This is a genomic window from Streptomyces sp. NPDC060184 (genome assembly GCF_042728795.1).
In the GTDB taxonomy this organism is placed as follows: Bacteria; Actinomycetota; Actinomycetes; order Streptomycetales; family Streptomycetaceae; genus Streptomyces.
The window spans coordinates 1-56,413 of the sequence record NZ_JBHWYX010000035.1 but is presented as its reverse complement, the minus strand read 5'-3'; the positions used below and the strand labels follow the sequence as shown (position 1 = coordinate 56,413).

The following is a 56,413-nucleotide window of genomic DNA, read 5'->3' as shown; positions in this document are numbered from 1 at the left end:
AGCGGCGGCGGTCAGCACCAGATCGGTCACCACCGGCCGCCCGTTCGCCGCGCACACGGCGGGCCGGGCGCGCGGTGCGTACCCGGCGGCGGTCACGACCAGCACGTGGCCCGGCTCGGGGGCGGCGGTCAGCGCGTACCGCCCCGCCTCGTCGGCGACGGCCAGACCGGCCTGCCGGCCCTGCCGGTCGACCAGGGTGACCGTGGCCCGCGCCACCGGCGCGCCCGCCGCGTCCAGCACCCGCCCGTGGAAAGCGGCCGGACCCGCGACGGTCCGGGAACCCCCGGCGGACGGCGCGGACGCCCCGGCGCCCGGGACGGACGGCTCCCCGCGCGGCACGGACGCCTCGCCGTGCAGCACCGCGTCGATAGCCACCAGCGCCTCGGCCTCCGCGAGCAGCGCCTCGCTCTCGCTGTCGGCGACCAGCACCAGGCGCGAGGCCGGGCGCTGCGAGGGCAGGAAAGCGGCCAGGACGAGACCGACCAGCACCGCGCCCGTCGCGATCATGAACGACAGCCGGAACCCGTGCATCGAGGGAACCGCCACCCCGCCCAGGTGGACCGAGGTGTTCGCCAGCACCATGCCGATCACGGCGCTGGAGGCGGACGTACCGATCGACCGCATCAGCGTGTTGAGGCCGTTCGCGGCCCCGGTCTCCGAGGCGTCCACCGCGCCGACGATCAGCGCGGGGAGGGAGGAGTACGCGAGCCCGATGCCGGCGCCCAGCACCGTGGAGATCACCAGGGTCTGCCAGGCGGCGTCCATCAGCAGGGTCCCGGCGCCGTAGCCGACCGCGATGACCAGCATGCCGATCATCAGGGAGACCTTCGGGCCGCGCCGGGCGGCGATCCGCGCGTACACCGGAGCGGTGAACATCATCGTCAGCCCCAGCGGTGCCATGCAGAGACCTGCGACCACCATGGACTGGCCGAGGCCGTATCCGGTGGACTCCGGCAGCTGGAGCAGCTGCGGGACGACCAGGGAGACGGCGTAGAAGGAGATGCCGACCATGATCGAGACCAGGTTGGTCAGCAGCACCTCGCGCCGGGCCGTCGTCCGCAGGTCCACCAGGGGAGCGACGGTCCGCAGCTCGTACAGACCCCAGACCACGAGGATCAGCAGACCGCCCGCGATCAGCCCGAGGGTGAGCGGTGCGGTCCAGCCCCACTCGCTGCCCTTGGTGATCGGCAGCAGCAGGGCGACGAGCCCGAGCGAGAGCCCGAACGCACCCGCGTAGTCGAAGGAGCCGGGCGCGCGCAGCGGCGGTTCGGGCACCAGGAAGACCGTCAGGACCAGGGCCACCACACCGACCCCCGCCGAACCGAGGAAGAGCGCGTGCCAGTCCGCGTGCTGGGCGACCAGCGCCGCACCGGGCATGCCGAGGCCGCCGCCCACGCCGATCGAGGAGCTCATCAGCGCCATCGACGAACCGAGCTTCTCCGGCGGCAGCTCGTCGCGCATGATGCCGATACCGAGCGGGATCGCACCCATCGCGAATCCCTGGAGCGCCCGGCCGATGATCATGATGACGAGATCATCGGTGAAGGCGCAGACCAGCGAGCCGATCACCATCACGGCGAGGCTGGCTATCAGCATCCGCCGCTTGCCGTAGAGGTCGCCGAGCCGCCCCATGATCGGGGTGGACACGGCACCGGCGAGCAGCGTCGCCGTCATCACCCACGTCGCGTTCGACTGGGCGGTGTGGAGAAGAGTGGGCAGATCCTTGATGACGGGGACGAGCAGGGTCTGCATCACCGCGACGGTGATGCCCGCGAAGGCCAGTACGGGGACGAGCGCTCCCCTGGGTTTCTTGATCTTCCGAAGCGGACCGGGGTTTCCCCCGGTGGTCTGTTCGTTCGTCGTCCGGTCCATACGTATGCCTTCCGGGCAGCTGTGATCACCGGAGGTACCCCCCAAGTGCATGCATACCGAACGCTTCTGGGGGCGGGTGTATTCCCGGGATAAAGGCGATCGAACTCAGTTGCGTTATCGGCCTGTTGGCGGTGGCTGGTTGGTGGTGGCCCGGTGGTGGACTGGTGGTGGTCGGTTGGCGAGGGCGGGGTGACGAGGGCCGCCGCGATCCGACCGGCGCCGAGGGGTTGCTACCTTGCCCGCCATGACCAGCGATTCCACCGGCGCGGCGGCTCCCGCGGAGAGCGCCCCGGCCACGCCGGGCGGTGAGAGACCCACCGTGTGCGGCGGTTCCGGTGGTTCCGGCGGCTTCGAGGGCGGTCGCCCAAGGGCTGATCCGGGTCCCGACCGCGCTCCGCGTACGCGCGACGCGGCCCGGGCGACGCTCTCCCGGCGCGTCCGGCCGGCCCTCGGACGGACGCGCCGGGCACGTACGTGACGCGGAGGGGCGTCAGAGCCAGCCCTGCTGCCGGGCCGCCCGGGCCGCCTCCGTGCGGTTGCGGGTACCGGTCTTGCCGATCGCGGAGGAGAGGTAGTTCCGCACGGTCGACTCCGACAGGTGCAGCTTCCGTGCGATGTCCGCGACGGTCGCACCGTCCAGGGCCGCGTTCAGGGCGTCCCGCTCACGTCCGGTGAGCGGGCTCGGCCCCGCCCCCAGCGCCGCCGCCGCGAGAGCCGGATCGACCACGGTCTCCCCGGCGAGCACCTTGCGGATCGCCCCGGCCAGCTCCTCCACCGGACCGTCCTTGACCAGGAAACCCGAGGCGCCCGCCTCCATCGCCCGCCGCAGGTACCCGGGACGCCCGAACGTCGTCAGGATCAGCACCCGGCAGTCCGGCACCTGCTCACGCAGATCGGCGGCGGCGTCCAGGCCGCTGCGCACCGGGAGTTCGATGTCGAGCAGCGCCACGTCGGGCCGCGAGGCGAGAGCCGCGGGCACGATCTCGTCCCCGGACCCCACCTGGGCGACCACCTCGAAGTCAGGCTCCATCCCCAGCAGCAGGGCGAGCGCGCCCCGCATCATCCCCTGGTCCTCGGCGAGCAGTACGCGCACGGACGGGGCGGGGCGGTGGTCCTGCGGCATCTCGGTCACGGGGAGAGCGTAGGGCCCAGGACCCGTGCGCGTGGCCCGTGGGCACTCAGGGCGTGGGCACGCCCGCCGGGGTGCGGGGCGGGAGCCCGAACCGTGCCGGGACACCGGGCGAGTACAGCACGCTGACGGGCCCGCCGGACGGCGCGGGCAGTCCTGCCGCGGCGACGAGGTTCTCGCTCTGGTCGAGGAGTTCGGCGCGGTGCAGGGGCCAGCGAGGATGGGTGTTCGGGAGGTAGCGGGAGCGGCCGAAGAAGGCGCTGTGCATGCCCCAGCGGGCGGTCAGGAAGTGTTCGAGCTCCGAGGGCTCCTCGACCCGGTCGCCGACGCGCACGGTGATCCGGCTGTACGCGCCCGCGGGGCGCCCCCACCGCCGACGGCTCGTGTACGTCACCGTGTCGCCCTCCCGCCGGACCTCCATCTTCGACCACACGTAGGGCAGGCCGAACCCGCTCCTGCCGACCGCGACGGGAAGCAGCCGGGACGCGTCGAGCGAACGGAAGACCACGCCCCGCCGCCCGTGGGCGTCCACCGAGTACAGGCGGACGTTGGTCTCCGGGAAGGAACCGAGATACGGGATGCCGGGCAGCCCGAACCACCCCACCCGGTGCATCCGGAACGCGACGAGCCCGACGTAGGTGGCACCGTCCAGCGTGTCCGGCCGGGTACCGGCGGGCAGCAGCGGGGCGACGAGGGCGGGGTCGACGGCCCAGTGGAGGAAGGACAGATCGAGCCAGGACTGGGTGAGCACGGGACGGTCCGCCGTGTGAGGAGCGTCGGCCGTTATCGGTTCCGGGAGCGTGGTCAGCGGCACCATCGTGTCAGTGTGCCATTGGCGTACCGGCGTTCGAGGTGACGCCGGGCACACGCGTACCCGCCCCTGCTCACCGCCCCCGTTCACCGTCCCGGCTCACCGCCCCCGCTCACCGTCCCGGCTCACCGGGCAGCTCCGCCCGCACGACGAACCCGCCGCCCGGACCGGGCCCGGCCCGCAGCGAGCCGCCGGCCAGCGCCAGTCGCTCGGAGAGCCCCACCAGGCCCGTTCCCCCGTGGGCGTACGAGCGCTCCCCGCCGTCCGCCCCGCGGCTCCGGCGGGTCCCCGGGACGTCCTCGCCGCCGGGATCGGCCAGGTCGTGTGCCGAGAGTCCCGCCTGTCCTGGAGGGCCGTCGTCAGTGACCGTCAGCAGCGCCCGCCCGCCCCCGGACGTGACGGAGAACACGCAGTGGGCCGCACCACTGTGCCGTACGACGTTGGTCACCGCCTCGCGCACCACCCAGCCCAGCAGCGCCTCGCCGCGCGGGGAGAGCGGCGGGCCGGAGCGGTGTACCGTCCCCTCGATCCCGGCGGCGGCCAACGCCGATACGGCACGGTCCAGTTCACCGGCGAGGCTGCCCTCGCGGTACCCCGTCACCGCCTCCCGGACCTCGGTGAGCGCCTGCCGGCCGACCGACTCGATGTCCGTGATCTGGCCGAGCGCCGCGCCCAGGTCCCGGGGGGCCAGCCTGCGGGCCGCCTCCGACTTCACCACGATCACCGAAAGGGTGTGCCCCAGCAGGTCGTGCAGGTCACGGGAGAACCTGAGCCGTTCCCGCTCCACCGCGTTGCGCGCCAACTCGGCCTGGGCATCACGGAGTTCCCGTACTGTCTCGGACAGTGCGAGGATCGAGGCCGTCACCGCGCCGGAGACGAACGTCCCGTACCCGATCGTCCACGGGTCCGACGCCTGGTCGCTGCGCCACACGGCGACGGCCGCGCCGCAGGCGGCCAGCCCGAAGAGCGCGAAGGTGAGCGTCCGGCCCCGCAGGATCGTGCCGGTCGCCAGCGAGAGCAGCGGGAAGAAGAGCAGCCAGCTCCCGCCGTACCCGGCCGCCAGCCCGAAGGTGATGGCCGCCAGGGCGCCGAGCAGTACGTACGATCCGGCGCTCCGGCGCCGCGCCGGAACGAAACTCCTGAACACCAGTTGGATGTAGAAGGAGTTGAACAGCAGAACGCCCACCGCACCCACCACCGGGTTCGGGGTCTCGCCCTTCCAGAGATTGGAGAAGGCCCCGAGCCCGAGCAGCAGCCACGGAATCAGCGCGTACGGTCCGGGGCCCGCCTTGCTCCGGCCCGCCTTGCTCCGGGGCTCCTTGTCCCGACCCGCCCTGCTCCGGAGCGGGAGCCACCACCGGACGGGCGGGCGACCGGCGCACCCCGGGTCGGGTGGCTCCGCGCCGCCTGCGCACGCGGGGCCACCGGTGCGCACCTTCACAGGGTCCTCGCCGCACGCCGGTACGAGACGACCGCGTAGGCGCCGAACAAGGACGTCCAGACCAGGAGTTCGGCGACCGAGGCGAGGTGCGGAGCCTGTCCGGCGACCGTCGTCCAGCCGAGATCGGCGAAACCGTGCGCCGGTGTGTGGGCGCCGACGGCCCGCAGCGGTCCGGGCAGCGAGTCCAACGGGAACCACAGCCCGCCGACCACCGCGAACCCCGTCATGCAGGCGATGTTGACCACCCCGGTGCCCTGCGGGGTGAGGCGGTAGCCGTTGCCGATGCCGAGCAGGGTGAACGGCAGCGTGCCCAGCCACAGCAGGCCCACCAGCAACCCCCACTGCCACCAGCCGAGTCGGATGTGGTTGACCAGTGCCCCTGCCAGCAACACCCCGACCAGGGCGGGGAGCACGGTCACCGAACCGCTGACGGCCCGGCCCACCACGATCCGCGACGGCGCGAGCGGAGTGATCCGCAACTGCCGCAGCCAGCCGAGCGACTTGTCGGACGCGATCCCCGTACCGACCGCCATCGCCGAGCCCAGTGCCCCGTACGCGGCCATGCCGGTCATCGAGTAGGCCCGCCAGTCGTCCGCGCCCGTGCCGCCCCCCGAAGCGTCGCCGAGGTTGGTGAAGAGCAGGTACATCAGCACCGGCATCCCGGTCCCGAAGATCAGGAACGCGCCGTCCCGCAGGGTCCGGCGGACTTCCAGCATCACGTACGCGTACATCGGCGTGACTCCTCGGGCGTGACGGCCGGGCCTGCGGTCAGGGCGAGGAACGCGTCCTCCAGGGTGGCGCGGGAGACCAGCAGCCCGCGCACCGCCCCCATTGCGGCGAGCGCGACGACCGTGGCATCCGGGTCACCCGAACGCAACAGGGCGCGGTCACCCCGCACTTCGACACCGACGACCCCCGGCAGCCGGTCCAGCCCGTCGGCCGTGCGGCCCGCCAGGTCGATCCCGACGAGACCGCCGCCCACCGTGCGCCGGATGCCGTCCCCGCTGTCGTCCGCGACGATCCGACCCCGGTCGAGGACGACGATCCGGGCGGCGTTCTCGTCCGCCTCCTCCAGGTAATGCGTGGAGAAGAGCACGGTGTTGCCGCGTTCCGCGAAGGCGCGCATCGACTCCCAGAACGCCCGCCGGGCCTCCACGTCCAGCGCGGCGGTCGGCTCGTCCAGCACCACCAGCCGGGGGTTGCCCGCCAGCGCGACCGCGAAGCGCACCCGCTGCGTCTGGCCGCCGGAGAGCTTGTCGATGCGGCGGTCCGCGAACGCCGAGGCGCCCGAGAGCCCGAGGACCTCGCCGGTCTCCATCGGCGCGGGATAGGCCGACGCCACGAACTCCACCAACTCCCTCACGGTCACCCGGGGGATGGGCCGCCCCTCCTGGAGCATCGCGCCGACCAGCCCCGCCCGCACCGCATGCTCCGGCGGGCCGCCGAACAGCTCCACCGCCCCCTCGTCGGGGTCGTCGAGCCCCAGCAGCATCCCGATGGTGGTCGACTTCCCGGCGCCGTTGCGGCCCAGCAGGGCCACCGTCTCCCCGGCCCCGATCGCCAGGTCGACGCCGTCCACGGCGCGCACGGTCCCGCCCGAACGCCCCTCCGTCCGGAAGGACTTCGACACGCCGGTGAAACTCACCGCCGGGGCGTCGGCGCCGTCCCCGCTCTTCCGGGCCCCCGCCGAGCTCCCGGCAGCCGCCCCCACCGGGGCAGGCCCCCCGCTCGCACTTCCCGTTGTCGTCATGGTGCGACGGTACGGGGGTGCCGGGCCGGGCGGCAGAGCCGTGCGTACGGCCTCCGGCAGGACAAATGTCCTGGGCCGGACCGGCGGAGCGGAGAACGACGGCGGGGGTCGCCCCGGCCGTTTCCGGCCCGGGGCGACCCCCGCCCTCTCGTACCGCTGCTTTCAGGACACTCCGGCATCCCCGTGGGTGGGCCGGCGGTGCCGACCGTGCGCCTGCGCGGAGTTGGTCTCCGCCGACACGCCCCCTCGGTGCTTTCCGGAGCCGCCTGCGTCGGCCCGTTGCGTGTCCGCCCCCGGCGGGCACGTCTGCATCGTGTCGGTTCGGGCTTCAGACATCTGGGAAGTCACCCCGTTGCGCTCGCTTGCGTGTGTACCGGGGGCCCGCCGCCGTCCGTTCCGGTCCTCCCGGACTCCGCTCCGCGCGTCCGGAAAGCCCTCTGGGCGCACGATCACACTGCGCACCCGTACGAAACGACTGCGTAGCCCCCGGGGAAATCTTAGTGCCGCGACCGACGGGGTTCGCCCGCCGTGCCGCTACCGGTCCTCCCGGAGCGGGCCACCGTGCAACGGCGCCTGCCCCAGCGGAACCGGCCTACACCCCTCAGGAGATGATCCGTCCACGGATGGTTGCGTTCCGGATCCGTCCACCGCCCCGGGACCGCACCGCGCACCGCCGTACGCGTCCGGGGCGACGGAGGCGACGTCCTCCGGCACCTCCAGCCGCACCAGCCCGCAGGGCGTGTCGGGGCGCTCGTACGGCAGGCTCAGCACGCCCTCGCGGCTCCAGGAGCCCGTCCCGGCCAGCCAGCCCGCCGGGGCCACGAACTGGTGCAGCCGGCGGCCCGCCGGGCGCCAGACGCCGAGCCAGCTGCCCGCCGCCCCGTCGATCCGCAACGCCACCGCGCAGGTCTCCGGCATCAGCATCTGCCCCGGCTGCACCGCGAACGGGGTGACCGCCACGTCCGCCGGGCGCAGGCACTCGGGGAAACGTACGGGCAGGGCGCTGCCCAGCACGCCCCAGCCGAGCCGGTCGTGTCCGGGCGCGTCCGAGCGGAGCAGGAAGAGTCCGCTGTCCGGTTCGGCGATCAGCAGCCGGTCGTTGCTCTCCGGCGTGATCTGGAGGAGCGGAGTCACCTCGCCGCGGCGTTCGAGGTCGACGGCGACCGTCTTCACCGGCCCTCTGCCGGGCGGCCGGCGGTCGAGCGCCAGCACACGGCCCGTACGGTCCAGCCAGACGCCGCCGGAGCAGAGCCCCGGCACGTCGGCCACGTGCTCGGGCCCGAACGAGCCGCCCGCCACCCGCCAGACGGAGGTGGTGAAGATGCCCGGCGCCAGGGCGTAGACGCTCACCCCGTCCGGGGCCGGCGGGAGCAGCGTCATCCGCTCGCACTCCACGGTCCCCAGAGAGAGCTCGCCGGTCCCGGGACCGGTCGGGTAGAGCAGCGAGAACGCGTGCCGGTCGGCGACCCGCCGCCGGATCAGCACCCGCCCGTCCGCGAGCGGCACCACCTGGGAGTCGGGCTCCTCGGGCTGGTCGAGCGGGAGCGGTACGGCGTACGGCTCCGGGCCGTCGAGCGTCCACCGCTCCGGATACCAGCCCCGGCCGAGCGCCGCGCTGCCGCCCATCGTGAGCCGCGCCGCGTAGGCGCCGTCCGCCGAGAGCGTCGGCGTGCCCGCCGCGTGCGGGGCCCGGTGGGCCGCCACGGCGGGGGGATGGGCGGGCGGGGGCGGGATGCGGCGGGGGAGGGGAGCGCCCCCGGCGGGGGGCGCGGGGCGCCGTACGGCCGACAGCCCGGCGGCGTTGGTGGTGGCGGTCGCGTTGGTGGCGGCGTTGGCCGTGGCCGTGGTGGTGACGGCGACCGTGGGTGCGGGTGCGGGTGCGGGTGCGGGTGCGGGTGCGGGCGCGACGGGCGCGGACGCCGGGGTGGTCGCGCCGGTCCTCGTACCGGCGGTGGCTGCCGTTCCGACGGGGGCCGACGATCCGGTGGACGTGTGGAAGGAGGCCGCCGCGGGGGAGCCGACGACCGCCCCGACCAGCGGGACGAGCGTCGTCGCGTCGACCCCCCGGCCGACCGGGGCGCCCGTGGGCACGACCGTCCGCCCGGTCACGACGACCCGGATGGCCATGCCCCCCGCACCCTCGTCGGCGCGAGACCCGTCGGTGCCGGACCCGCCGGGCACGGACGTGCGGGGGCCGGGCACGGGCAGGGCGCCGCCGCCCGGTGCGGCGTACGGCGTGGCGTCCGGTCCGGATTCCACCGGCCGCCCCGGTCCCCGCTCCTCCAGCCCTCCGCGTCTTTGTCTCTGCGGCTCCCCGGGGGTCCCGGGATCCTCGGGTTCGTCGGAGGCGGGTTCCGGCTCCCCGGCCGCCCCGACGCCCCCTCCGGTCAGACCTTCTGCGACACAGGCAGTCATGGGTGTGTCACCTCCGGCGACCGAAGCTAGTTTTCGCGCTTTCCCACGAACGACGCCACACCCGCCGCTTCACACATAAGGATGGTGTAAACCGGATTTGCCCGTGAGGCGCCGAAGGGCTGTGCTTCTGCCGCTCCCCGTCCCGGTACCGGTCCGTCCGATGCCGGTCGACGCGTGTCCGGCTTCCGCGCGACGTGTGCGCCTGCGCTCGTCCGGCGCGTGTCCGACGCCCGCCCACCCCCGTGCCAGGTGACGATGCGTGACCGGAGTGGGCCGCTACGGATGGGTACGCGCAGCCATGACCGGTGGGGTGCGCAGGCCAGGTAGCCTTTCCCCGTGCCCCGTCTGTCTGAAGTCATCGCCGAGCTCGACGCCCTCTGGCCCCCCGAGCGGGCCGAGGGGTGGGACGCGGTGGGTACGGTCTGCGGCGACCTGGACGCGGAGACCGACCGGGTCCTGTTCGCGGTCGACCCGGTGGGGAGCGTCGTCGACGAGGCGGTACGGCTCGGTGCCCAGCTGATCGTCACCCACCACCCCCTCTACCTGCGGGGTACGACGACCGTCGCGGCCGACACCTTCAAGGGCCGGGTCGTGCACACGCTCATCCGGCAGGGCATCGCGCTGCACGTCGCGCACACCAACGCCGACACCGCCGACCCCGGCGTCTCCGACGCCCTGGCCGGAGCGCTCGGCCTGCGGGTCACCGGCCCCCTGGTGCCCGACCCCACCGACCAGCACGGCCGTCGCGGCCTCGGACGGATCTGCGAGCTCGACCACCCCGAGACGCTGAGCGACTTCGCCGCCCGCGCCGCCGCCCGGCTGCCCGCCACCGCGCAGGGCATCCGGCTGGCCGGCGACCCGGAGGCGACCGTGCGCACGGTCGCCGTCAGCGGCGGCTCCGGCGACAGCCTCTTCGACGCGGTGCGCGCGGCGGGCGTCGACGCCTTCCTCACCGCCGACCTGCGCCACCACCCGGCCTCCGAGGCCGTGCAGCACTCCCCGCTCGGCCTGGTCGACGCCGCGCACTGGGCCACCGAGTGGCCCTGGTGCGAGCAGGCGGCGGCACAGCTCGACGCGATTTCCGACCGCCACGGATGGGACCTGCGGGTCCACGTCTCGAAGCAGGTCACCGACCCCTGGACCACCCACCACTCTTCTGGAGCCCCCAACTGAACGCCGCGCCCGCCGACCAGATCCGACTCCTCGACGTCCAGGCACTCGACGTTCGCCTCGCGCAGACCGCGCACAAGCGGGCCTCGCTGCCGGAGCACGCCGAGATCGAGTCCCTCAACAACGACCTCGCGCAGCTCCGCGACCTGCTGGTCGCCTCGCAGACCGAGGAGAGCGACACCAGCCGCGAGCAGACCAAGGCGGAGCAGGACGTCGACCAGGTGCGCCAGCGCGCCGTCCGCGACCAGCAGCGTCTCGACTCCGGCGCGGTCTCCTCGCCGAAGGACCTGGAGAACCTCCAGCGCGAGATCACCTCGCTGGCCAAGCGCCAGGGCGACCTGGAGGACGTCGTCCTCGAAATCATGGAGCGCCGCGAGGCCGCCCAGGAGCGCGTCGCCGAACTGACCGACCGGGTCGCCGCCGTGCAGGCCAAGGTCGACGACGCCACCGGGCGCCGCGACGTCGCACTCAAGGAGTTCGACGCCCAGACCGAGACGATCACCAAGGACCGCGCGGTCGTCGCCGACGTCATCCCCGCCGACCTGCTGAAGCTGTACGACAAGCTCCGTACCCAGCAGGGCGGTGTCGGTGCCGCCCGGCTCTACCAGCGCCGCTGCGAGGGCTGCCGCCTGGAGCTGAACATCACCGAGGTCAACGACGTGAAGGCGGCGTCCCCCGACACCGTGCTCCGCTGCGAGAACTGCCACCGCATCCTGGTGCGCACCTCGGAGTCGGGCCTGTAATGACCTCGTCCCACCAGCTCGTCGTCGAAGCCGACGGCGGTTCCCGGGGCAACCCGGGGCCCGCCGGTTACGGCGCCGTCGTCGTCGACCCGGCGACCGGCGAGACCCTCGCCGAGGCCGCCGAGTACATCGGCATCGCGACGAACAACGTCGCCGAGTACCGGGGCCTGATCGCCGGCCTGCGGGCCGCGAAGGCGCTGTTCCCGGAGGCGGCGGACGGTTCGGTCCGGGTCCACGTGCGGATGGACTCGAAGCTGGTGGTCGAGCAGATGTCGGGCCGCTGGAAGATCAAGCACCCCGACATGAAGCCCCTCGCGGCGGAGGCGGCCACCGTCTTCCCGCCGTCCGCCGTCACGTACGAGTGGATGCCGCGCGAGCGGAACAAGCACGCGGACCGGCTCGCCAACGAGGCGATGGACGCGGGCCGCCGGGGCGAGCAGTGGGCGCCCTCCGCCTCCACCGCCGCCCTGGACGCCCCGGCCCGCCCGGCCGTCGGCGAGTTCGGCGACGTACCGCCCGGAGAGGTGGGCGACGCGTCCGCCGGAGCGGCCAAGGTGCGCGCCGCCCTCGCCGCCGCCCGTACCGGGTCCACGGGCCCCGCGAGCGCCCCCGGTGCCGCGTCCCCCACGCGTACCGCCGAGGCGGACGCCGCCCCGGCCGCCGCGCCCCGGAGGGGGTGGGCCGCCGCGCCGGACATGGGCGCCCCCGCCACCTTCCTGCTGCTCCGGCACGGGGAGACCGCCCTGACCCCGGAGAAGCGGTTCTCCGGCAGCGGCGGCACCGACCCGGAGCTCTCCGCGACCGGCCGCGAGCAGGCCGAACGCGCCGCCGCGCACTTCGCGGCCCTCGGCACCGTCCAGGAGATCGTCAGCTCACCGCTGCGCCGGTGCCGCGAGACGGCGGGCGCGGTGGCGGCCCGGCTCGGCCTCGACGTGACGATCGACGAGGGGCTGCGCGAGACCGACTTCGGCGCCTGGGAAGGGCTCAGCTTCGCCGAGGTCCGTGAACGGTACGGCTCCGACCTGACGACCTGGCTCACCGACCCCCGGGCGGAGCCCACGGGGGGCGGCGAGAGCTTCGTGGAGGTCGCTGACCGGGTGGCCGTCGCCCGCGACCGGCTGGCCGCCGCGTACGCGGGCCGCACCGTGCTGCTGGTCAGCCATGTGACGCCGATCAAGACCCTGGTCAGGCTGGCCCTGGGCGCCCCGCCGGAGTCCATGTTCCGGATGGAGCTGGCCGCCGCGTCGCTCTCCGAGGTCGCCCACTACGCCGACGGCAACGCCTCCGTGCGCCTCTTCAACGACACCTCGTACCTGCGGTAGTCGCCCCGGTCGCCCCGGTCGCCCCGGCCCTCGCGGCCGGGGCGCGCTCGGGCTCAGCCGCGCAGGGCCGCCGCCTCGGCGGCCAGTCGCTCCACCCGCGCCCAGTCCTTCGTGGCGACGGCCTGACCCGGGAGCATCCAACTGCCTCCCACGCAGCCGACGTTGGGCAGAGCGAGATAGTGCGGGGCGGAGGTTGCGGAGATGCCACCGGTGGGGCAGAACCGCGCCTGCGGCAGCGGGGCCGCGAGCGCCTTGAGGTAGGCGGTGCCGCCGGCCGCCTCCGCCGGGAAGAACTTCATGTCGGTGACCCCGCGTTCCAGCAGCGCGACCACCTCGGAGGCGGACGAGACGCCCGGCAGGAAAGGCAGCCCGGACGCCCGCATCGCCGCCAGCAGGGTGTCCGTCCACCCCGGGCTCACCAGGAACTTCGCCCCGGCGGCCACCGTCTCCGCCACGTTCGCCGCGGATATCACCGTGCCCGCGCCCACCAGGGCCTCCGGCACCTCGCGGGCGATGGCCGCGATGGCCTCCAGTGCCGCGGGCGTCCGGAGGGTCACCTCGATCGCCGGGAGACCGCCCGCGACGAGCGCCCGGGCGAGCGGCACGGCGTCCGCCGCGTCCTCCAGCACGACGACGGGGACGACGGGGGCCAGATCGAGTACGGAAGGGGACGGTGCGGACGGGGTGGAGGCGGCGGCGACGGGCGCGGGGGAGGCGGTCATGACGTCATCCTGCCGCCGTACCGCACTCCCTGCAACGACCGTTGCGCATGCTGCAACGCGACCCCTGGGCCGGGCGGAATCGGATCTGCTCGGGGGAGCCTCCTCAGCGGATCCCCTTCAGCGGATCCCCCTCGCGGGGCCCCTTTCACCAACCCTCCCTCAGTGGATCTCCGTCACCACCACGTCGAGCGACCACGGCCGGCCCGCGCGGGCCGGAGCCTGCGCCTCCACCACGTAGCCGAGGTCCCGCAGCACCTCCACGAGCTGCTCAGGACTCCCCGGCGCGGCGCCCGCCTCCAGCAGGTCCCGGACCATGCGGCCCTTCGTCGCCTTGTTGAAGTGGCTGACCACGGAACGCTTCTCGACCCCGTCGACCAGCTGCGCGTGGAGCACCCGCACGCTCGCCGTACGCCCCGCGAGCTCCCCCTTCGGCTTCCACGCCGACGCGTACGCGGAGGACCGCAGGTCCAGGACGAGCCCGTCACCGGCGGCCTCCGGCAGGACCGGCTCCATCGCCGTACGCCAGTGCGCGGCGAGCGAGCCGAGGCCCGGCAGCTTCACGCCCATCGAGCAGCGGTACGACGGAATCCGGTCACTCACCCGTACGGCACCCCACAGCCCGGAGAAGACCAGCAGCGAGGACGAGGCCCGCCGCCGGGCCGCCGCGTCCAGGGTGGCCAGATCCAGCGCGTCGTACAGCACCCCGGTGTAGATCTCGCCGGCCGGCCGGGTCGGAGCCGTACGCAGCTCGGCGTTCTTGCCGACCTCGCCGCGCAGCCCCTCGGTGAGCCCGAGCACACCGCGCGCCTTCTCCTCGTCGGCCAGACACAGCTCCACCAGCTCGTCCAGCACGGCCGCACGCGCCGGGGCGAGCCCCGGCAGCGACAGGGACTCGGGCTTCAGGGGTGCTCCGCGTCCCGGGGCGGCCTTGCCCTCGGAGGGCGGCAACAGCACGAGCACGGCGGTTCTCCTTCGTACGGGGGCGGAACAACCAGGTTACGGGGCCGGGGGAGGACCCCGGGCCGGTCGCGGGCACCCCCCGGGGGCCGAGGCGCTGGGCCCTTCCGGTCGGTCAGGCGTGGGTCTCCTTTCGGCCATCACGGCCTGATCTCGTACGATCGCGCTGGCCGCCACGGACGCTCCGGGGCCAGGAAAGGAAAGGCCCCACCGCGTGACCGACCTCGCCGTCCGTGCTGCCCCTGCCGGCCTCGCCCCCGGCCGCCCCCGGCAGATCGTCGCCGCCGCCCGCGCCCTGCTGGAGGAGGAGGGGCCGGAGGCCCTCACCATGCGGCGCCTGGCCGAACGCGTGGGGTTCCGGGCCTCGTCCCTGTACAAGTACTTCCCCGACAAGTCCTCCGTGGTGGCGGCCCTGGCGGCCGAGATGTACCGCGAGACGGCCGCCGTACTGACCGCCGCCGAGGCGTCGGCGCCCGGCTCGTTCCCCGTCCTGGCCACGGCCTACCGCACCTACGCCCTGGCCCACCCCCACCTCTACCTGCTCGCCACCGGCTGCCGCCCGGACCTCCCGGCCCTCGTCCCCGACCGCCGCAAGGCCGCCGCCCCCCTCTACCGGGCCGTCGCCGGCGACGCGGACCGCGCCAGAGCCGCCTGGGCGTTCGCCCACGGCATGGTCGTCCTCGAACTGAACGGCCGCTTCCCCCCGGACACCGACCTCACCGAGGCCTGGACCGCGGGCATCACCGCCTTCTCCGGCTGAGGCCGCGAGGGCGGGGCGGCGAGGAGCCGTAGGCGGGAGCCCTTCCGTGCCGGGTACGATGGCCCCACGGCAGACGAGCCGGGCGGACGGCCGCGTGGGGATCTCCGGATCTCCCCGAGGAACGTCCGGGCTCCACAGGGCAGGGTGGTGGCTAACGGCCACCCGAGGTGACTCGCGGGACAGTGCCACAGAAAACAGACCGCCCGGGACCCAGGTCCCGGGTAAGGGTGAAACGGTGGTGTAAGAGACCACCAGCGCCTGAGGTGACTCAGGCGGCTAGGTAAACCCCACCCGGAGCAAGGTCAAGAAGGACCGTCGCAAGACGGCCCTGCGCGAACGTTCGAGGGCGGCCCGCCCGAGTTCGCGGGTAGACCGCAGGAGGCCGGCAGCAATGCCGGTCCTAGATGGATGGCCGTCTCCCCGGCCGCCGCGAGGCGACCGGGCGACAGAACCCGGCGTACAGCCCGACTCGTCTGCCTCTCCGCTTCGGCTCTGCCGCGGAAAGGGCCCCGGCTTACCAGCTCCGGTGGTCCTTTCCTGTATGTGTGGCCCTTTCCTGCTTTTTCAGAAGGCTGTCGCTCCGGTCGGAGATCAGCCCTTCAGGATCAGCGGACAGTCGTCCAGAATCTGCTTGATCGCTGCTTTGCGTGCTCGCGGGAGGCTGTGCGGGAGCTGTCTCAGTCGTTCGACGACGGTGGAGACCCATGCGGGGTCGCCGAGGTGTGATGCCTCTCCGCGCTCGGCGACTTGGCCGAGGAACCGGGAGAGAATCCTGATTTCGCGTGGTGGGTACCAGCGTGCGTGGTGGCTGAACTCCGCTTTCCAGGCGCCGCGTCCGTTGCGCAGGTGTGCCATGAGGTGCGCCGGTCCGCCGCCGGAGACGGACGCGCCTCTGAGGTTCGCCATGATTTGGGTGGCCTTGGCCAGTCCCTTGGAGTTGCCCAGTCGTGTCGCGACGGCGTAGATCTCCATTTCGGTGAATGCGTCCCAGGGGACGGGGGGTTCTTCCACGCCTCCGACCCGGTGGGACATTCCGCTCTGCTCGAATCGGAGGTGATCCTTGTTCGGATCACCGATGATCCAGGAGCCGTTTATGTACTCCAGGGGGCCGAGACGGTTGTTCATCCACTGATTTCCTGTTCGTTTGCGAGAAGGGGGACTCGTGCGTACGGGTGCCCCCTGTGCATCAGCCGGGTCGTGAGATCAGCAGTTGTCCAGAATCTGCTTGATCGCCGCCTTGCGTTTCCATGGCAGGCTGCGTGGGGTGCCGCGCAGCCTCTCGACGACCGTGGAAACCCATGCGGGGTCCCCGAGGCGTGATGCCTCTCCGCGCGCGACCACCTGGCGCAGGAATCCGGACAGAAGCCTGATCTCCCGATAGGGGTAGCGGCGGGCGTGGTGCCTGAACTCCGCCTCCCAGTACCGACGCACATCACTCAGATCTGACATCAGGCGGGCAGGGCCGCCACGACTGTAGGAAGCGCCCGACAGATTTGCCATGAAACCCACGGTCCAGACAAACCCCTTTGAGTTCCCCAGGCGCGTGGCGACCACCTCGATCCGAAGATCCTTGAGCAGCGTCCAGGACACCGGCGGAGCTGCCGTGCCACCCGCCCAATGCGACAGTCCACCCTGCTCGAACCGTATGTGATCACCGCTCGGGTCGCCTATGACCCATGATCCGGCTACGAGTTCCAGGGGGCCGAGGTGGTTGTTCACTTACTGATCTCCTGCGAACTGTCAGGCGGGACCGCCGGAAGCCTGGAAACCCCGCATGATCCATATCTCCGTATTGCCCTGAGGGAAACGGAGTTTCCGGCCTTCATGCTCTTGGTCCCTAGGGCTATGCCCACCGCCACCTTGCCGAAATCCTAGTCCATCGCCAGGTCCTTGGTGAACCCTCCGATTTTCCGTCGGCGGCTCCGGATGATTCCGTTGTCGTACCCGCTCTTGAAGATGGAAGTTCCCGCCCATGTGGCCATGGCGGCCCGAGGCTTTACGACCCACTGCGCCGGAGCCGGCTGTTTCGCGTTGTCCCGCGCCGCGCCCGAGTTGCCCTTCTCGATGCCGCCCCAGATTCCGCCCTTTCCGGCGTTCCGCGCCCGCCCATTCCCCCCGGCCACCTTGATCGCCCTTCTTGGGGGTCTGCTTCCAGACGTACGTGCCGCGCCTGATCCGACCGCCCTGATCCGACCGCCTGATCCGCCTGTGGGCCGCGCACCCGGCCGACGACGTACCGTCTCCGACGGTGTGCACCGATCCACCGGGATCACGGATGACGGCCTAGTCTTCTGCCTGCGCCCGCTGCCCGCGTCGCGCCCACGCGTGTGAGGACCAGGACGGAAGCATGTCGGGAGAGATGTCACCCACCGGGAAGCGCTCGGACTCCGGCTCGTCGCCCGGGTTGCGGGCCTCCCACGCGGACCGGGACCGGGTGGTCGATGTGCTGCGCATCGCGGCGGGGGACGGTCTGCTGGACGCGGACGAGCTGGACGAGCGCGTGGAACTCGCGCTGGCGGCACGGACATTGGGCGAACTGGCCGTGCTCACCGCCGATCTCCCGGCCGTCTCGGTCGCCGCGGACGGTACGGCGGCCGAGGTCAAGGACGTCGTCCGGATCGAGCAGGTCTTCAGCGGCCCGATCGAGCGGACGGGCCGCTGGGTGCTGCCGCGGCGGCTGGAGCTCGCGGTGAGCTGGTGCGACGTGACGCTCGACTTCACCGAGGCCGTCATCACACAGGACACCCTGCGGATCGATGTCGCCATGGCGGGGAAGAGCCTGACACTGGTCACGCGGCCGGGCATCGAGGTCGATGTCGACGGCCTGGCCCTGGCGCACTGCAAGCTCAAGCACCGCCGCGCGCCGCAGCCCGAGGGCATACCGATCACGCTGCGCGTGGAGCTCGTCGGCCAGAAGGCTCACGGCAACGTGGTGGTGCGGCCTCCGCGCCGGACCCTGGGGCAGTGGCTGCTGCGCAGGCCGGCCTCCTGACGCCGCCGAGCCGCGCCGGGCGGGGGTCCGGGACAGGGGGCCGGAGGGCAGGGGCCGGTCCGCTCACCAGGTGGCGGCATCCGTGAGTTCGGTGACCGGGCGGCGGGCGGCCTCGGGGAGACCGAGCCGGCGGCGGGCCTGGTGGACGGCGGCGAGCTGGCCGGTGGCGGGCGGTCCCCAGTCGAAGAGCTCCGCGACCTGCTCCGGGGTGGCCAGGACACGGGTGTGCGTTCGTTCGGTGGGCGCCGGGCCGACACCGTCGAGCGTCGCGGCGTACCGCAGCAGGCCGGGCTGCCCCGCGGGGGCCGTCAGATGGCCGAGGAGCAGGGGCGTGCCGATCCGGGCCGCCGCCTCCTCACCGGCCCCGCGCCGCAGGGTCGCCACCGGGTCGCCCCCGTCGTGCGCCGTGCTCGCGGCCCCCGGCAGACGGGCGGCTCCGGTGTCGGGGTCGAGGAGGGCGAGTACGCGGCCGTCCGGCGCGAAGAGCCACCCCCGGACCTCGGCCGCGTGCAGCCGGGCCGGGGTCGTGCTCGGGTGCCACGGGTAGCGCTGCTCGGCGCGGGCGGTCCCCAGGACGGCGAGTCGGTCGAGGACCGTGGGGGCGAGCGGGCGGCCGTTCTCCAGGAGCACCGCGCCGGAACCGTTGATCCGGGCGCGCAGCGCGGCGAGGGCGCGGCGGGCGTCGACCGGGGAGAGCAGGCCGGGCAGCCGGGCGGGCTCGACGAACTCGACGCCGGTGATCTCGCTCTCGGGGAGCCGGATTCCCGCGATCCGGTCGGCGTCCCACGTACCGCCGTCGAAGACGTGCAGGAGCTCGCCGGGAAACCGCATGCTCGCGGGCGCGCCGACGGTGTCGGCGGAGATCCAGTCCACGGCGAGACCCCGGTCGACCACGGCGGTGACCCCGAGTTCTTCCCTCAGCTCGCGGGAGGCCGCGTGCGCGGGGGACTCGCCCTTGTCGACGGCGCCGCCCGGCAGCAGGCGCGTGTCGCGGTAGTCGACGCTCTGGACCAGGACCTGCCCGAGCTGGTTGGTGATCAGCACGGAGGCGCCCGCCCACAGGGCTGCCGACGCGCGTAAGGCTCCGTACGCCTCGTCGCTCATCGCCGGACCGGACCGCTCGTCCGAGGGGGAAGTCGTTGTCATCGGTGCTCCGGTTTTCGAAGGGAGGAAGGAGAGAGAGGGGGGAGAGGGGTGCGTCTTGGTGGCGAGGGGTGAACGCCGCTATGAGGGGGCGCCGTCGGAGCCGGTACGGGGGTGGGGGACGGGGCCGGGCGTGAGGCGGGTGAAGTACTCGCGGCGCAGGATGCGGGTACGGCGCTCCGCGTCGAGGCGGGAGAGGACGGCGGGCAGCGGTCGTTCGCCCAGGAGTTGACTGGCGTGCGAGCTGATCGCCGCCCATTTCCTGGCGAGTTGGTCCGTCACGTCCACGGCGGTGGTCGTGTACGCGTCCGGCACGCTCAGCGCCGTCTTGCCGACGCCGTTCATCAGGCGCCCGAGGTCGCCCGCCGCGGAGGCCGGGTGGGTCCCCGCGTAGAGGGCGCCGGTCCGCCACGGCTCACCTGCCTCGGGGTACAGCCCGGCGGCCTGGACGGCGAGCAGGGTCACCTGATGGGTGCGCCGGTGGTCCGCGTGGCCGGTGAGCTGGCCGAACGCGTCATGGGTGAGGACGGCGGCGGGGCGGAACCCCCTGATGTGCGCGACCACCGCGGCGACCGCCTCGTCCAGGTCCGCGTCGCACAGCCGGGGCCGTCCGGGTGCGGAGGACTCGTTGCGGGCGTCGCGGTACCCGAGCATCCGCGGCGCGCCCGCGCCGAGAACGTCCAGGGCCGCGGCGAGCTCGGCCGCCCGGGGGCTGTCCGGGGCCCAGGTCGTGGTGACGACCGCCGTGCGGGAGCCGGCCGCCGCGTGCTGGGCGAGCACACCACCGGCGAGGAGGCTTTCGTCGTCGGGGTGCGCGAAGACCCCCAGTACTGAGGGGAGGACGGGGGCGTCGGGCGAGAGGGAGGGGGCCCAGGAGAGGGGGGCCGCCGTTCGGGGCGGGGCGTCAGGCATGGATGCCTCCAGGTGCGGACGGCGCGACGGGCGCGGGCGGTGCGCAAGCGCGGGCGGTGCGGAAGACGGAGTCGGTGTGGAAGGTGCGGCAGGCGGAACCGGCACGGAAGACGGAGCCGGTGCGGAAGGTTCGTACGGGCCGTCGCAGCACCAGGAACGCCAGGCCCGCCGCGTCGAACCGGGCGGTCTCCTCGAAGCCGTCCGCGAGAAGACCGAGCTCGTCCTCGTCCAGGGCGATGGGGCGCCGCTCCCCGGGGGTGGCCGCATCGGCGACGGGGGTGATCACGACGACCGCGCCGCCCTCGGGAGCCGGGACGTGCTCGGCCAGGAGCCGTTTCTCCTCGTCGCCGAGTCGCGCGAGACCGCGCCCCTCGCTGAAGTGTGCGGACCAGTCGGCCCTCGCGTATGCCACGGATCGCTCCCCTGGTGCGGACGGCGTGCGGTGTCGGGTCTGGGGCATGTCGCACGCCCCGGGCGCGGCGGCCGGTCCGGCCGGGGCACCAGGCTCAACGACGGCACGGGGAGGACGAACGCGTGTGTTTCGGTCGAGCCCCGGGCGCGCCACACCAGGCCGTACGTGCGTGCGGGCTGCATCAACCCGTGCGGCACAAGGGGCCCGGCCCGGGAGGGGATGGCCGAAACTCCCGGACCCGGCCCGAGGGCCGGACGCGTCACGTACCGGCCGGTGCGGCCTGACGCCTCCGGCCGGTGGGGCCCGGCGACCCCGGCCCGTGGGGCCCGGCGCCTCCGGCCGGTGCGGCCGGCGACCCGGACACCTGCGCGGCGAGGTCCGGTTGCCGCCCGGCCGGGCCCCCATAACGATGAGGGGGTGGAAGACGGAGGACCGTCCCGGGCGGCGCGGCACGAACAGCGGGCCCTGCGCGTCTCGATGGCGGTCTCGGTCGCCGTCGCGGTGGTGGGTGTGGCGTGGGGGCTCGTGGCCGGGTCGCAGGTGATCCTGCTCGACGGCGTCTACACCGTCCTCGGTCTCGGCCTGTCCTGGCTCGCGCTCCGCGCCTCCCGCAGTGCCGCGGCCGGTCCGACGTCGCGCTTCCCGTTCGGGCGCGAGTCCCTGGTGCCGGTGGTCGTGGGGGTGCAGGGCCTCGCGCTGCTCGGCACGCTCGGCTACGCCGCCGTGGAGGCGGTACGCGTCATCCTCGACGGCGGGTCCGAGGTGGCGGCGCTGGGCCTGGCGGTGTACGGGGCGGTGACCGGCCTGGCCTGCCTCGCGGCGTACGCCTATCTGACGCGGCGCGGCCCGCGCTCGGACCTGATCCGGACGGAGGCCACGGTCTGGCTCGCCGGGGCCGTCACCAGCTTCCTCATCGCGGTGGGCGGCGCGGTGGCGCTGCTGCTGGGCACGACGGTGTGGCACGGCGCGAAGCAGTACGCCGACTCGGTGCTGGTCCTGCTGAGCTGCGTACTGCTCGGCGGGCTGCCCGTACGCATGCTCCGGCAGGCCACGTCCGAGCTGCTGGAGTCCGCCCCGGAACCGGACGTGCACCAGCGGGTACGCGAGGTGGTGGAGCGGGTGCGCGTCGCCGAAGGGCTCCCCGAACCGGTGCTGCGCACCAGCAAGGTGGGCCAGAAGCTCTACGTCGAGATCGTCTTCGTGGTGCCGCCGGACAGCTGGGACCTCGCGGGCGAGGACCGGGTGCGGCGGGCGCTGCGGGACGGGCTCACCGCCCTGCCCTACGAACCGTGGAGCGTCGTCGAGATCACCTCGGACCCCGGTCTGGTGCTCTGATTCCGCCGGGCGGGGCGTGACCGGGCGGGCGTTCCCGGGCGGGCGTTCCCGGCGTCTACCCGTGGCGGTGAGTAAATAGTCCATTGCTCACCGCGCACGGCCGCCGGGCGCTACCGTGGTCGCCGTGGAAGACCTCGACGCCGAAGAAGCCGACAAGTGGCCTCTCCCGCCACCCTGGATGTGGGACTGCGAAGACTGCGTGACCCTGTACCGGCGGATGAGGGAAGCGCCCGAACTCGCGGCGGCGGCCCGGGAGGAGGTCGGTCCGGGCATCGACTGCGACCCCTTCGACCAGGTGATCACCACGCAGATCAGGCTCTCCCAGCACATCGCCAACCAGCACACGGCACACGTACCCGCCACCGTTCCGTCCTGCGGCCGGTGCGCCTCGGACGCGGTGTCCACGACGATGCCGCGGGCGCTGGTCCTGGAGCACCGGGCCCGGCACCTGGTCGTGCCGCCCAGCATCGTGGGCGGCATCTGAGAGAGGCGGCGTCCGAGAGGCCGCACCCGGGAGCGGACGGCGTCCGGGAGGCCGCACCCGGGAGGCGGATCGGGACGGAAGGCTCTACGCGTCCTCCTCCGGCAGCACCGGGGCGAACCCGATCAGCCCGAGCCGCTGGGTCGCCCGGGTCAGCGCCACGTACAGGTCGTTGACCCCGCGCGGTGAACCGGTCCTGATGCGTTCGGGCGCGACGACGACCACCGAGTCGAACTCCAGCCCCTTGGACTGCCGCGCGTCCAGGATCACCACCGGGGCCGCCAGGTCGGGGTCCGGTCCGGACGATGCGCCCGGCAGGGCCTCGGCCAGCTCGACGTGGAGCTCCCGCGGGGCGATCACCGCGAGTTTCCCCCCGTTCCGGGCCTCCCGGGCGACGGCCTCGGCCGCCGTACGCACCAGCTTCTCCGGCTCGGCGGTCAGGGTCCACGGCGCGACACCGGTGGAACGCACCGACCGGGGCGGTTCGAAGGACGGATCGGTCTCCCGCCGGACCTCGGCGGCCGTCTCCATGATCTCCTTCGGCGTACGGTAGTTGACGTCCAGGCGGGTGTGCTCCCAGCGGTCGCCCACGTACGGGCCGAGAATGTCCGCCCAGGAGTCGGCCCCGGCCGCCGAACCGGTCTGCGCCGGATCGCCGACGAGCGTCATGGAGCGGGTCGGGCAGCGGCGCATCAGCAACCGCCAGGCCATCGCGGAGAGTTCCTGCGCCTCGTCGACGATGATGTGGCCGAAGGCCCAGGTCCGGTCGGCGGCGGCGCGTTCGGCGGCGCTGCGGTGGTCCGCCTCCTCCTGGCGTTCGGCGAAGCGCTCGGCGTCGATGATGTCGTGCGCGGAGAGGATCTCGGCGTCGTCCTCGTCCTCGAAGTCGGTGGAGCGCGAGCCTTCCGAGAGGTCCAGCACACCCTGGGCGTACGCGATCCGTTTCCGGCGCTCCGCCTCCTCGGCCGCCCGCCGGGCGCTGTCGTCCTCGCCGAGCAGCTCGGCGGCCTCGTCGAGCAGGGGGATGTCGGCGGGGGTCCACTCCGTGCGGTCCGTCAGCCCGGTGGGGTCCGTGGCGTCCCGGCGGACCGTCTCCGCCTCCCCGGGCAGGAGCCCGGTGGGGGCGGTGAGGTAGGCGGCGAGGAACTGAGCGGGGGTGAGGCGGGGCCAGAGCCCGTCGACCGCCGCGTGCACCTCCTCGTTGTCCGCCACTTCATCGTGCAACTGCTCGATGTCGGAGGGGTCCAGGAGATTGGGGCCGCCCAGCGGGTCGGCTCCGATGCGGTCGGCGAGCTGCCGCGTCAGCGCGTCGACGATCCCCTCGGCGAACGGGCGGCGGGCGAGGTTGTGCGGCAGCCCGGTGTTCCGGGCCTCCGCCCTGACGCGCTCGACCGTGTCGCGGTCGAGGAACAGGGTGTCCCGGTCGTGCGCGATCTCGACGGGGTCGACGGGCAGCCGCTGGAGGTCCGCGACCGCACCGCGCAGCGCCTCGGCCATCCGGGCGGCGCCCTTGACGGACGCGGCCTCCGGGGTGTCGGTGCCGGTGGCTCGTACCCCGGGGAAGAGCTCGTCCGGGGTGGCCAGCAGCACACCGGTCTCGCCCAGGGAAGGCAGCACATTGCCGATGTAGCCGAGGAAGGCGGGGTTGGGGCCGACGATCAGCACCGCGCGGCGCGCCAGCTGCTCGCGGTACGCGTACAGGAGGTAGGCGGCACGGTGCAGGGCCACCGCCGTCTTTCCGGTGCCTGGCCCGCCCTCCACCACGAGTACACCCCGGTGCGGGGCGCGGATGATGCGGTCCTGCTCGGCCTGGATGGTCCGCACGATGTCCGTCATGCGGCCGGTGCGGGTGGCGTTCACGGCGGCCAGCAGCACGGCGTCGCCGTTGGGGTCCTCGTGGCCGGTCCGGAGCGCGGGCGCGGTCTCGTCCAGGTCCAGGATCTCGTCGTGCAGGGCGGTGACCCGGCGTTCGCGCGTGGTCAGGTGTCTGCGCCGCCGGAGCCCCATCGGGGTGTGGCCCGTCGCCAGGTAGAACGGGCGGGCCACCGGGGCACGCCAGTCGATGAGCAGCGGGGTGCGCGCCTCGTCCTCGGCACGGATGCCGAGGCGGCCGATGTGGTGGTGCCCGCCGTCGCGGAGGTCGATCCGGCCGAAACAGAGCCCGTCCTCCACGGCGTTCAGCGTGGCGAGGCGGTCCGACTGCTCGGCGACGGTGACGTCCCGCTCCAGCCGGGCCTGGCGGCTGTGCACGGGCTGCCCCAGCGAGCCGCGCACGGAGCCCTCGGCCCCCTCCCGCAGGGCGTCGAGACGCGCGTGGAGCAGGGTGACGAATTCCTGCTCGCGAACCATTTCCTCGCTTGACAATGTGACTCCGTAAAAGATAAGGTGAGCCCTGTGAATTTCTCCCGTGATGCGCTGCGGAGTTGACGCGGAGCTGACGCACCGAAATCACGGAAACATTCAGTTTAAGCAGACGGACGCCTCGGACGCCAATACGGTCCGGGGCTTTTTTGTGCTCCCGCCCGGTGTTGTCCGCTCGTTGTCCGCTCGGTTCGCGGTCCCCGTCGTCGCGTTTCCGTTCCCCGTCGTACGGCTCCGCTCCCGGCCGTCCACGGAGGATGCCGCGCGGCACACGCGCGGCGTAGCCTTCCGGCATGGATTCTTCCGCCGAGTGCCCGTCCGGTGCGGGCACGGCCGTCCCGGGATCGCGCCCCGCCGGGCGGCCCGCCCTCGACGGCCCCATGGCCGCGCCCGAGGTCACGTACACGGAGTGCCGCCGGTGCGGCACGCTCATCGCCGGTCTGGACGGGCGCTACGCCTGTCCGGGCTGCGGCTGGGTCAACGACCACTCGGAGGGGCACCGCGCCCTGCCGACCGCCGAGGACGACCCCGACTTCCCGGGACGCGCCGCCGCCCGTCGCCGTACGGGCACGGGCGCGGGGCGGGTGAAGGGCGCGGCCGGGAGCGGTCCGGCGCCGGGTGCGCGGGCGGACTGAACGGGGGTCGCTCGCCAGAGGCGTCCCGGACGCGGCAAGTGAGGGCCGGGGTGCCGGCGTCAAGGGCGAGCCGGCGTCGGGGGGCGAGCCGGTGTCAGGGGTGCGGGCGTCAGGGGTGCCGCGGTGCCCGAAGGCTCTCGATCCGGGTGGCGAAACCATCCAGCAGGCGTTGCAGGCCGAACTCGAAAAGCATGTCGAGATCGAAGTCGTACCCGGCCGCGGCGATGCGCTCCAACGTCGGGAACGCACCGGTCGAGAATGCCTCCCGGAGTTGTGATTCCTGCGTGTCCATCCACTCGTCGCTCGTCAGGCCGGTGAATTCCTCGGCCACGGCTTCGGGCTCGATATTGACCGCGGTACCGCGCACGTAATTGAACAGGGTGATGTGGAGTGTGAAGTGCGTCTGGCCGTCGAGGCCGCGCCCGTCCAGCGCCTGCAGGACCCACTCGGTGAAGGGCAGCGCCCCGGCGAGCAGCTGCGGCCGGGTCACCGAGAGCGCGGGCGCGAGCCAGGGGTGGCGGCGGAACGTCTGCCAGAGCAGCCGGGCGGCGATTTCCAGCCGCGCCCGCCAGCCCGCCGGGGGGTCCGCGGGGAGGCGCCACTCGGAGCAGGCGGCCTCCATCATCTGCGTCAGCAGGTCGTCCTTGTCGGTCACGTGACGGTAGAGCGACATGGTCGCCACCCCCAGTTCGTTGGCCACCCGCCGCATCGAGACCGCGCCCAGCCCCTCGACGTCGGCGACCGCGATGGCCGTCGCGATGATCCGCTCCCTGGCCAGCGCGACGGCCGGTCCGGCCGAGGCGCGAGCCGGGGCCGGGAGCGGGGGCGTCGAGGCGGAGGCCCGGAGCGGGGGCGTCGCGGGCGGGGCCGTGCGCCGCGTTCGCGCGGCGTTCTCGACCACGGTGCCGACGCCGGACACCGGGCGGACCAGGCCCGCGTGACGCAGCTCGGCGATGACCTTGGTCGCGGTGGCCATGGCGACCCCCCACTGCCGGGCGATCTCCCGGGTGGAGGGGATGCGCTCCCCGGGGCCGAGCTCCCCCGACTCGATCCGCTGCCGCAGGACCGCGGCGATCCGGCGGTAGGGCGGCTCCTGCGGCAGTGCCCGCGCCGGTCCGCCCTGCTCTTCCTCCGGCCGCCCCATGACGCCTCCGTACTAGTGCACCTCTGTCGGTCGGCACTGTAGCGCCTGGCTGCGACGGAAGGGGCCGCATCCGGGAAACCACCGGAAGGGCGGGTGCGCCCGGCCCCTTCCGTACTAGTGCACAGGCGGTCAATTTCCCTGTTTTCAAAGGGATCCATGGCTTGCAGGCCGCGTTGCGTACGCCGTACATTCCCATTCATGGGAAGAAACGACGTACTCATCTCCGGCGCCGGTATCGCCGGTCCCGCCCTCGCGTACTGGCTACGCGCGGCCGGTTTCCGCGTCACGGTCGTCGAGCGGGCGCCGAGCCCCCGGCCGGGCGGACAGACGGTGGACCTCCGGGGCGCCGGCCGGGAGGTGATCGGCCGCATGGGGCTCATGGACCGGGCGCGTGCCGTCGCCGTCGACCAGCGCGGCCTCGCCCTGGTGGACGCCCGGGACCGCGTCACCGCCGAGATGCCGACGGCAGCCTTCGGCGGGGAGGGGATCGTCTCCGAGATCGAGATACTCCGCGGCGACCTCGCCCGCCTCCTCTACGATGCCACCTCGCCGACCTCGGACGCCGCACCGGCCGCTCCCGGCACGGAGTACCTCTTCGACGACACCCTCACCGGGCTCGTCCAGGACGACGACGGCGTCACGGTCACCTTCGAGAGGGCGGGCCGGCGCCGCTTCGGGATCGTGGTGGGTGCCGACGGGCCGCACTCCACCGTCCGGGCCCTCGCCTTCGGGCCCGAGGCCGCCTTCGTCCGCCCGCTCAACTGCTTCACCGCGTGGTTCACGGCCCAGGAGGAGTGGGACCTCGGCGGCTGGTTCCGGATGTTCAACGCCCCCGGCGGGCTCGTCGCCTCCGCGCGCCCCGGCCGGCTCCCCGGTGAGATCAAGGCCGGACTCAGCTTCCGCGCGGAGCCCTTCGCGTACGACCGCCACGACACCGACGCCCAACGGGCCCTGCTGGCCCGCCGTTTCGAGGGCGCCGGATGGGAAGTCCCGCGCCTGGTGGCGGCGATGCGCACCTCGGACGACTTCTTCTTCGACTCCCTCGGGCAGGTACGCCTCGACAGCTGGTCGCGCGGGCGGGCGGTGCTCCTCGGTGACGCCGGGTACAGCCCCTCGCCGCTCACCGGCATGGGGACGAGCCTCGCCCTCGTCGGCGCGTACGTGCTGGCCGGGGAGTTGTCCACGCCCGGCGCCGGTCACCTCGACGCCTTCCGCGCCTACGACCGGATCATGCGCCCCTACGTCGACCGGGCGCAGCAGCTCCCTCCCGGTGGCACCTCCGGGTACGCACCGAACGGCGCGCTCGCCATCCGGCTGCGCGCCGCCTCGATGCGGTCGATGAACCGCTGGCCCATGCGGCAGGTGCTCGCCGCCCAGTTCGCCAAGGCCGGGGACATCGACCTGCCCGTCTACGCCCATCTGACGGCGGCTGCGGGAAAGCCCTCCACGACTTCTTGAGGGCGCCGCACCCCCGTCCGTCCGGCCGGTGCCTCAGCCCTCCTGCGGGTACGCCGTCTCGTACGCGGCGCTGAACAGCGCCTTCACGTCGTGCCCCGACAACCCCTCGGTACGCGCCTGGACCAGCCACGCGTCGAGAGCGGTGCGCAGCGGCGAGTCCGGACCCGACTGGGGCCGGGCGAGGTCACGGGTGATGAAGGTGCCCGCCCCCTGGCGCACCTCGGCGAAACCCAGGCGCTCCAGCTCCCGGTACGCCTTGAGGGTCGTATTGGGGTTGACCTTGGTGGTGGCCGCCACCTGGGCGGCCGTGGGCAGCTTGTCCCCCTCCTGGAGGGCGCCCATCCGCAGGGCCTGCTCGACCTGGTGCACGATCTGCAGGTACGTGGCGATGCCGCTGCGCCGGTCGATGCGGAAAACGACCACTGCTCTTCACCCTTCCGCTCGACTGAGGAGACTTTACGGACACGGAGGGCGCTCCGTCACAGCGGGCGCCGCGAGACGCGCCACACGACGAAAACCGTCAGGACCAGCGTGGCGGCGAGCAGGATCGCCGCGCCGGTCCACTGCATGGAGGTCATCTGGTCGTATTCGAGGTACTCGACGACGTTGTTCACGATGCCCTTCTCCTTGACGCAGGCGTTCTGCGCGGCATCGGTCGCCTCGGCGCAGGTGCCCCAGCCGTAGAGCGTGCCGTCGGCGGTGCCGACCCAGTTGTCCAGCTGCTGCAGGCCCTGGTGCGTGGTCGGCATCTCGCCGTTCAGCGGATAGGTGAGCAGATGGCTGGTGCCGAGGCTGCTGCGGAACCGGCCCCAGACGACGTTCACGACGACGCTGACGGCGAGGGTCACCGACATGGAGAGCATCACGCGGCGCAGCAGCACCCCTACGGTGACGCCGACCGCCGTCAGGAAGAGGCAGAACGCGGGCAGCACCGGGCCGGTGTTGTCGAAGACCGACGCCTCCAGCCAGGAGGCGGGGAAGACCTCGCGGTACGGCTTCCACCACCAGGTGCACAGCACGGAGAGCACCAGGCCGGCGGCGAGCGCGAGGGTGTAACCCAGCGTCAGTTTGGCGAGCAGCCAGCGGTGGCGCGGCACCGACTGGGTGGTGACGAGCTGGGCCGTCCCCTGCTCCTGGTCGGAGGAGATCAGCGGTGCGCCGACGAAGACCCCGAGGAGCACCGGGAAGGAGCCCAGCCCCAGCATGAGATAGCTGAAGAGCTGGCCGAGCTGGAGCGAGCTCGTCAGGTCCTTCCCCGGCCAGCCGGCCGCGTCCAGCTTGTCGATCATCCCTGCGCGCAGCCGGAGGATCGCGGCGGCACCGAGGACCACCAGCGCGCACACGGAGTACAGCGTCGCCCGGTGCTGACGCGCCATGAGCCAGGTCAGCCCGCGCAGCGGGCCGCGCCGGACGGTGCCCGCCCCCGTGGCGGCGTCGGTCGGGGTGATGGTGGTCATGATGCGGTGATCCCTTCGATGTCGACGCGGGCGCCCGGGGTGAGGAGCGCGGGCGCGTCCGGTGAACGGAGGTGGGCCAGCAGTACCTCCTCCAGGCTCGGTTCGCTGATCTGCCAGTCGCCGGTGAGCGGGCCGTCGGGGCGTACGAGCGCCTGGAACTGGCGCCCGCGCACGCGGGACTCGATCACGGTGTGGCGGGTCAGCTCCGGCGGCAGCCCGCCGTCCGCCGCCAGCCCGGTCACCAGGGCGTGGGCGGGCACCAGGGTGTCGGTGTCACCGGCCATCCGGAGCCGGCCTTCCGACACCACCAGCAGGTAGTCGCACATCTCCTCCAGCTCGCCGAGCATGTGGGAGGACATCAGGACCGTGGTGCCGCGTTCGGTGGCCTCCGACATCAGCAGGGTGCTCATCTCGTCGCGCGCCAGCGGGTCGAGGTCCGACATCGGCTCGTCGAGCAGCAGCAGGTCCGGGCGCTTGCCGAAGGCGAGCGCGAACGCGACCCGGGTGCGCTGGCCGCCGGAGAGCGTGCCGACGCGGGCGTCCAGCGGGACCCGGCCCGAGCGGACGATCCGTTCCGAGGCCGCCATGTCCCAGCCGGGGTTCAGCTCGGCGCCCATCCGCAGCGTCTCGGCCACCGTGAACCGCTTGAAGAGCGGCTTCTCCTGGCCGAGGAAGGCGAACCGGGGCATGGCCGAGGTGTCGTCCACCGGGATGCCGAAGAGTGTCAACCCGCCCTCCGTCGGGGCGATCTGCCGGGACGCGATCCCCAGCAGGGTGCTCTTGCCCGCGCCGTTGGGTCCGACGAGACCGCAGATCCGACCGGCCGGGAGCCGGAAGGAGCAGTCCCGCAGGGCCCAGCCGCGGCGGTACCGCTTGCCAAGACCGCGGGCCTCCAGGGCCCATTGCTCGGACGTCTTGCTCGGTGTGCTCGGGTGTTCCACGCCTCGCCCCAATTCCATGAGTCAATTAATGGAATAATTGACTGACGAGTGGGAGGCTGTCAAGGAGCCCTTCCGCCCCGGGGGTTGGAGGCTGCTGTGGTTCGGGGGCTCGGGGCCGCGGGGGAGCGCTGCCGCATCCGGAAACGCCGATCGCCCGGAACGCGGGGCGTCCGGGCGATCGGTGAAAGAGAGGCGGAGCGGGGGTACGAAGGCGGTGAAAGGCGGCCCGTCAGACGAGCGGCGGCCGGCCGAGCCGGGTCATCCGCCACACCGTGCGCCAGCGCATCGGGTTGCGGGGGCCGCAGGGGGTGCGCATGCCCTCGACGAAACCGCCCATCCAGGACTTCAGCCCCTTCGCGGACCGGGTCCGGGCGAGGGTGAGCAGCGTCCACACGCCCAGGTAGAGCGGGACCAGCGGCGCGGGGAGGTTGCGGCGGGCCAGCCAGACCCGGTTGCGGGCGGTCATCCGGTAGTAGACCGCGTGCCGGGCCGGTGAGGTCTTCGGGTGCTGGAGCAGCAGACCGGGCTCGTAGAGGATGTTCCAGCCCCCGTCGAGCGCCCGCCAGGAGAGGTCCGTCTCCTCGTGGGTGAAGAAGAACTCGGCCGGCCAGTGGCCCGTGCCCGCCAGCATCTTCATGGAGAGAGCGTGCGCGCCGCCCAGGAAGGCGGTGACCAGCCCGCGCCGCATCGGGTCGGAGGCGCGCAGGCGCGGGATGTGCCGACGCTGCGTCTCGCCGTGCTCGTCGGCGATCCGGAAACCGACGATGCCGAGGTCCGGGTCGGCGGCGTACAGGCTCTGGACCGTGCTGAACACGTTCTTCTCGACCAGCAGGCCGTCGTCGTCCAGCTCGATCACCACGTCCACGTCGCCGAGCTCGGCGAGGCGGGCGAGGCCGACGTTCCGGCCGCCGGGGCAGCCGAGGTTCTCCTCGTTCTCGATGAGGGTCACCCCGCCCTCCAGGTCCTCCAGGCCGGGGAAGGCGGAGAAGTCCGGGAGCTTCGTGCCGTTGCCGATGACGACGAGCCGGGTGGGCCGGACGTCCTGCATGGCCACCGACGCGAGGAGGGCCTCCACCGCCTGCGGGCGGTCACCCATGGTGACGATGGAGACACCGATGCGTGGTGCGAGGGCTGCGGATGGGGACAAGATCGGTACTCCCGTGCTCGGCTGCGGTGTCCGCGATCGTACGCCCCGGAATTGGGCCGCCCGACTCCGAACCGTCGTACGGATGCCGAGTGGCGTTCACCGGGCGCCGGGCGGGAACACCGGGAAGGGACGCCGGACGGGGACGGCCCGTGCCCGGTCGTCCGGTCGCCCGGCCCGGGTCAGCCGATCCGCGTCCCCGCGCCGCTCACCCGTACGCGCGCGTCGCCCGGGCGCAGCTCCACCGTGAGGGTGCCGGGCCGGCCCATGTCCTCGCCCTGGTACAGCGTGAGCACGGCCTCCTCGGGGACCAGGCCCAGCTCACGCGCGTACCCGCCGAAAGCGGCGGCGGCGGCGCCCGTCGCGGGGTCCTCCACCACCCCGCCCACCGGGAACGGGTCACGGGCGTGGAAGACCCGATCGGACTCCCGCCAGACGAGCTGGACGGTGGTCAGGTCCAGTCGGCGCATGAGGGCTTCGAGCCGGGAGAAGTCGTACGCCAGGTCCGCGAGGCGCTCGCGCGTCGCGGCGGCCAGCACCAGATGGCGGGCCCCGGCGAACGCGATACGGGGCGGCAGCGCCGGGTCCAGATCGGCGGCCGGCCAGTCGAGCGCCGCCAGCGCCTCCGCGAGATCGGCGGGGGAGACCTCCGTCACGTGCGGTTCCACGCTGGTCAGCGTGGCCCGCAGGGCCCCGTCGCGCGATTCCACCGTGACCGGCACCGGACCGGCCGACGTCAGGAACTCCAGGTCACCCGGGCCGTCGCGGTCCGCCAGCGCGAGCGCGGCGGCGACCGTCGCGTGCCCGCAGAACGGCACCTCGGCCTTCGGGCTGAAATAGCGGACGGCGTAGGCCCGTTCCCCGGGTGCCTCCGTCAGGAACGCGGACTCGCTGTAACCGAGGGCGTCGGCGATGGTGAGCATCCCGGCGTCGTCGAGGGCCGACGCGTCCAGGACGACCCCCGCGCGGTTGCCGCCCGCCGGGTCGGTGGAGAAGGCGGTGTAGTGCAGGATCTCGGTGGAGGGCTCAGTCGTCATGCAACCGCTCAACCGGCGCGCTCCCACGAGCATTCCCCGACCCCGACCCCGACCCCGACCCCGACCCCGACGCCGACGCCTTCGGCCGGGCTCAGCCCAGCTGGGCCTCGACGAGGTCGGCCGCTCGCAGGGTGCCTCCCTCGGCGCGCGCCTCGGCCCGGAGCTCCGCCGAGCGGCGGGCGACCTCCGGGTCGCCGAGGAGTTCGTCCAGCGCGGTCCGCAGTGCGTCGGCGGTGGCGTCCTCGGTGTCGACGCGCCGGGCCACGCCCAGCTCCACGAGCCGGTCGGCGTTCATGAACTGGTCGACGGCCTGCGGAACCGCGATCATGGGCACGCCCGCCATCAGCCCCTCGCCGCAGCCGCCCATCCCGGCATGGGTGACGAAGGCGTCCACCTGTTCCAGGATCTCCCGCTGCGGCACCCACCGGTGCACCTCCACGTGGGGCGGGATCTCGCCCAGTTCCGCCAGGTCGGTGTGTTTCCCGATCTGGAGCACCAGATGCAGATCCGGCCGGCCGCCGAAGGCAGCCAGGCACTGGCGGTAGAACTCCGGCCGGTCGGTGTACGCCGACCCGAGCGACACCAGCAGCACGCGCCCGGCACCGGCGGGACGCGTCCAGCCGCTGCCTCCGTCCGTGCCGTCCCCGCCCGTACCGTTCCCGCCCGTCCGGCCGCCGCCCGTACCCCCTGGGACGCCGCGCGGGGGCACGCAGGTGCCGACGAAGGTCACGGCGTCGGTGTCCACCCGGTCGGCGTGCGGCTGCATCGCCCGGGGGATCAGGGCCAGGGCGCGGGCCGGGTGGCCGGTGAAGGCCTCCATGTCGGTGGTGGTCGCCCCGCACGTGGCGAGCCACCCGGCGAACTTCGCCCGGTAGGCGTCGGCGCCCGGCAACTGCCAGAGCCGCGCCGCCACTTCCTCCCCGTACCCCTCCCAGCCCACCAGGGTCGGGGAGAGCTGCACGAGGGGCCGGCGCTGCGACTCCGCTAGCGCCCGCGCCGCGTAGGCGCCGATGTCGTAGAGGTAGAGGTCGGCGGGGTCGTCCTCGTAGAAGGCGCGCAGCTGCGGAAGGGCCCGGACGGCGTCGTCGAGGAAGAGCTCCATGGCGGCGATCGGGTCGTCGGGCCACTTGTTGTCGGCGACCGGCAGCCCGGAGGCGCAGGGCACGAGCTCCGCGCCGGTGGGGGCGATCAGTCCGGCGACCGCCGGATCGTTGGCGTACGTCACCCGATGGCCGCGGGAGACCAGTTCGCGGATGATCTCCAGGCTGGGCAGCACGTGGCTGACGGCGGGAATCGCGGCCATCGCGATGTGGGCGCGGCGACGGGGCATCGGGGATCACACCTTCCGGGTCTGCGGTGGGACGGGCACCATCATGCGCGGCGCGGGTCCGGCGCCGCGGCTTCCAGCTCGGCGACGCTGCCCGACATGACCGTCCGGATGTGGGCGGTCAGGTGCTCGGCGGGCCAGTCCCACCAGGCCACCGCCAGCAGCCGTGCGACGTCCTCGGCGCCGAAGCGGGTGCGCAGCAGGCGGGCCGGGTTGCCGCCGACGACGCCGTAGTCGGGCACGTCCGCGGTGACCACCGAGCCGGCGCCGACGATCGCCCGTGCCCGATCCGTACGCCCGGCAGCACCGTGGCGCCGTGGCCGAACCAGACGTCGTTGCCGACGACGGTGTCGCCCCGGTCCGGCAGGCCCGTCAGCAGGTCGAAGTGGTCGGACCAGGAGCCGCCCAGGGTGGGGAAGGGGAACGTGGACGGGCCGTCCATGCGGTGGTTGGCGCCGTTCATGAGGAACCGCACCCCCGTGCCCAGCGCGCAGAACTTCCCGATGACCAGCTTCTCCGGGCCGTAGTGGTAGAGCACGTTGCGCGTCTCGAACGCGGTCGCGTCGTCCGGGTCGTCGTAGTAGCTGTACTCCCCGACCTCGATCAACGGGGAGGTCACCAGGGGGCGGAGCTGCACGACCCGGGGCTGTCCGGGCATCGGATGGAGCACGGTGGGGTCGGCGGGTACGGGCACGTCGGGCGGTCCTCCCGGAAGCGGCGTCGGTTCCTCACCCATGATCGCAGCGCGGCTCCTGCCCGGACAGCCGTTTTTCACCTGCGGGAACGCGCGCCGACGACCGCCGCCCCCGGCGTACCCGGTGCTCACCGTCCCGCCATCCGAATGTTGTGCACCCGACAAGCCGCGGACGCCGTTCCGCACTCCAATACCCACGGGGCGTCCGGCGGTCCGAAGGCCGGCCCCCTCGACAGCCGTCTGCCAGGGGAGAGAACCGATGACGCCCGCACCCACCACCACGGACGCCGAACGCCCGGACCACCCGGCCGAGTTCCGCGCGGCGGCCCGCCGCCACCGCGAGGGCGTGGGACGCCGCCGCTTCCTCACCACCACCGGCGCCGCCGCCGCACTCGCCTTCGCCGTGAACCTGCCCGCCGCCGGCACGGCGAGCGCCGCCGAACTCGACCCCCGCAGGATCGCCGAGAACCCGTTCACGCTCGGCGTGGCCTCCGGCGACCCGCTCCCCGACTCGCTCCTGCTCTGGACGCGCCTCGCCCCCCGCCCGTACGAGGCCGACGGCGGACTGCCCGCCGCCCGCGTCCAGGTCGGCTGGGAACTCGCCCACGACGAGCGCTTCCGCCGGGTCGTCCGGCGTGGAACCGCCACCGCCCACCCGGAGTTCGCCCACAGCGTCCGCACCGAGGTCCGCGGCCTGGAACCCGGCCGCACCTTCTACTACCGCTTCCGCGCCGGTGGCTGGACCAGCGAGACCGGCCGCACCCGCACCGCCCCCGACCCGCACGCCCGCAACCGCGCGGTGAGACTCGCCGCCGTCTCCTGCCAGGCCTACCACGACGGGTACTTCACCGCCTACCGCCACCTCGCGGCCGAGGACGTGGACGCCGTCTTCCACCTCGGCGACTACCTCTACGAGTACGCCGTCACCGCCACCGGCGGCGCCCGCGCCTACACCGACCGCGTGCTGCCCGACGTCTTCAACCGGGAGACGCTGACCCTGGAGGACTACCGGCTGCGGTACGCCCTCTACAAGTCCGACCCCGATCTGCGCGCCGCGCACGCCGCGCACCCCTTCGTCGTCACCTGGGACGACCACGAGACCGAGAACAACTACGCTGACGACACCCCCGAGAACAGCGTGCCCGCCGAGGAGTTCCTGCTCCGCCGGGCCGCCGCCTACCGCGCGTACTGGGAGAACCAGCCGCTGCGCACCCCGCAGCGCCCCACCGGCCCCGACATGCGCCTCTACCGGCGGCTGCGGTTCGGCCGGCTCGCGCAGTTCGACATCCTCGACACCCGCCAGTACCGCAGCGACCAGGCGTACGGCGACGGCTGGAAGGTCCCCGGACCGCAGTCCGAGGACCCCGCCCGCACCCTGACCGGTGCCACCCAGGAGCGGTGGCTCATCGACGGCTGGCGGACCTCCCGCGCCACCTGGAACGTCATGCCCCAGCAGGTCACCTTCGCCCAGCGCAAGGACGTGCCCACCGCCGCCTACAAGTTCTCGATGGACTCCTGGGACGGCTACCCGGCCTCCCGGCAACGGGTGCTGGACGGCGCCGAGTCGGCGGGCGTCGACAACCTGCTGGTCCTCACCGGGGACGTGCACGTCGCCTACGGCTTCGACCTGAAGAAGGACTTCGACGACCCCTCGTCCCGTACCGTCGGCACGGAGATCGTCACCTCCTCGATCACCAGCGGCAAGGACGGCTCGGTGAGGCCCGCCAGTTGGGACAACCAGATGGCGGCCAACCCGCACCTGAAGTTCTACGACGGCCGGCGCGGCTACGCGCTCGTCACCCTCGAAAACGACCACGCCCGCGCCGACTTCCGCGCGGTCGACGCCGTCACCACGCCCGGCGCCCCCGTCACGACGGCCGGTTCCTTCGTGACGGAGGCGGGCAACCCGGGGCTGACCCCGGCCTGAGTCTGTTGTGTGACGAACCGTCAGGCAGTCGGCTCCACGACGGAGTCGGACGGATAGCGGACGCCGATGCGGTCCCGTACCGCGTCGAGCGTCCGCATCACCGCGAGCGAACCGTCCAGCGGCACCAGCGGGGACTCGGTCTCGCCCGCCCGCAGCGCGCGCATCACCTCGACCGCCTCGTACTGCATCCCGGACAGCCCCTGGGGACCGGGGCCCGTGACGATCTTCTCCGGTGCCGGGTCCGCGGCGTCCGCGCGGTACAGGAGGAAGTGGTCGGGGTGGAAGAAGCTGTGCGGGAAGTCGATCCGGCCCCTGGTGCCGATGACGGTCGCCATCGTGGGGTGGTGGCCCACGATCGAGCAGGAGAGCAGGGCGGTCGCGCCCGAGTCCCAGCCCAGCAGCATCCCGGTGTTCAGGTCCGTGCCCTCGGGGGAGAGCAGCGCGTCCGCCTGCACCCGGTCCGGCTCGCCCAGCAGCAGCTGCGCGAACGACACCGGGTAGACCCCCAGGTCCAGCAGCGCGCCGCCGCCCAGTGCGGGGTTGCGCAGCCGGTGCTCGGGGCCCACGTCACCCGCGAACCCGAAGTCCGCCTGGACGGTGCGGATCTCGCCGATCGCGCCGTCGCGCACCAGCTCCGTCATGCGGCGGACGACCGGGTTGAGGTACGTCCACATGGCCTCCATCAGGAACAGCCCGCGCTCCCGGGCGAGCTCGACCAGCTCACCTGCCTGGCGCGCGTCCAGCGTGAACGCCTTCTCGCAGAGCACGTGCTTTCCGGCGCGGAGCGCCAGCGCGGTCGCCTCGTAGTGGGCGGAGTGCGGAGTTGCGACATACACCACATCGACGGCTTCGTCCGCGACGAGCTCGGCCCAGCTTCCGTAGGCTCGTTCGATACCGAACCGCTCGGCGAACGCCCGGGCCGACTCCTCGGTGCGCGAGGCCACCGCGACCACCTCGGCGTCCGGCAGTCCCAGCAGATCCTTGGTGAAGGTCGCGGCTATGCCGCCCGTCGCCAATATGCCCCAACGCACAGTCCCGCTCATGCCCCGCCCTCGATATTGGGTTACGACCAGTCGGCCCGAGCTGAGAGCATAGATGCGGATTTCAACGATGTGGAGATGAAGCATGCCGGACAGCGGCGGAAGCCGGGCCCAGCGAGAGCAAGAGCACATACCTACGGCGGGAACCGGTCAACTGATCACCGGGCCCGCCGTTCCCCACCCCGCGCCGAGCCCCGACGGCCCGGCCCTTTCCGGTCTCACCGGCCTCCCGGCCGCCCCGGCGGCAGCCGTCCGGCGGACCGCGTTCCTGGTGACCCTGGTGCTCGGCGGCCTCACCGCGCTGCCGGCCCTGTCCATGGACATGTACCTGCCCGCGCTGCCCGACGTCACCGACGCGCTGCACGCCCCGGCCGCCACCGTCCAGCTCACGCTGACCGCCTGCCTCCTCGGCATGGCCCTCGGCCAGCTCGTCGTCGGACCGATGAGCGACCGGTGGGGCCGCCGCGGACCGCTCCTGACCGGCATGGTCGTTTACGTCGTCGCCACGGCGGTCTGCGCCATCGCCCCCAACGCCGAGATGCTGATCGGCTGCCGCCTGCTGCAGGGCCTCGCGGGCTCGGCCGGCATCGTGATCTCCCGGGCCGTCGTGCGCGACCTCTACGACGGCATCGAGATGGCCAAGTTCTTCTCGACCCTGATGCTGATCTCGGGCGTCGCCCCGATCGTCGCCCCGCTGATCGGCGGACAGGTGCTGCGGATCACGGACTGGCGCGGCGTCTTCGTCGTCCTCACCGTCGTCGGCGTGCTGCTGACCCTCGTCGTGTGGAAGAGCCTGCACGAGACGCTGCCGCCGGAGGAACGTCACACCGGCGGCGTCGCCGAGGCCCTGCGCACCATGCGCGGCCTCTTCGGCGACCGGGTCTTCATCGGCTACACGATCGCCGGCGGGCTCGCCTTCGCGGCCCTCTTCGCCTACGTCAGCGCCTCCCCGTTCGTCATCCAGGAGATCTACGGCGCCTCCCCGCAGACCTTCAGCCTGCTCTTCGGCCTCAACTCGGTCGGCCTCATCGTCGTGGGCCAGATCAACGGCCGGCTGCTGGTCGGCCGGGTCAGCCTCGACCGGGTCCTGCTCTTCGGGCTCGCCGTGATCCTGGCCGCGGCCGTCGCGCTGCTGCTGATGACCAGCGGCGTCTTCGGCGAGGTGGGGCTCGCCCCCGTCGCCGGGACGCTCTTCGTCCTGATGTCCGCGATGAGCCTGGCCCTGCCCAACACCAACTCGCAGGCGCTGATGCGCTCCAAGCACGCGGCGGGCTCCGCCTCCGCGCTGCTCGGCACCTCGTCGTTCCTCATCGGCGCGATCGCCTCGCCGCTGGTGGGCATCGCGGGGGAGGACACGGCCGTCCCGATGGCCCTCGTCCAGACCATCTGCGCCGCGGCGGCCATGGTCTGCTTCCTGGTGCTGTGCCGCCCCTGGGAGCGGCGCGGCCGGACGGACGGCGGCCTGTAGGGCCCATCGGCCCCCGCCCCAGGGCCTTTTGGCCCCTGCCCCCGTGATCCGCGCAGGCAGGACCTTTCGGCCCCGCCTCCGAGATCCGCGCGCCACGACGGGCCCGGGACACCGGGCCCGTCGCCGTACGTCGGGGCGCGTACGTCCGGGGCGCGTACGTCCGGAGGCGTACGCCCGGGTGCGCGTACCGCCGGAGCGCGTACGTCCGAGGGCGCGGGCCGCCGGTCAGCCGGCGCGCGGGTACCCGATGAGATGCTGCCGGTCGTCGCGGTCCGTCGTACGGAAGATCCCCACCCCGGTCGTCTCCACCACCGGCAGCCGTACGTTGCGGGCGAGCGGCTCGTCCGCCCCGTCGACGAAGTTCACCATCACCGGCACGCCGCCCCCGGCCAGCGCCTCGTCCGCGTCCCGCACGTTCCGGGCGCCGTACGCGATCCCGTCGTCGGTCACCGAGGCGAGCGTCACATGGGACGAGCCGTCCTCGTCCTCCAGGCAGTACCCCACCTTGGCCACCAGGTCGAACGCCAGGTTCCCGGCGATCAGGTAGTCGCCCGACGGCGGGACGACCGCCTGCGGGAAGCGGCCCGGCTGTATGGCCGGACGGTGGCACTCGACCGACACCAGCGCCTTGCCGCTCGCCGCGTCGTGCACCGTCCACAACTCGTGGGTCGCCGCCCGCTTCGAGGACTTCTCCGGCTGCCACTTCGCCAGCACCAGCCCCGCCGCCACCGACGTCGGCACCCCGGTGGCCGGATCGGCCCCCTTGGGCGCCACGTTCCGGCTGTACCAGCCGCCCGGCACCCAGAACTCCCGCGCCCCGCTCACCAGCAGCCCCCGCGGGGTCTGGCCGGCCACCTCCGTCAGCTTCCGGCAGTCGGCGCAGCCCTTGGGGTACTTCAGCTCCGACGCCGCGATCTTCGAGGTCTCGCCGGTCACCGGGTCGATCAGCGCCACGTTCGCGTGCGCGTCGGAGATCACGATGTCCGGGCCGCTCGCGGAGACCGCCGGAGCGCCGTTCCACGGCAGCTCCACATGGTGGCGGTCGCCATTGGTCGCCGCGTACACGTCGAGTGAGATGAACGTCTCGGACGGGGCGAGCCCGTCGCCCGCCGTCCCGTACGACCAGGTGACGAAGAACTGCCGGTCCTCGCGGGAGACGGTCAGCAGCCGGGGATAGCTCTCCGGGTCCAGCGTCTGGCGTGCCTCGCTCCGCCACCCCAGCTTCCCGGTGGCCGTGTCGAGGGTGCGCACCCGGTAGCGGTGGTCCGCCGAACGCTCCAGGTAGGCCAGGGTTCCCGTCGGCCAGGAGAAGGCGATGTCGGGCGACGCGCCGACCACCTCCCAGCCGCTGTCCGTCGTGTACTGCGGAGGGACGTTGAGCACGGTCCGCGCCCCGGACGCGCCCGGCACGGGTTTCGCGGCGGCCGAAACGGAGGCCGCCGGAGTCGTGGCGCCGCTCTTGCCCTCCCCGCCGCCAGAGCCGTCGCCGTCCGAGGAGCCTTTGCCGCAGGTCGCCAGCAGCAACAGGAGCGCCAGGAAGACCACCCCGCCGACCAGAGTCAGTCGAACGATCCTCTGTCTCATGGGTCCCCCCGTCGCGCCTTCGCGGGTCTCGCGGCGGTCAGCGTAGCAACTGCCACATGGGCAAGCGGAGTTACGCGTCTGCCTGTCGCCCACCCGTGACCGGACGGGCACCACCGGCCGCCGGAGACCCCGCCCCCACCTCCCTCGCCGGGCCGGGTCGGCGCGCCCCGCGCATAGAATTTCTCGGTGAACGTCACCCTCCCCACCGCCGAAGCCCTGCGCGCGGCCCTCGCCGGTCTGCTCGACGGGCTGCCGCCCAAGCAGGCGACCCAGGCCGTCGACCGGCTGATCGCCAGCTACCGCGGGACGACCCCGACCGACGCGCCGGTGCTGCGGGACCGGGCGGACGTCGTCGCCTACGCCGCGTACCGGATGCCCGCGACCTTCGAGGCCGTACGGGCCGCCCTGGACGCGCTCGGCGAGGCCGCCCCCGACTGGCGGCCGGCCACCCACACCGACGTCGGCGGCGGTACCGGCGCGGCGAGCTGGGCCGTCGCCGGGGCGTGGGACGGGCCGGAGACCACCGTCCTGGACTGGGCCGAGCCCGCCCTCGCGCTCGGCCGCGAGCTGGCCGAGGCCGGTGGACCCCCCGGGCTGCGGACCGCCCGCTGGCAGCGCGCCCGGATCGGCGCGGCGCTGGAGCTGGCCCCCACGGACCTGGTGACCGTCTCGTACGTACTCAAGGAGCTGACCCCCGCAGCCAGGACCGAGCTGGTCGACGCGGCGGCCGGTGCCGCGCAGGCCGTCGTCGTCGTGGAGCCCGGCACCCCCGACGGGTACGCGCGGGTGATCGAGGCGCGCGACCGGCTGATCGCCGCCGGGCTGACCGTGGCCGCGCCCTGCCCGCACAGTGCCGCCTGCCCCATCGAGCCGGGCACCGACTGGTGCCACTTCTCCGCCCGGGTCAGCCGCTCCTCCCTGCACCGGCAGGTCAAGGGCGGGACGCTGAGCCACGAGGACGAGAAGTTCTCCTACGTCGTCGCGACCCGCTTCCCCGTCGAACCGGTGGCCGCCCGGGTCACCCGCCGGCCGCAGATCCGCAAGGGCCAGGTCCTGCTGGAGCTCTGCACCCGGGACGAGGCCCTGCGGCGCGAGACGGTCACCAAGCGCCACGGCGCGCTCTACCGGGCGGCCCGGGACACCGACTGGGGCGACGCCTGGCCGCCGCCCGGGGAGGACTGACCTCCCGGGACCCGGCCGCCCGCGACCCCGGGACCCCTACCGCCCGGAACCCGGAACCCGACCGCCCGGGCCCCGGGCCCCGGGCCCCGGGCCCCGGGACCGACCGCCCGGACCACCGCTCACGGAGCCGGTGCGCTCACCGGCCCCCGCAGCTCCTGGGTGCAGCACTTCACGCTGCCGCCGCCTTTCAGCAGCTCGCTCAGGTCCATCGGCACCGGTTCGAAGCCCCGGTCCCTCAGCGGGTCGAACAGCCCCGTCGCGGCCTGCGGCAGCAGCACGTGCAGCCCGTCGCTGACCGCGTTCAGGCCGAACGCGGCGGCGTCCGGCTCCCCGGCGATCAGGGCGTCGGGGAAGAGCCGGGTCAGCACGGCCCGGCTGCCGGGCGAGAAGGCCGCGGGGTAGTACATGATCTCGTCCGCCGCCTCGTCGAGCACGCAGAGCGCCGTGTCCAGGTGGTAGTAGCGCGGGTCCACCAGATCCAGGCCGATCACCGGCCGGCCGAAGAACTCCTGCGCCTCGTCGTGCGCGAGCGGGCTGGACCGGAACCCCGTCCCGGCCAGCACGAAGGACGAGGTGACGGCGAAATCGCCCTCGCCCTCGTTCACGTGCTCCGGTTCGTGGATCTCGTCGTAGCCGTGCGTCCGGAACCACTCACGGTGCGCCTCGGCCTCGCCGTGCCGCTCCTGGTGCGCGAAGAGCGCGCCGAGCACCCGCCCGTCGATCACGGTGGCGCCGTTGGCGGCGAAGACCATGTCCGGCAGACCGGGCAGCGGCGCCAGCTCCTCCACCGTGTGGCCGAGGGAGCGGTAGCGGTCGCGGAGGTCCTCCCACTGCGTCTGCGCCAGCGGCAGATCGACCGGCTTGGAGGGGTCCATCCACGGGTTGATGGAGTAGGTGACCCGGAAGTGCGCCGGGGCGCACATCAGATAGCGACGAGGGGTGGCGTCACGGTGCACGGGGGCTCCTCACGAACGGCGGCCTCGGCCGCGGCACGGTGGGGGAACGCGCGGTCTGCGCGTGAGCCCATGGTGCGCCGCGCGGGCCCCGGTCCGCAGTGCGCCGATCGGGTGAGCGTGCGCGGTGGCGCGGCGCGGAAGGACGGGGCGCCGCACACGCCTTTGGCCACGCCGCGAGGGGGAGGATGCCCGCCGATGACCCGGTATCGGGCGTGATGTCCCTCACTCGGGGTGGTGGTGTCCCGCCCCGCTGGTGAACTCTGGCCACCCGGAGCGCAGGATGGTGGGACCATGGACGGGTAACGCTGAGGTGAGGGGATAGATGGGCGCCGATTCCGGCCGCAAACGCGGCACAGAGGGCAAGATTTCCCAGTGGCTGCGGCGACGGCCCAAGCAGGGGACCGATGCCGACGGCTCGGCCCGACTGGGCATGCTCCTCGCCGTCGCCGACGCGGGGATGCCGATCTCGCCCGCCGCCCACCCGCTCGGACACCGATGTTCGTGCGAACGCATCGGATGCCCCACCCCCGCCCGTCACCCCGTGTCGTTCGCCTGGCAGACCCAGTCGACCACCGACCGCGCGCAGATCGAACGCTGGGCCGAGGGCCAGCCGCTGGCGAACTTCATCACCGCCACCGGGATGGTCCACGACGTACTCGACGTCCCGCTCTCCGCCGGAGTCAACGCCCTGGAGCGGCTCACCGGACGTGGGATCGACGTCGGACCCGTCGCCCGCTCCGGCGACGACCGGATGCTCTTCTTCACCGCCACCCGCGGCACCCCCGAGGACGAGGACGAGTGGTGGCCCTGCGAGCTGGACTCGCACCCCGAGACCACGGACGAGCACCCCGGCCTGCGCTGGCACTGCCGCGGCAGCTACGTCCTGCTCCCGCCCGCCCGTCTCCCCGGTGACCTCGACGTCCAGTGGGTGCGCGGCCCCGAGCACCCGCTGCCGGACCCGCTGACCCTGCTGGAGGCGCTGACCGACGCCTGCGCCGCCTACGCGGACAGCGACGAGGCGACCGGCCTGGACCCGGCCGCGGTGGCCTGGCCGCTGGGCCGCTGAGGCGGACGACGGCCCTCCCGCTTCGTCGCCGGCCGTCCTGCTTGCCGGGGCCGTCCTACTCGCCGGTCGCCGCGACCAGGCCCGGCAGCCGGTTCAGTACGGTCACCTTCGCGCCCCCGGCGGCGCCCCGCGCGGGCACCCGTACCAGCTGGCTGGAGACGCGCTCCTTGGTGAGGGTGCTCTTCACCTCGCCCGTGAGCAGCGCCCGGGTGTCCCGGTTCACCTCGGGCTTCAGACCCGGGGCGGCCGTCTGGCGCTCGTAGTGCCTGCTGCTGAAGAAGACCAGCGCCCCGCCGTCCTTCGTCGCGAGCCCGAACGGGCGGAACGCGCCGTCCAGCGGGCGGTCGACGTACTGGAACGAGAACCCCGGCTTCTTCGTCGCCGCGCGTGCGGCCCGCCAGCCAGAGGTCGTCGAGCCCGCCGTGAACACGTCCGGCGCCCCGGTGGACAGGTAACCGGTGTACGAGGTGCTCAAGTCCTCTGGCCGCACCGCGAGTTCGGCGCCCATGGCCTCGGCGGGCTTCGCCAGCCCGTCCGCGTCCAGCGCGAACTCCGGTACCTGCGAAGGCGCTACGACCCCGAGATAGGGCACCGTCCACAGCGCGTCCGGTCCGGTCCGCTCGAAGACCAGCAGCCAGCGGGTGTCCTGGTCGCCCTTGTCCACGTCACGGTTGGAGTCGGCGTTCGCGAAGAAGTACCGCGGCCAGCCCGCCTTCTTGGGTATGACGTAGTGCGTGTCCGACAGCTCCAGCGGATCACGCGCCGCCGCGGCGTCCTTGTCGGTGTACGTGGACCGGGCCTTCAGCCCCGCCTGGTTGACCGCCCCGAGCGCCCCGGTCACCCGCTCCGCGTCCAGCGCGGGATCGACCGCCGCGTTCGCCTTGTTGTACGCCGTGAGGAAGTCCTTCAGGGCTTGGTCCGCCTCGGACTTCGTCGCCGCGGGCACCTGCTCCAGCTCCCCGTGCACCGTCACGCAGCCGCTCGCCGTCATGCCCAGTACCGTCGCCACCGCGAGCCCCGCCGCCGACCGACCCAGCCTTCTCATCCGTTGCCTTCTGCGCCTTCTGATCCGTCGTCCGCACTGACCGTCCGAACCCTACCGGGGCGAGGAAGCGTGCGAGGGCGAGGAACCGATAAACCCCCGGGGGCAGCCGTCACGCGCGGTGCCGCACCCCTTCCGGGACGACCGGCTCCCGAACGAATGCTTGAATGCCGGTATGAGTGAATTCGACGTACCCGACGGCATCGACGTCCTGCGGGTGTTCTGCGCCCCCGACGGCCGGTACGGGAACGCCCTCGGGGTCGTACGGGACGGGCGCGACCACCCGGACGACGCCGCGCGCCAGGCCCTCGCCACCGAGCTGGGCTTCAGCGAGACGGTCTTCGTGGACGACCCGGAACGCGGCCGGGTGGACATCTGGACCCCGGGGCTCCGGCTGCCGTTCGCCGGGCACCCGCTCGTCGGCAGCGCCTGGCTGCTCGACCTGGAGATCCTGGAGCTGGAGGTGGGGGACGTCTTCGCCCGCCAGGACGGCGAGTTCACCTGGATCACCGCCCGCCCGGAGTGGGCGCCGCCGAGGGAACTCGCGCGGTACGACTCCGCCGCCGAGGTCGACGCGCTGACCGGGCCCCCGCCGGGGGAGGGCTGGCTGTACGTATGGGCCTGGGAGGACGAGGCGGCGGGACGGGTACGCGCACGGGCGTTCCCCCGCCGCGGCGACGGCATCACCGAGGACGAGGCGACCGGAGCCGCCGCCCTGCTGCTCACCGCACGGCTCGGCCGCGCGCTCAACATCACCCAGGGGCGCGGCTCCCAGATCCTGACCGCGCCCGCACCGGACGGCACGGTGGAGATCGGCGGCCGGGTCGTGCTCGCCGTACGGAGCTGACACACGCGCCGGGCGGGTGGCCGGCCACCCGCCCGGCCCTTTCGGCCTTCCCGTCAGGCGCTGAGCGGGAAGACTTCCCCCAGCTCCCGGAAGACGGCCGTGTTGAGCGCGAAGGCGCGCTTGCACTCGTCCACGATGCGCTGCCGCTCCAGCTCGTCGGCGTCGACCGCGTCCAGCAGCTCGCGGTAACCCCGCTTGAAGGCGGCCGGGTTGGCGATCTCCTCGAAGACGTAGAACCGCACCCCGTCGCCCTTGTGCGCGAACCCCCAGGTCTTCTCGGCCCGGTCGCGGATGATCTGGCCGCCGGAGAGGTCGCCGAGGTAGCGGGTGTAGTGGTGTGCTATGTAACCGGCGGGCCAGTCGCGGGCGCAGGCGGCGACCCGCCCGGCGTACGCGGCGGTGGCCGGCAGCGGCTCCAGGCCCTCGCGCCACTCCGGCCCCCGCAGGTGCGCCAGGTCCCGCTCCAGTTCGGAGAGCCGCATCAACGGGGCCTGTATGAAGGGCCCCGCGACCGGGTCACGTCGCAGCCGCTCGGCCCCTTCCTCCAACGCGCGGTACACGAACCACAGTTGCTCGGTGTAGCGGGTGTACGCGGCCACCCCCAGGCGCCCGCCGAGCAGGTCGCCCATGAAGGTCGAGGTCTCCGCCTCCGTGTGCTGCTCGTGGGACGCGGTGCGGATGACCGTGGAGAAGGGGGTGGCGGAGGGGAGCGGGGTGACGGTGCCGGCGGACGTGTCCAAAGCGGGCCTCCGGGGGCCGAGGGAACGGGAAACCGGGAACGGGCGGCAAAGGCGCGTGGCTCCCACGACCCCGATCCTCATGCTTAGGCTTGCCTAAGTCAACATGTTGCCGACGCCCTGTCGGTAAACGCTCCGTGCCCGGAAAAGCGCGCGCCCGGTGGCCCGGACCGGACGTCACCGGTCCCGGCCACCGGGCGCGCGCTCGTGTCGGAGGTACCCGACGGCCCTACGGCAGGGTGAGGATGTCCGCTCCGGTCTCCGTCACCACCAGGGTGTGCTCGAACTGGGCGGTCCGCTTGCGGTCCTTGGTCAGCACGGTCCAGCCGTCGTCCCACATGTCGTACTCGTGGGTGCCCAGGGTCAGCATCGGCTCGATGGTGAACGTCATCCCCGGCTTCATCACGGTGGTGGCGTGCGGGCTGTCGTAGTGCGGCACGATCAGGCCGGAGTGGAACGAGGTGTTGATGCCGTGCCCGGTGAAGTCCCGCACCACGCCGTAGCCGAAGCGCTTGGCGTACGACTCGATGACCCGCCCGATGACGTTGATCTGGCGGCCGGGACGGACCGCCTTGATGGCCCGGTTCAGCGACTCCCGGGTGCGCTCCACCAGCAGCCGCGACTCCTCGTCCACGTCGCCGCAGAGGTAGGTGGCGTTGTTGTCGCCGTGCACGCCGTTGATGTACGCCGTCACGTCGAGGTTCACGATGTCACCGTCGCGCAGCACCGTCGTGTCGGGGATGCCGTGGCAGATGACCTCGTTGACCGACGTGCACAGGGACTTGGGGAAGCCGCGGTAGCCGAGCGTCGACGGGTACGCGCCGTGGTCGACCATGAAGTCGTGGGCCACCCGGTCCAGTTCGTCGGTGGTGACGCCGGGCGCGATGTGCTTGGCGGCCTCCTCCATCGCCTGCGCGGCGATCCGCCCCGCGACGCGCATCCGCTCGACGGTGTCGGAGTCCTGGATCTCCGGGCCGGTGTACGGCTTCGGACCCGGCTTGCCCACGTACTCGGGGCGCCGGATATTTCCGGGTACGGAACGGACGGGAGAGATCTCCCCGGGTGCGAGCAGCGACTGACCAGACATGTCGGCGAGTCTAACCAGCGGCCCTGGGGCAAGCTGGCCATGAGGAAAGGAGTCCCGATGGCCCTGTTCAAGAAGCGCACCGTCGGCAAACCGGGCGAGTGGTACTACTGCCTGGAGCACAAGAAGGTCGAGGAAGGCCCCGAGTGCCCGGCGAAGGACCGCTTCGGCCCGTACGCCTCGCGCGAGGCGGCGCAGCACGCCATGGACACCGCGCAGGAGCGGAACCTGGAGTGGGACACCGACCCCAAGTGGCACGACCGCAAGCGGCCCCCGGCCTCCTGAACCCCGCGCGGTGACCGCGCTCAGAACGCCGGCACCCCCGGCGCGGCGGGCGCGTCCGGGTCCGCCGGGGCGGCTGTCGCGGCGTCCCGGCGCCGCACGGCGTCCTCGTCGGTGGCGGAGTCGTACCGGAGCAGCTTCGGGAGCGCCGCCGTCAGCAGGGCCACCGAGGCGACGCAGGCGACCCCGCCGGTCCAGACCGCCGAGCGGGTGCCGGTCCAGCCCGCCATCGCCCCGGCCCGGACCTGGCCGAGTTGCGGGCCGACGCTGTAGGAGAGCACCTCGATACCGGCCAGTCGCCCCCGCAGCTCCTCCGGGATGGTCTGGTTCCAGATGGCTGAGCGGCCGAGCCCGCTCAGCATGTCGCCCGCGCCCGCGACGCCCAGGCAGACCAGCACCGGCCAGACGCTGTCGAAGAGCCCCGCGCCCGCGATGGCCAGCCCCCAGGCGGCGGCCCCGAACACCACGAAGAGCCCGTGCCGCCGCACCCGGGAGGTCCAGCCGCTGGTCAGCCCCAGCACCAGCGACCCCACCGACCCCGCGGCATACATCAGCCCCAGCGACCAGGGGGCGTCGAGGTCGTCCGCGAGGAACGGGAAGACCGCGTTCGGGAAGGCGAAGAACATCGCCGCCAGGTCGATCGCGTACGTCCCCAGCAGCACCGGCCTGCTCCACGCGTACGCCGCCCCCTCGGCGATCCCGCGCAGCGAGGGCTTCTGCGCGTCGCGGGCGGGCGGCGCGGGGGTGAGCCGCAGGCAGAGGACGACCGAGACGGTGAAGGTCACGACGGTGACCGCGTACGCGGTGGCGTGCCCGGCGTAGGCGACGACCAGGCCCGCCAGGGCCGGCCCCGCGATCGCGCCCGCCTGCCAGCGCAGGGCGTTCAGCGCGGCGGCGGCCGGCAGGTGCTCGTGCGGCACGATCCGCGCCAGCAGCGAGTCGAGCGCGGGCCGCTGGAGCCCGGCGAGCGCCGAGACGCCCCCGGCCACGACGTACAGCGGCCAGAGCAGCGGGTCCGGCAGCAGCGCGTTGACCAGCAGGATCACGGCCAGCACACCGAGCCCGGCCTCCGTGCCGAGGATGACCTTGCGGCGGTCCGCGGCGTCCGCGAGCGCCCCGCCGTAGAGCCCGAAGACCACCAGCGGCACGAGTTCGACCGCCCCCATCGCCCCGACCGCCAGCGGGGACCCGGTCAGCTCCTTGATCTGGAGCGGCAGCGCGATCAGCGCCATGAAACTGCCGAAGTACGTGATCAGCCCCTGGCCCCAGAGCAGCCGGAAGTCGGCGGAGGCGTGCCAGGGGGCGAGGTCGGGGAGGAGGGAGCGGAGGGTACGGGAAGCGCGGCGCGGGCGCGGGTCGTTCACGAGAGATCATGGTCCGGCCCCCGAGGGGTCCGGCGCAACCCCTCCTCGGCCCCCGGCACCCGCCCGACCAGCGAAGACGTCCGGGAGGCGGGGCGGCGGAGCCACCAGCGAACCGACGGCGGGTGGCCGCGGCGCGTGTCTGTGCCTACCACCGTGCCGGTGGTGGTGCCGTGAGCCGGTCCGCGAGCCGTGAGAGCCGGTCCCGGAACGAACGCCGCCCGTGCGCCGAGGGCCGCCCGGTCTCCCCGGCCGCCGCGCTCACCAGATGCTGCACGGTGTCCAGGTCCACGTCGTCCTGCTCGGTCACCACCAGCGCCTCGTGACCGAGCCCCCGTACCTCGGGATCGCCGCCGCCCAGCGTGAGGACGGTCGCCCCCGAGCGCCTGGCGTCCCACACCCGCTCCATCAGCCCGCCGTCCGGCCGCTCGGGCGCCACCAGCAGCAGCGTCTCGCCGCGCCCGGCCGCCTCGATCCGGCCCAGCCCCACCGCCAGATGCGCCGGGTCGGCCGGCCGCACCCGGTGGCGTACCAGCGTGGGTGTCAGCTCCGGCAGCCCCGACCACGTCGCCTCGTCGACCAGGTGCGCCGCCAGGTGCCAGGGCTCGTACGCCTCGGTCCCGACCAGCAGCAGCCCGCCGCCCTGCGGGACGACGGACGAACGCAGGGCCCCGGCGAACCGGCGGGCCGCGCCCGGCCACTCGGTCCCGGCGAGCACCTCACGCAACAGCGCCACGCGCACGGCATCCATGGCCCGGCATCATGCAGCAGCCCGCGGGCGTCGCGCAGCCGGACACGGAAGGTGCACCCGTACGGGACGCCTGCGGCACGCGCCCGGGACAGGTGCCGGACGTTCGCGTACGGGCCGGGGTGTGCCGTCGGAGAGCCGGTACTCCGCAGTAGTGTCGGGGCCATGACTACCCACGACAGTGCAGGCGCGCCCAAGGCGCCCGCCAAGGACCCCTGGGACCTGCCCGACGTCTCCGGACTCACCGTCGGCGTGCTCGGCGGCACCGGGCCGCAGGGCCGCGGACTCGCCTATCGCCTCGCCCGCGCCGGGCAGCGCGTGACCATCGGCTCCCGCGACGCCGCCCGCGCCGCCGAGGCCGCCGCCGAACTCGGACTCGGCATCGAGGGCGCGGACAACGCCGCCTGCGCGCTCCGCAGCGACATCGTGATCGTCGCCGTGCCGTGGGAGGGCCACGCCAAGACGCTGGAGTCGCTGCGCGCGGAGCTCGCGGGCAAGCTCGTCGTCGACTGCGTCAACCCGCTCGGCTTCGACAAGAAGGGCGCCTACGCCCTCAAGCCGGAGGAGGGCAGCGCCGCCGAACAGGCCGCCGCGCTGCTGCCCGACTCCCGTGTCACCGCCGCCTTCCACCACCTCTCGGCGGTGCTGCTCCAGGACGCCGACATCGACGAGATCGACACCGACGTGATGGTGCTGGGCGAGGCACGCGCCGACACCGACATCGTGCAGGCCCTCGCCGGCCGCATCGCGGGCATGCGCGGCGTCTTCGCCGGACGGCTGCGCAACGCCCACCAGGTCGAGTCGCTGGTCGCCAACCTGATCTCGGTCAACCGCCGGTACAAGGCACACGCGGGACTGCGCGCCACCGACGTGTGAGCCGTGGACGGCGTGATCCACGGATCGTGTGATCAGTGGATCGTGTGATCCGTAGATCGTTACGGAACACCGGCGGGACGGCCCGTACCCGCGGCGGAACGGAACGGGGCATGAGGGACACTGGACGGGACCGCGCACCACCCCGGACAGGAGCCGCCCCCATGCCCCGCATCGCCCTCTACCCGCTCGTCGTCTGCGTCCTCGCCGTCGTCGCCGCGGTGGTCTCCTTCGCCCAGGGCAGCCTGCTCGGCATCCTCTGGGTACTGGTGGCGGGGCTCTCCTCCAACATGACCCTCTACTACGTGCGCCGTCACCGCGCGACCAGCGGAAGCTGACCGCCGGGTCCGCTCGGGGGCGGCAGAGCGGCGGGGCGTCGGGGCCGGGGGGCACGGCCTGCCCGCCCTACCCGGACAGCGCCGCCGACAGCGCCTCGCAGCGGAGGTCCTGCTGATCGGAGAACGCCTGCCAGAAGCGGTAGGTGTCCAGCCCGCAGTACGTCTCGAAGTCGCTGACCCCGAGCCCCCGCAGCAGCGCGTCCACGGCGTCGAAGAACACGGCGTTCACCTCCGGCACCCACAGCAGCCCGAACACCGCGATCAGCCCGAACGGCGCGAACGGCTCCACCTGGCGCCGGACCTTGTACGACAGCCAGGGTTCGATCACCCCGTACCCGTCCAGCCCCGGCACCGGTACGAAGTTGAGGATCGCGGCCGTGACCTGGAGCAGCGCCAGGAACGCCAGCGCGAACCGGAACACCATCGGCACCCCGTCGAGGCCGCCCAGCCAGAACGGTGCCGTGCAGACGACGGCGAACAGGACGTTCGTCAGCGGCCCCGCGGCCGAGATCAGACTGTGCTTCCACCGCTCCCGGATACGGCCCCGCTCGATGTAGACCGCACCGCCGGGCAGCCCGATGCCACCCATGATCACGAAGAGCACCGGCAGCACGATGCTGAGCAGCGCGTGCGTGTACTTCAGCGGGTTGAGCGTCAGATAGCCCTTCTCGGCGATCGAGATGTCCCCGCTGTGCAGCGCCGTGCGGGCGTGCGCGTACTCGTGGAGGCAGAGCGACACGATCCAGCCACCCGTGACGAACAGGAAGACCGCGAACCCGGTCTGCTCGGCGAACCCCGTCCACACGGCCACGCCGGCCACGGCCGTGACGGCGACGATCCCGAGGAAGATCGGGCTGATGCGCCGGTCGCGGCGGTCGATCGCAGTGGTCATGCGACGAGAGTAGGGCCTTTCGTCCGGATCGGGACGGGCTCGCTGCGCACCGGGTCCCGGACCGCCGGGCCTCCCGCCAACTCCCCTGCTCCCGAACGAAGTCACTTCGAAGCTCATCGGTACGGTCAAACCGTCGTCCCGTGCGGAGCGCCACCGAGTGCCGCCGGGGACGGCCCGACGCCACGCGAGCTATCGGAATATATCGGGTGGCTGTGCGAGTCCCGATCCCCTTCACGGACAATGGCCCCGTGCGCTACTGCATCCTCGGTACGACCCAGGTACTTCGCGACGACGGCACGGCCGTCGCCCTCGGCGGGGCGCGGCTGCGTGCCCTGCTCACGGTCCTCGCCCTGAGCCCCGGCCGGGCGGTCCCGGTGACGGTGCTCGTGGACGAGGTCTGGGACGGTGAGCCGCCCGCCGACGCGCCGGGGGCCGTCCAGGCGCTCGTGGGCCGGCTGCGCCGGGCGCTCGGCCGGGAGGCCATCGCCTCCGTCGAGAACGGCTACCGGCTCGCCGCCGGACCCGACGCGGTCGACCTGCACCGGTTCGAGCGGCTGACGGGTGAGGGGAGCCGGGCACTCGAGGACGGTGACGGAGCGAAGGCGCTCGACGCGCTCGACGCCGCCCTCGCCCTGTGGCGCGGCCCCGCCTTCGCCGATCTGCCCGACCGCACCGCCGTCGCCGCCCGCTGGGAGGCCCGGCGGCTCGCGGCCCGCCGTGCCCGGGGCAGCGCCCACCTCGCGCTCGGCCGCGCCGAGGAGGCGCTGCCCGAGCTGGTCGCGCTCTGCGCCGACCACCCGCTGGACGAACCGCTCCAGGCGCTGCGCATCCGCGCCCTGCACCACGCGGGCCGCACCGCGCAGGCCCTCGCCGTGTACGAGGAGGTGCGTACCCTGCTCGCCGCCCGGCTCGGTACCGATCCCGGCGCCGAACTGCGCTCGCTGCACACGGAGTTGCTGCACCACGGCAGTGCCCCGCCGGTCCGCCCGGTGGCGGGTGCCGCCCGCCCGGGACATGCCGGTGACCGCCCCGCCGCTCAGGCCCGCCCGCTCGGCCCCGACGTACGGACGCCCGCGAGCGGCGTCCCGGACGTCCGTACCCCCGCCGCCCCGGCGGCCCTGCCGCCGCTGCGTGCGCCGTCCGGAAACATCCGGGCCCGGCTCACCAGTTTCGTCGGCCGCGAGGCGGACATCGCCACGCTGCGCGAGGACCTCGACCGGTCCCGGCTCGTGACGCTCCTCGGCCCGGGTGGCGCGGGCAAGACCCGGCTCTCGCAGGAGGCCGCCGAGACCGTTGCCGCCAACTGGCCGGACGGCGTGTGGCTGGCCGAACTCGCCCCCGTGGACGACCCCGAGGCCGTGCCCGAAGCGGTGCTCTCCGCACTCGACGCCCGCGAGACCGTGCTGCGCGGCGCCGGTGCCGAGGAGATGCGCGTCGCCGAGGGAGGCACCGTGAGCCCCCTCGTACGCCTCACCGAGCACTGCGCGCGCCGCAGGATGCTCCTGCTGCTCGACAACTGCGAGCACGTCGTCGGTGCCGCCGCCGCGCTCGCCGACCACCTCCTCGCCCGCTGCCCCGGCGTCACCGTCCTCGCGACGAGCCGCGAACCCCTCGGCGTACCGGGTGAGTTCGTCCGCCCGGTCGAACCCCTGCCGGACCCCACGGCGCTCCGCCTCTTCGAGGAGCGCGGCAACGCCGCCCGGCCCGGCTTCCGGAGCGACGCGGACCCGGCGACCGCCGCGGCCAGTGCCGAGATCTGCCGCCGCCTCGACGGACTGCCCCTCGCCATCGAACTCGCCGCCGCCCGGCTGCGGATGCTCAGCCCCCGGCAGATCGCCGACCGGCTCGACGACCGCTTCCGCCTCCTCTCCAGCGGCAGCCGCACGCTGCTGCCCCGCCAGCAGACCCTGCGCGCCGTCGTCGACTGGTCCTGGGACCTGCTCGACACGGCCGAACGCGCCGTACTGCGCCGGATGTCGGTCTTCGCGGGCGGCTGCTCCCTCACGGCGGCGGAGGAGGTCTGCTCGCTGCGCGCGGGCGACGCCGGCGACGCGGTCGGCGCCGGCCCTACCAGCGGTACCGGCGGGCAAGAGGAGGTGGACGTCCGTGACGTCGCCCTGCTCCTCGGTTCACTCGTCGACAAGTCCCTCGTCGTCGCCGAGGAGCCGGGCGACGGCGAGATGCGCTACCGGCTGCTGGAGACCGTGGGGGAGTACGCCTCCGAGCGGCTGGACGAGGCGGGCGAGCGCGCCGCCGTCGACCGTTCCCACCTCGTGTACTACCGCGAGCTGGCCCGTACCACCGGCCCCCGGCTGCGCGGCGCCGGACAGCGGGCCGCCCTGGACCTGTTCCGGCGCGAGTACGAGAACCTGCGTACCGCCTTCCGGCACGCGGCGGCCCTGGAGGACGAGCACGAGTGCCTCTGCATCATCCTGTCCATGGGCTCGTACTGGATGCTGCGCGATCTGCGCGACGAGGCCCGTCAGTGGGCCGACACGGCCGCGGCGCTGGGCCCCGACCCGTTCGCCCCGCCCGGCTCTCCGGCGCCCTCGCTGCACGAACAGTGCACGGACAAGCCGCCGCCGATGGAGCCCGACCAGCTCCAGGAGGCCCGGCGCGGGGTGCGGCTCATCCAGATCGCCAACATGGACCACGAGATGGACCTGTGGATGACCGAGGAGAGCATGGAGCGGCTCCGGATCATCGCCCGCACCTACCAGCCCGGCCAGCCGCAGATCTGCCGTTCGCCGGGGTCGCTCTGGATCTTCGCCGTCATCCTCACCGGTGAGCGGCACGAACTCCGCGACGTGATGGACGAGACCGTGCGCACCTGCCGGGAGCACGGCTACACGTGGGAGCTGGGGTCGGCGCTCCAGACACGGGCCAACCTGCTCGCCAACCAGGCCGACACGACGGAGGTGGCCCGCGCCGACGCGGACGAGAGCCTGGAGATCTTCACGCGGCTGGGGGACGCGTGGGGTTCCGCCGAGGCACTGGCCTCGCGCGGCGAGGCCAACGAGCAGGCGGGCAAGTACGGGGAGGCCGCCGAGGACTACGTCGCCGCCATGGGGTACGCCGAACAGCTCGGCGCGCAGTCGCAGGTGGCCGTGTTGCGCACCCGGTACGCGAACATCCTCGCGGAGACCGGGCGGGAGGCGGAGGCGGAGACCATCCTCCGCGAGGTCATCGGCCTGGACCGGACGGGCGTCGGGCACGAGGCCACGCCCTTCGCCCGGATGCACCTGGGCATGCTCCTCGGCCGCACCGGGCGCTACGCCGAGGCGCGCGAGCAGATGGAGCTGCTGGCGGCGGAGTTCCACTCGCAGACGCTGGCCCTCTTCGAGGGCTTCGTCATGGGCGTGGTGGCGTGGATCGACAACGAGGAGGGGCTGTACGCGCAGGCCCTGGACCGCGCGATCAAGGCGGTGGAACGCGCCAACGACCGGCTGGCGCAGATGGTCGCGCCCCAGATGACCTCCATCCACCTCGTGTCGGCGGCCTGGGCGATGGCGGGGCTCGGCAGCGAGGAGAGCGCCCGGGACGCCGCCCGGGTGCTCGGCACACAGGCCGGCCGTCTCTCTCCCCTCCACGTGCCCACCCGGGTGGAGCGGCAGAACCTGGCCAGTGCCGAGAGAGCGGCGCGCGCGGTGATCGGGGACGCGGCCTACGAAGCGGCCTACGCGGAGGGCGGCGACCTCTCCCTGGAGGAGGCCACCGCCCTGGCGTACGCGCACAACCGCTGAAGGCCGTCGGCCGGGAGGAGGCGGGTTCGTGGAGCGACACGCCCATTCCGGACGGGTCCGGAGGGGGCCGCGGGCCGGGTGATTGCCTGGTCCCGCGATCCGACCGGAAGGGCGGGAGAGATGGGCGTTCACGAGATCGGTCCACGCATGGTGGGCGAGAGGCTGATGTACAACCGCGCGGTCCGGGTCGAGTCCCCCCGGAACTGGCTCTTCGTCTCCGGGCACGAGGCCCGCGACGAGGACGGCGCCATCGCCTGCGCGGGGGACATGGCCGGGCAGATGAGGCTCACCCTGGTACGGCTCGGGCAGACCGTGGCCGAAGCGGGAATGACGATGGCGGACGTCGTGCAGATTCGGATCTTCACCACCGACCTGGCCGACTGCAAGGCCCACTACGCGGTCCTCCTGGACGGACTCGCCGCGGTCCGCTGCCGTCCGGCCAGCCTGCTGGCCGAGGTCAGTGCCCTGTCCGACCCCGACATGCTCATCGAGATCGAGGCCGTCGCGGTGAGCTGAGCCGTCCCGCCGCGTCCCGCGCGCGGGCCGCTCGCGCACGGGAGCACGAGGACGAGCGCATGGGCGAGAGCACCGGCGCGGTACCCGCCGGCCGAGTCCGGGCCCGCGTCACCGCGCACCGAGCCGCGACCGGAACCACGCGTCGCGCCGTCCGCCCCGCGC

At 73.3% G+C, this 56,413-nt stretch carries 50 protein-coding genes, 1 other RNA gene and 1 pseudogene (1 of these 52 cut by a window edge); 20 read left to right on the top strand and 32 right to left on the bottom strand.

What is annotated here, in order from left to right:
* The 7 genes from ACFWEE_RS22770 to ACFWEE_RS22740 all read right to left on the bottom strand — a co-directional run.
* A protein-coding gene (locus tag ACFWEE_RS22770) for an MFS transporter (protein WP_386891609.1) crosses the window boundary here: on the bottom strand, positions 1-1,872 show its 5' portion. It extends 87 nt beyond the left edge of the window; 1,872 of the gene's 1,959 nt are visible here — the first part of the coding sequence; it begins with the start codon at positions 1,870-1,872; the stop codon falls past the left edge of the window.
* 490 nt (positions 1,873-2,362) lie between these two features.
* A complete protein-coding gene (locus tag ACFWEE_RS22765; RefSeq protein ID WP_386891675.1) occupies positions 2,363-2,995 on the bottom strand; it encodes a response regulator in 633 nt (210 codons plus the stop codon).
* A 55-nt stretch (positions 2,996-3,050) separates the two neighbouring features.
* Positions 3,051-3,818, bottom strand: coding sequence for a YqjF family protein (locus ACFWEE_RS22760; RefSeq protein ID WP_386891608.1), 768 nt, complete (start codon positions 3,816-3,818; stop codon positions 3,051-3,053).
* 106 nt (positions 3,819-3,924) lie between these two features.
* Positions 3,925-5,253 carry a sensor histidine kinase gene (locus tag ACFWEE_RS22755; RefSeq protein WP_386891606.1) on the bottom strand — a complete coding sequence of 443 codons (1,329 nt, stop codon included), beginning with the start codon at positions 5,251-5,253 and terminating at the stop codon, positions 3,925-3,927.
* Positions 5,250-5,984 (bottom strand): ABC transporter permease, encoded by a 735-nt coding sequence (locus ACFWEE_RS22750; RefSeq protein WP_386891605.1) that lies wholly within the window; start codon positions 5,982-5,984, stop codon positions 5,250-5,252. Before ACFWEE_RS22750 ends, ACFWEE_RS22755 begins: the two co-directional genes overlap by 4 nt.
* On the bottom strand, positions 5,969-6,898 hold the full coding sequence (locus ACFWEE_RS22745) for an ABC transporter ATP-binding protein (RefSeq protein ID WP_386891673.1): 930 nt from the start codon (positions 6,896-6,898) through the stop codon (positions 5,969-5,971). Before ACFWEE_RS22745 ends, ACFWEE_RS22750 begins: the two co-directional genes overlap by 16 nt.
* 639 nt (positions 6,899-7,537) lie before the next feature.
* Positions 7,538-9,262 (bottom strand): hypothetical protein, encoded by a 1,725-nt coding sequence (locus tag ACFWEE_RS22740; RefSeq protein WP_386891603.1) that lies wholly within the window; start codon positions 9,260-9,262, stop codon positions 7,538-7,540.
* A gap of 492 nt (positions 9,263-9,754) precedes the next feature.
* On the opposite strand from ACFWEE_RS22740, the gene ACFWEE_RS22735 reads away from it, so the two are divergent.
* Genes ACFWEE_RS22735 through ACFWEE_RS22725 form a run of 3 tightly spaced genes read left to right on the top strand, consistent with a single transcriptional unit; the run spans position 9,755 to position 12,653 of the window.
* Positions 9,755-10,591: a Nif3-like dinuclear metal center hexameric protein gene (locus tag ACFWEE_RS22735; protein ID WP_386891602.1), complete on the top strand. Its 837-nt coding sequence runs from the start codon at positions 9,755-9,757 to the stop codon at positions 10,589-10,591.
* Positions 10,588-11,331 carry a zinc ribbon domain-containing protein gene (locus tag ACFWEE_RS22730; RefSeq protein ID WP_386891671.1) on the top strand — a complete coding sequence of 248 codons (744 nt, stop codon included), beginning with the start codon at positions 10,588-10,590 and terminating at the stop codon, positions 11,329-11,331. The genes ACFWEE_RS22735 and ACFWEE_RS22730 overlap by 4 nt, the downstream gene beginning before the upstream one ends.
* On the top strand, positions 11,331-12,653 hold the full coding sequence (locus tag ACFWEE_RS22725; protein WP_386891600.1) for a bifunctional RNase H/acid phosphatase: 1,323 nt from the start codon (positions 11,331-11,333) through the stop codon (positions 12,651-12,653). The genes ACFWEE_RS22730 and ACFWEE_RS22725 overlap by 1 nt, the downstream gene beginning before the upstream one ends.
* A 53-nt stretch (positions 12,654-12,706) precedes the next feature.
* Here the strand turns inward: ACFWEE_RS22725 and eda are convergent, their stop codons facing one another.
* Positions 12,707-13,375, bottom strand: coding sequence for a bifunctional 4-hydroxy-2-oxoglutarate aldolase/2-dehydro-3-deoxy-phosphogluconate aldolase (gene eda / locus ACFWEE_RS22720; RefSeq protein WP_386891598.1), 669 nt, complete (start codon positions 13,373-13,375; stop codon positions 12,707-12,709).
* A 159-nt stretch (positions 13,376-13,534) separates the two neighbouring features.
* Complete coding sequence (gene yaaA, locus ACFWEE_RS22715; protein WP_386891597.1) at positions 13,535-14,335, bottom strand: peroxide stress protein YaaA; 801 nt, start codon at positions 14,333-14,335, stop codon at positions 13,535-13,537.
* Between the two features lie 211 nt (positions 14,336-14,546).
* On the opposite strand from yaaA, the gene ACFWEE_RS22710 reads away from it, so the two are divergent.
* Positions 14,547-15,092 (top strand): TetR/AcrR family transcriptional regulator, encoded by a 546-nt coding sequence (locus tag ACFWEE_RS22710; protein ID WP_386891595.1) that lies wholly within the window; start codon positions 14,547-14,549, stop codon positions 15,090-15,092.
* 74 nt (positions 15,093-15,166) lie between these two features.
* Positions 15,167-15,568: RNase P RNA component class A (gene rnpB, locus ACFWEE_RS22705), an RNA gene on the top strand.
* Between the two features lie 115 nt (positions 15,569-15,683).
* Here the strand turns inward: rnpB and ACFWEE_RS22700 are convergent.
* Positions 15,684-16,217, bottom strand: a complete 534-nt coding sequence (locus ACFWEE_RS22700) for a hypothetical protein (protein ID WP_386891593.1) — start codon at positions 16,215-16,217, stop codon at positions 15,684-15,686.
* Between the two features lie 78 nt (positions 16,218-16,295).
* Positions 16,296-16,811, bottom strand: coding sequence for a hypothetical protein (locus ACFWEE_RS22695; RefSeq protein ID WP_386891591.1), 516 nt, complete (start codon positions 16,809-16,811; stop codon positions 16,296-16,298).
* A gap of 628 nt (positions 16,812-17,439) precedes the next feature.
* On the opposite strand from ACFWEE_RS22695, the gene ACFWEE_RS22690 reads away from it, so the two are divergent.
* On the top strand, positions 17,440-18,084 hold the full coding sequence (locus ACFWEE_RS22690; protein ID WP_386891590.1) for a DUF1707 domain-containing protein: 645 nt from the start codon (positions 17,440-17,442) through the stop codon (positions 18,082-18,084).
* Positions 18,085-18,147: 63 nt separating this feature from the next.
* Here ACFWEE_RS22690 and ACFWEE_RS22685 read toward each other — a convergent pair whose 3' ends face one another.
* The 3 genes from ACFWEE_RS22685 to ACFWEE_RS22675 form a co-directional block, all read right to left on the bottom strand.
* Positions 18,148-19,230: an NUDIX domain-containing protein gene (locus tag ACFWEE_RS22685; RefSeq protein ID WP_386891588.1), complete on the bottom strand. Its 1,083-nt coding sequence runs from the start codon at positions 19,228-19,230 to the stop codon at positions 18,148-18,150.
* Positions 19,231-19,308: 78 nt separating this feature from the next.
* The gene (locus ACFWEE_RS22680) at positions 19,309-20,139 is read right to left on the bottom strand and encodes a PIG-L deacetylase family protein (protein WP_386891587.1); all 831 of its coding nucleotides are present in this window, start codon (positions 20,137-20,139) and stop codon (positions 19,309-19,311) included.
* Positions 20,132-20,551, bottom strand: a complete 420-nt coding sequence (locus tag ACFWEE_RS22675; protein WP_386891585.1) for a hypothetical protein — start codon at positions 20,549-20,551, stop codon at positions 20,132-20,134. The genes ACFWEE_RS22680 and ACFWEE_RS22675 overlap by 8 nt, the downstream gene beginning before the upstream one ends.
* A gap of 417 nt (positions 20,552-20,968) precedes the next feature.
* On the opposite strand from ACFWEE_RS22675, the gene ACFWEE_RS22670 reads away from it, so the two are divergent.
* The gene (locus tag ACFWEE_RS22670) at positions 20,969-21,886 is read left to right on the top strand and encodes a cation transporter (RefSeq protein ID WP_386891584.1); all 918 of its coding nucleotides are present in this window, start codon (positions 20,969-20,971) and stop codon (positions 21,884-21,886) included.
* A gap of 124 nt (positions 21,887-22,010) precedes the next feature.
* Positions 22,011-22,370 carry a hypothetical protein gene (locus ACFWEE_RS22665; RefSeq protein ID WP_386891583.1) on the top strand — a complete coding sequence of 120 codons (360 nt, stop codon included), beginning with the start codon at positions 22,011-22,013 and terminating at the stop codon, positions 22,368-22,370.
* Between the two features lie 84 nt (positions 22,371-22,454).
* Here the strand turns inward: ACFWEE_RS22665 and ACFWEE_RS22660 are convergent, their stop codons facing one another.
* Positions 22,455-24,716 (bottom strand): HelD family protein, encoded by a 2,262-nt coding sequence (locus ACFWEE_RS22660; RefSeq protein ID WP_386891669.1) that lies wholly within the window; start codon positions 24,714-24,716, stop codon positions 22,455-22,457.
* A 305-nt stretch (positions 24,717-25,021) separates the two neighbouring features.
* Here ACFWEE_RS22660 and ACFWEE_RS22655 point away from each other — a divergent pair, with 305 nt between their 5' ends.
* On the top strand, positions 25,022-25,363 hold the full coding sequence (locus ACFWEE_RS22655) for a hypothetical protein (protein WP_386891581.1): 342 nt from the start codon (positions 25,022-25,024) through the stop codon (positions 25,361-25,363).
* Between the two features lie 109 nt (positions 25,364-25,472).
* Here ACFWEE_RS22655 and ACFWEE_RS22650 read toward each other — a convergent pair whose 3' ends face one another.
* Positions 25,473-26,507, bottom strand: coding sequence for a TetR/AcrR family transcriptional regulator C-terminal domain-containing protein (locus ACFWEE_RS22650; protein WP_386891580.1), 1,035 nt, complete (start codon positions 26,505-26,507; stop codon positions 25,473-25,475).
* A 198-nt stretch (positions 26,508-26,705) separates the two neighbouring features.
* Here ACFWEE_RS22650 and ACFWEE_RS22645 point away from each other — a divergent pair, with 198 nt between their 5' ends.
* Complete coding sequence (locus ACFWEE_RS22645; protein WP_386891578.1) at positions 26,706-27,965, top strand: FAD-dependent monooxygenase; 1,260 nt, start codon at positions 26,706-26,708, stop codon at positions 27,963-27,965.
* A gap of 33 nt (positions 27,966-27,998) precedes the next feature.
* Here the strand turns inward: ACFWEE_RS22645 and ACFWEE_RS22640 are convergent, their stop codons facing one another.
* From ACFWEE_RS22640 to ACFWEE_RS22610, 7 genes and pseudogenes are all read right to left on the bottom strand, one after another.
* Positions 27,999-28,388 carry a GntR family transcriptional regulator gene (locus ACFWEE_RS22640; protein ID WP_386891576.1) on the bottom strand — a complete coding sequence of 130 codons (390 nt, stop codon included), beginning with the start codon at positions 28,386-28,388 and terminating at the stop codon, positions 27,999-28,001.
* 56 nt (positions 28,389-28,444) lie between these two features.
* Positions 28,445-29,422 carry an ABC transporter permease gene (locus ACFWEE_RS22635; RefSeq protein ID WP_386891574.1) on the bottom strand — a complete coding sequence of 326 codons (978 nt, stop codon included), beginning with the start codon at positions 29,420-29,422 and terminating at the stop codon, positions 28,445-28,447.
* Positions 29,419-30,381 carry an ABC transporter ATP-binding protein gene (locus ACFWEE_RS22630; protein ID WP_386891572.1) on the bottom strand — a complete coding sequence of 321 codons (963 nt, stop codon included), beginning with the start codon at positions 30,379-30,381 and terminating at the stop codon, positions 29,419-29,421. The genes ACFWEE_RS22635 and ACFWEE_RS22630 overlap by 4 nt, the downstream gene beginning before the upstream one ends.
* A 211-nt stretch (positions 30,382-30,592) precedes the next feature.
* Complete coding sequence (locus ACFWEE_RS22625; protein WP_386891668.1) at positions 30,593-31,459, bottom strand: glycosyltransferase family 2 protein; 867 nt, start codon at positions 31,457-31,459, stop codon at positions 30,593-30,595.
* A 230-nt stretch (positions 31,460-31,689) separates the two neighbouring features.
* A complete protein-coding gene (locus tag ACFWEE_RS22620) occupies positions 31,690-32,544 on the bottom strand; it encodes a PhzF family phenazine biosynthesis protein (RefSeq protein WP_386891570.1) in 855 nt (284 codons plus the stop codon).
* 91 nt (positions 32,545-32,635) lie between these two features.
* On the bottom strand, positions 32,636-33,874 hold the full coding sequence (locus tag ACFWEE_RS22615; protein ID WP_386891568.1) for a nucleotide disphospho-sugar-binding domain-containing protein: 1,239 nt from the start codon (positions 33,872-33,874) through the stop codon (positions 32,636-32,638).
* Positions 33,875-33,915: 41 nt separating this feature from the next.
* A pseudogene (locus ACFWEE_RS22610) lies at positions 33,916-34,565 on the bottom strand (CatB-related O-acetyltransferase).
* Positions 34,566-34,824: 259 nt separating this feature from the next.
* Here ACFWEE_RS22610 and ACFWEE_RS22605 point away from each other — a divergent pair.
* Complete coding sequence (locus ACFWEE_RS22605; RefSeq protein WP_386891567.1) at positions 34,825-36,492, top strand: alkaline phosphatase D family protein; 1,668 nt, start codon at positions 34,825-34,827, stop codon at positions 36,490-36,492.
* Between the two features lie 20 nt (positions 36,493-36,512).
* On the opposite strand, the gene ACFWEE_RS22600 is transcribed toward ACFWEE_RS22605, so the two are convergent.
* A complete protein-coding gene (locus tag ACFWEE_RS22600; RefSeq protein ID WP_386891566.1) occupies positions 36,513-37,535 on the bottom strand; it encodes a Gfo/Idh/MocA family protein in 1,023 nt (340 codons plus the stop codon).
* 82 nt (positions 37,536-37,617) lie between these two features.
* Here ACFWEE_RS22600 and ACFWEE_RS22595 point away from each other — a divergent pair, with 82 nt between their 5' ends.
* A complete protein-coding gene (locus ACFWEE_RS22595) occupies positions 37,618-39,000 on the top strand; it encodes a multidrug effflux MFS transporter (protein WP_386891564.1) in 1,383 nt (460 codons plus the stop codon).
* 225 nt (positions 39,001-39,225) lie between these two features.
* On the opposite strand, the gene ACFWEE_RS22590 is transcribed toward ACFWEE_RS22595, so the two are convergent.
* A complete protein-coding gene (locus tag ACFWEE_RS22590; protein ID WP_386891562.1) occupies positions 39,226-40,584 on the bottom strand; it encodes a hypothetical protein in 1,359 nt (452 codons plus the stop codon).
* A 186-nt stretch (positions 40,585-40,770) separates the two neighbouring features.
* Between ACFWEE_RS22590 and ACFWEE_RS22585 the strand changes: the two genes are divergently transcribed.
* Positions 40,771-41,766: a small ribosomal subunit Rsm22 family protein gene (locus ACFWEE_RS22585; protein ID WP_386891561.1), complete on the top strand. Its 996-nt coding sequence runs from the start codon at positions 40,771-40,773 to the stop codon at positions 41,764-41,766.
* A gap of 119 nt (positions 41,767-41,885) precedes the next feature.
* On the opposite strand, the gene ddaH is transcribed toward ACFWEE_RS22585, so the two are convergent.
* Positions 41,886-42,722: a dimethylargininase gene (ddaH, locus tag ACFWEE_RS22580; protein ID WP_386891559.1), complete on the bottom strand. Its 837-nt coding sequence runs from the start codon at positions 42,720-42,722 to the stop codon at positions 41,886-41,888.
* 322 nt (positions 42,723-43,044) lie between these two features.
* Between ddaH and ACFWEE_RS22575 the strand changes: the two genes are divergently transcribed.
* The gene (locus ACFWEE_RS22575) at positions 43,045-43,788 is read left to right on the top strand and encodes a bifunctional DNA primase/polymerase (protein ID WP_386891558.1); all 744 of its coding nucleotides are present in this window, start codon (positions 43,045-43,047) and stop codon (positions 43,786-43,788) included.
* Between the two features lie 55 nt (positions 43,789-43,843).
* Here the strand turns inward: ACFWEE_RS22575 and ACFWEE_RS22570 are convergent, their stop codons facing one another.
* Positions 43,844-44,833 carry a hypothetical protein gene (locus ACFWEE_RS22570; RefSeq protein WP_386891556.1) on the bottom strand — a complete coding sequence of 330 codons (990 nt, stop codon included), beginning with the start codon at positions 44,831-44,833 and terminating at the stop codon, positions 43,844-43,846.
* A 172-nt stretch (positions 44,834-45,005) separates the two neighbouring features.
* Between ACFWEE_RS22570 and ACFWEE_RS22565 the strand changes: the two genes are divergently transcribed.
* Positions 45,006-45,677 carry a PhzF family phenazine biosynthesis protein gene (locus ACFWEE_RS22565; protein WP_386891555.1) on the top strand — a complete coding sequence of 224 codons (672 nt, stop codon included), beginning with the start codon at positions 45,006-45,008 and terminating at the stop codon, positions 45,675-45,677.
* A gap of 53 nt (positions 45,678-45,730) precedes the next feature.
* On the opposite strand, the gene ACFWEE_RS22560 is transcribed toward ACFWEE_RS22565, so the two are convergent.
* Both ACFWEE_RS22560 and map read right to left on the bottom strand, forming a co-directional pair.
* Positions 45,731-46,417, bottom strand: coding sequence for a heme oxygenase (biliverdin-producing) (locus ACFWEE_RS22560; protein WP_386891553.1), 687 nt, complete (start codon positions 46,415-46,417; stop codon positions 45,731-45,733).
* Between the two features lie 226 nt (positions 46,418-46,643).
* Positions 46,644-47,501: a type I methionyl aminopeptidase gene (gene map / locus ACFWEE_RS22555; RefSeq protein WP_386891552.1), complete on the bottom strand. Its 858-nt coding sequence runs from the start codon at positions 47,499-47,501 to the stop codon at positions 46,644-46,646.
* Positions 47,502-47,558: 57 nt separating this feature from the next.
* On the opposite strand from map, the gene ACFWEE_RS22550 reads away from it, so the two are divergent.
* Positions 47,559-47,783, top strand: coding sequence for a hypothetical protein (locus tag ACFWEE_RS22550; protein WP_386891551.1), 225 nt, complete (start codon positions 47,559-47,561; stop codon positions 47,781-47,783).
* A 20-nt stretch (positions 47,784-47,803) separates the two neighbouring features.
* On the opposite strand, the gene ACFWEE_RS22545 is transcribed toward ACFWEE_RS22550, so the two are convergent.
* A complete protein-coding gene (locus ACFWEE_RS22545) occupies positions 47,804-49,144 on the bottom strand; it encodes an MFS transporter (RefSeq protein ID WP_386891549.1) in 1,341 nt (446 codons plus the stop codon).
* Positions 49,145-49,289: 145 nt separating this feature from the next.
* Positions 49,290-49,892, bottom strand: a complete 603-nt coding sequence (locus ACFWEE_RS22540; RefSeq protein ID WP_386891547.1) for a hypothetical protein — start codon at positions 49,890-49,892, stop codon at positions 49,290-49,292.
* A gap of 162 nt (positions 49,893-50,054) precedes the next feature.
* Between ACFWEE_RS22540 and npdG the strand changes: the two genes are divergently transcribed.
* Together npdG and ACFWEE_RS22530 are read left to right on the top strand one after the other, a co-directional pair.
* On the top strand, positions 50,055-50,765 hold the full coding sequence (gene npdG, locus ACFWEE_RS22535; protein ID WP_386891545.1) for an NADPH-dependent F420 reductase: 711 nt from the start codon (positions 50,055-50,057) through the stop codon (positions 50,763-50,765).
* 161 nt (positions 50,766-50,926) lie between these two features.
* A complete protein-coding gene (locus ACFWEE_RS22530; protein ID WP_386891544.1) occupies positions 50,927-51,100 on the top strand; it encodes a hypothetical protein in 174 nt (57 codons plus the stop codon).
* 67 nt (positions 51,101-51,167) lie between these two features.
* On the opposite strand, the gene ACFWEE_RS22525 is transcribed toward ACFWEE_RS22530, so the two are convergent.
* Positions 51,168-51,992: a site-2 protease family protein gene (locus ACFWEE_RS22525; RefSeq protein ID WP_386891543.1), complete on the bottom strand. Its 825-nt coding sequence runs from the start codon at positions 51,990-51,992 to the stop codon at positions 51,168-51,170.
* 248 nt (positions 51,993-52,240) lie between these two features.
* Between ACFWEE_RS22525 and ACFWEE_RS22520 the strand changes: the two genes are divergently transcribed.
* A complete protein-coding gene (locus ACFWEE_RS22520; RefSeq protein ID WP_386891542.1) occupies positions 52,241-55,735 on the top strand; it encodes a BTAD domain-containing putative transcriptional regulator in 3,495 nt (1,164 codons plus the stop codon).
* A gap of 120 nt (positions 55,736-55,855) precedes the next feature.
* Positions 55,856-56,251: a Rid family hydrolase gene (locus tag ACFWEE_RS22515; protein WP_386891541.1), complete on the top strand. Its 396-nt coding sequence runs from the start codon at positions 55,856-55,858 to the stop codon at positions 56,249-56,251.
* Positions 56,252-56,413: the final 162 nt, after the last annotated feature.

Bases quoted from the DNA above. Each gene is read 5' to 3' on its own strand.
- ACFWEE_RS22765 (WP_386891675.1), bottom strand. From the start codon at position 2,995: ATGCCGCAGGACCACCGCCCCGCCCCGTCCGTGCGCGTACTGCTCGCC.
- ACFWEE_RS22760 (WP_386891608.1), bottom strand. From the start codon at position 3,818: ATGGTGCCGCTGACCACGCTCCCGGAACCGATAACGGCCGACGCTCCT.
- ACFWEE_RS22750 (WP_386891605.1), bottom strand. From the start codon at position 5,984: ATGTACGCGTACGTGATGCTGGAAGTCCGCCGGACCCTGCGGGACGGC.
- ACFWEE_RS22725 (WP_386891600.1), top strand. From the start codon at position 11,331: ATGACCTCGTCCCACCAGCTCGTCGTCGAAGCCGACGGCGGTTCCCGG.
- eda (WP_386891598.1), bottom strand. From the start codon at position 13,375: ATGACCGCCTCCCCCGCGCCCGTCGCCGCCGCCTCCACCCCGTCCGCA.
- ACFWEE_RS22700 (WP_386891593.1), bottom strand. From the start codon at position 16,217: ATGAACAACCGTCTCGGCCCCCTGGAGTACATAAACGGCTCCTGGATC.
- ACFWEE_RS22690 (WP_386891590.1), top strand. From the start codon at position 17,440: ATGTCGGGAGAGATGTCACCCACCGGGAAGCGCTCGGACTCCGGCTCG.
- ACFWEE_RS22685 (WP_386891588.1), bottom strand. From the start codon at position 19,230: ATGACAACGACTTCCCCCTCGGACGAGCGGTCCGGTCCGGCGATGAGC.
- ACFWEE_RS22680 (WP_386891587.1), bottom strand. From the start codon at position 20,139: ATGCCTGACGCCCCGCCCCGAACGGCGGCCCCCCTCTCCTGGGCCCCC.
- ACFWEE_RS22660 (WP_386891669.1), bottom strand. From the start codon at position 24,716: ATGGTTCGCGAGCAGGAATTCGTCACCCTGCTCCACGCGCGTCTCGAC.
- ACFWEE_RS22655 (WP_386891581.1), top strand. From the start codon at position 25,022: ATGGATTCTTCCGCCGAGTGCCCGTCCGGTGCGGGCACGGCCGTCCCG.
- ACFWEE_RS22650 (WP_386891580.1), bottom strand. From the start codon at position 26,507: ATGGGGCGGCCGGAGGAAGAGCAGGGCGGACCGGCGCGGGCACTGCCG.
- ACFWEE_RS22645 (WP_386891578.1), top strand. From the start codon at position 26,706: ATGGGAAGAAACGACGTACTCATCTCCGGCGCCGGTATCGCCGGTCCC.
- ACFWEE_RS22635 (WP_386891574.1), bottom strand. From the start codon at position 29,422: ATGACCACCATCACCCCGACCGACGCCGCCACGGGGGCGGGCACCGTC.
- ACFWEE_RS22630 (WP_386891572.1), bottom strand. From the start codon at position 30,381: ATGGAATTGGGGCGAGGCGTGGAACACCCGAGCACACCGAGCAAGACG.
- ACFWEE_RS22625 (WP_386891668.1), bottom strand. From the start codon at position 31,459: ATGGGTGACCGCCCGCAGGCGGTGGAGGCCCTCCTCGCGTCGGTGGCC.
- ACFWEE_RS22620 (WP_386891570.1), bottom strand. From the start codon at position 32,544: ATGACGACTGAGCCCTCCACCGAGATCCTGCACTACACCGCCTTCTCC.
- ACFWEE_RS22615 (WP_386891568.1), bottom strand. From the start codon at position 33,874: ATGCCCCGTCGCCGCGCCCACATCGCGATGGCCGCGATTCCCGCCGTC.
- ACFWEE_RS22605 (WP_386891567.1), top strand. From the start codon at position 34,825: ATGACGCCCGCACCCACCACCACGGACGCCGAACGCCCGGACCACCCG.
- ACFWEE_RS22600 (WP_386891566.1), bottom strand. From the start codon at position 37,535: ATGAGCGGGACTGTGCGTTGGGGCATATTGGCGACGGGCGGCATAGCC.
- ACFWEE_RS22595 (WP_386891564.1), top strand. From the start codon at position 37,618: ATGCCGGACAGCGGCGGAAGCCGGGCCCAGCGAGAGCAAGAGCACATA.
- ACFWEE_RS22590 (WP_386891562.1), bottom strand. From the start codon at position 40,584: ATGAGACAGAGGATCGTTCGACTGACTCTGGTCGGCGGGGTGGTCTTC.
- ACFWEE_RS22575 (WP_386891558.1), top strand. From the start codon at position 43,045: ATGGGCGCCGATTCCGGCCGCAAACGCGGCACAGAGGGCAAGATTTCC.
- ACFWEE_RS22570 (WP_386891556.1), bottom strand. From the start codon at position 44,833: ATGAGAAGGCTGGGTCGGTCGGCGGCGGGGCTCGCGGTGGCGACGGTA.
- ACFWEE_RS22565 (WP_386891555.1), top strand. From the start codon at position 45,006: ATGAGTGAATTCGACGTACCCGACGGCATCGACGTCCTGCGGGTGTTC.
- map (WP_386891552.1), bottom strand. From the start codon at position 47,501: ATGTCTGGTCAGTCGCTGCTCGCACCCGGGGAGATCTCTCCCGTCCGT.
- ACFWEE_RS22550 (WP_386891551.1), top strand. From the start codon at position 47,559: ATGGCCCTGTTCAAGAAGCGCACCGTCGGCAAACCGGGCGAGTGGTAC.
- ACFWEE_RS22540 (WP_386891547.1), bottom strand. From the start codon at position 49,892: ATGGATGCCGTGCGCGTGGCGCTGTTGCGTGAGGTGCTCGCCGGGACC.
- npdG (WP_386891545.1), top strand. From the start codon at position 50,055: ATGACTACCCACGACAGTGCAGGCGCGCCCAAGGCGCCCGCCAAGGAC.
- ACFWEE_RS22530 (WP_386891544.1), top strand. From the start codon at position 50,927: ATGCCCCGCATCGCCCTCTACCCGCTCGTCGTCTGCGTCCTCGCCGTC.
- ACFWEE_RS22525 (WP_386891543.1), bottom strand. From the start codon at position 51,992: ATGACCACTGCGATCGACCGCCGCGACCGGCGCATCAGCCCGATCTTC.
- ACFWEE_RS22515 (WP_386891541.1), top strand. From the start codon at position 55,856: ATGGGCGTTCACGAGATCGGTCCACGCATGGTGGGCGAGAGGCTGATG.